Annotated in this window: 56 protein-coding genes and 1 pseudogene (1 of these 57 only partly in view); 10 read left to right on the top strand and 47 right to left on the bottom strand. The window is 71.1% G+C overall.

Features of this window, described 5'->3' with window-relative positions:
- Window positions 1-763: the 5' portion of a terpene synthase family protein gene (locus tag ABD140_RS19875; protein WP_344242381.1), read on the bottom strand. Its footprint begins 80 nt before the window's first position; 763 of the gene's 843 nt are visible here — the first part of the coding sequence; its start codon is at window positions 761-763; its stop codon lies beyond the left edge, outside the window.
- Window positions 763-2,103, bottom strand: coding sequence for a cytochrome P450 (locus tag ABD140_RS19870; RefSeq protein WP_344242380.1), 1,341 nt, complete (start codon window positions 2,101-2,103; stop codon window positions 763-765). The genes ABD140_RS19875 and ABD140_RS19870 overlap by 1 nt, the downstream gene beginning before the upstream one ends.
- Before the next feature lie 345 nt (window positions 2,104-2,448).
- Here ABD140_RS19870 and ABD140_RS19865 point away from each other — a divergent pair, with 345 nt between their 5' ends.
- A complete protein-coding gene (locus tag ABD140_RS19865; protein WP_344242379.1) occupies window positions 2,449-3,474 on the top strand; it encodes a polyprenyl synthetase family protein in 1,026 nt (341 codons plus the stop codon).
- 60 nt (window positions 3,475-3,534) lie between these two features.
- Here the strand turns inward: ABD140_RS19865 and ABD140_RS19860 are convergent, their stop codons facing one another.
- The 4 genes from ABD140_RS19860 to ABD140_RS19845 all read right to left on the bottom strand — a co-directional run bounded on the left by ABD140_RS19860 (window position 3,535) and on the right by ABD140_RS19845 (window position 7,272).
- On the bottom strand, window positions 3,535-3,909 hold the full coding sequence (locus tag ABD140_RS19860; protein ID WP_344242378.1) for a DUF742 domain-containing protein: 375 nt from the start codon (window positions 3,907-3,909) through the stop codon (window positions 3,535-3,537).
- On the bottom strand, window positions 3,896-4,315 hold the full coding sequence (locus tag ABD140_RS19855) for a roadblock/LC7 domain-containing protein (protein WP_344242377.1): 420 nt from the start codon (window positions 4,313-4,315) through the stop codon (window positions 3,896-3,898). Before ABD140_RS19855 ends, ABD140_RS19860 begins: the two co-directional genes overlap by 14 nt.
- The gene (locus ABD140_RS19850; RefSeq protein WP_344242376.1) at window positions 4,312-6,678 is read right to left on the bottom strand and encodes a sensor histidine kinase; all 2,367 of its coding nucleotides are present in this window, start codon (window positions 6,676-6,678) and stop codon (window positions 4,312-4,314) included. Before ABD140_RS19850 ends, ABD140_RS19855 begins: the two co-directional genes overlap by 4 nt.
- A gap of 114 nt (window positions 6,679-6,792) precedes the next feature.
- On the bottom strand, window positions 6,793-7,272 hold the full coding sequence (locus ABD140_RS19845) for a winged helix-turn-helix domain-containing protein (RefSeq protein ID WP_344242375.1): 480 nt from the start codon (window positions 7,270-7,272) through the stop codon (window positions 6,793-6,795).
- 106 nt (window positions 7,273-7,378) lie between these two features.
- Here ABD140_RS19845 and ABD140_RS19840 point away from each other — a divergent pair, with 106 nt between their 5' ends.
- The 3 genes from ABD140_RS19840 (at window position 7,379) to ABD140_RS19830 (ending at window position 9,687) form a co-directional block, all read left to right on the top strand.
- Window positions 7,379-7,909 carry a PH domain-containing protein gene (locus tag ABD140_RS19840; RefSeq protein ID WP_344242374.1) on the top strand — a complete coding sequence of 177 codons (531 nt, stop codon included), beginning with the start codon at window positions 7,379-7,381 and terminating at the stop codon, window positions 7,907-7,909.
- A 63-nt stretch (window positions 7,910-7,972) separates the two neighbouring features.
- Window positions 7,973-8,407, top strand: a complete 435-nt coding sequence (locus ABD140_RS19835; protein WP_344242373.1) for a cupredoxin domain-containing protein — start codon at window positions 7,973-7,975, stop codon at window positions 8,405-8,407.
- Window positions 8,407-9,687 carry a hypothetical protein gene (locus ABD140_RS19830; RefSeq protein ID WP_344242372.1) on the top strand — a complete coding sequence of 427 codons (1,281 nt, stop codon included), beginning with the start codon at window positions 8,407-8,409 and terminating at the stop codon, window positions 9,685-9,687. The genes ABD140_RS19835 and ABD140_RS19830 overlap by 1 nt, the downstream gene beginning before the upstream one ends.
- A 44-nt stretch (window positions 9,688-9,731) precedes the next feature.
- Here the strand turns inward: ABD140_RS19830 and ABD140_RS19825 are convergent, their stop codons facing one another.
- The 6 genes from ABD140_RS19825 to ABD140_RS19800 all read right to left on the bottom strand — a co-directional run bounded on the left by ABD140_RS19825 (window position 9,732) and on the right by ABD140_RS19800 (window position 16,676).
- Window positions 9,732-11,141 carry an NAD(P)/FAD-dependent oxidoreductase gene (locus tag ABD140_RS19825; protein ID WP_344242371.1) on the bottom strand — a complete coding sequence of 470 codons (1,410 nt, stop codon included), beginning with the start codon at window positions 11,139-11,141 and terminating at the stop codon, window positions 9,732-9,734.
- Between the two features lie 88 nt (window positions 11,142-11,229).
- Window positions 11,230-11,997: an ABC transporter permease gene (locus ABD140_RS19820; RefSeq protein WP_344242370.1), complete on the bottom strand. Its 768-nt coding sequence runs from the start codon at window positions 11,995-11,997 to the stop codon at window positions 11,230-11,232.
- A complete protein-coding gene (locus tag ABD140_RS19815; protein WP_344242490.1) occupies window positions 11,994-12,821 on the bottom strand; it encodes an ABC transporter permease in 828 nt (275 codons plus the stop codon). Before ABD140_RS19815 ends, ABD140_RS19820 begins: the two co-directional genes overlap by 4 nt.
- A 26-nt stretch (window positions 12,822-12,847) precedes the next feature.
- Window positions 12,848-14,056: an ABC transporter substrate-binding protein gene (locus ABD140_RS19810; RefSeq protein ID WP_344242369.1), complete on the bottom strand. Its 1,209-nt coding sequence runs from the start codon at window positions 14,054-14,056 to the stop codon at window positions 12,848-12,850.
- A gap of 4 nt (window positions 14,057-14,060) precedes the next feature.
- Window positions 14,061-15,155: an ABC transporter ATP-binding protein gene (locus tag ABD140_RS19805; protein ID WP_344242368.1), complete on the bottom strand. Its 1,095-nt coding sequence runs from the start codon at window positions 15,153-15,155 to the stop codon at window positions 14,061-14,063.
- A gap of 84 nt (window positions 15,156-15,239) precedes the next feature.
- A complete protein-coding gene (locus tag ABD140_RS19800) occupies window positions 15,240-16,676 on the bottom strand; it encodes a gamma-aminobutyraldehyde dehydrogenase (RefSeq protein WP_344242367.1) in 1,437 nt (478 codons plus the stop codon).
- Window positions 16,677-16,886: 210 nt separating this feature from the next.
- Between ABD140_RS19800 and ABD140_RS19795 the strand changes: the two genes are divergently transcribed.
- Window positions 16,887-17,351 (top strand): Lrp/AsnC family transcriptional regulator, encoded by a 465-nt coding sequence (locus tag ABD140_RS19795; protein ID WP_425544134.1) that lies wholly within the window; start codon window positions 16,887-16,889, stop codon window positions 17,349-17,351.
- Between the two features lie 40 nt (window positions 17,352-17,391).
- On the opposite strand, the gene ABD140_RS19790 is transcribed toward ABD140_RS19795, so the two are convergent.
- The 8 genes from ABD140_RS19790 to rpsB form a co-directional block, all read right to left on the bottom strand.
- On the bottom strand, window positions 17,392-17,802 hold the full coding sequence (locus tag ABD140_RS19790; protein ID WP_344242365.1) for an HIT family protein: 411 nt from the start codon (window positions 17,800-17,802) through the stop codon (window positions 17,392-17,394).
- Window positions 17,803-17,812: 10 nt separating this feature from the next.
- Window positions 17,813-18,352, bottom strand: a complete 540-nt coding sequence (locus ABD140_RS19785; protein WP_344242364.1) for a DivIVA domain-containing protein — start codon at window positions 18,350-18,352, stop codon at window positions 17,813-17,815.
- An 18-nt stretch (window positions 18,353-18,370) separates the two neighbouring features.
- Window positions 18,371-19,498, bottom strand: a complete 1,128-nt coding sequence (gene rlmN / locus ABD140_RS19780; protein ID WP_344242363.1) for a dual-specificity RNA methyltransferase RlmN — start codon at window positions 19,496-19,498, stop codon at window positions 18,371-18,373.
- A gap of 14 nt (window positions 19,499-19,512) precedes the next feature.
- On the bottom strand, window positions 19,513-20,352 hold the full coding sequence (locus ABD140_RS19775; RefSeq protein WP_344242362.1) for a phosphatidate cytidylyltransferase: 840 nt from the start codon (window positions 20,350-20,352) through the stop codon (window positions 19,513-19,515).
- On the bottom strand, window positions 20,352-20,909 hold the full coding sequence (gene frr, locus ABD140_RS19770) for a ribosome recycling factor (protein WP_344242361.1): 558 nt from the start codon (window positions 20,907-20,909) through the stop codon (window positions 20,352-20,354). Before frr ends, ABD140_RS19775 begins: the two co-directional genes overlap by 1 nt.
- Window positions 20,910-20,924: 15 nt before the next feature.
- A complete protein-coding gene (gene pyrH, locus ABD140_RS19765) occupies window positions 20,925-21,683 on the bottom strand; it encodes a UMP kinase (RefSeq protein WP_344242360.1) in 759 nt (252 codons plus the stop codon).
- A gap of 91 nt (window positions 21,684-21,774) precedes the next feature.
- Entirely contained in the window at window positions 21,775-22,611 is an 837-nt protein-coding gene (gene tsf, locus ABD140_RS19760; protein WP_344242359.1) for a translation elongation factor Ts, read from the bottom strand.
- A gap of 94 nt (window positions 22,612-22,705) precedes the next feature.
- The gene (gene rpsB / locus ABD140_RS19755) at window positions 22,706-23,617 is read right to left on the bottom strand and encodes a 30S ribosomal protein S2 (RefSeq protein ID WP_344242358.1); all 912 of its coding nucleotides are present in this window, start codon (window positions 23,615-23,617) and stop codon (window positions 22,706-22,708) included.
- Between the two features lie 269 nt (window positions 23,618-23,886).
- Here rpsB and ABD140_RS19750 point away from each other — a divergent pair, with 269 nt between their 5' ends.
- On the top strand, window positions 23,887-24,567 hold the full coding sequence (locus ABD140_RS19750; RefSeq protein ID WP_344242357.1) for a peptidoglycan DD-metalloendopeptidase family protein: 681 nt from the start codon (window positions 23,887-23,889) through the stop codon (window positions 24,565-24,567).
- A gap of 276 nt (window positions 24,568-24,843) precedes the next feature.
- Here the strand turns inward: ABD140_RS19750 and ABD140_RS19745 are convergent, their stop codons facing one another.
- Window positions 24,844-25,326, bottom strand: coding sequence for a hypothetical protein (locus ABD140_RS19745; protein WP_344242356.1), 483 nt, complete (start codon window positions 25,324-25,326; stop codon window positions 24,844-24,846).
- A gap of 1,158 nt (window positions 25,327-26,484) precedes the next feature.
- On the opposite strand from ABD140_RS19745, the gene ABD140_RS19740 reads away from it, so the two are divergent.
- From ABD140_RS19740 to dprA, 4 genes are all read left to right on the top strand, one after another.
- Window positions 26,485-26,874 (top strand): YraN family protein, encoded by a 390-nt coding sequence (locus ABD140_RS19740; protein WP_344242355.1) that lies wholly within the window; start codon window positions 26,485-26,487, stop codon window positions 26,872-26,874.
- Window positions 26,874-28,421: a YifB family Mg chelatase-like AAA ATPase gene (locus ABD140_RS19735; RefSeq protein WP_344242354.1), complete on the top strand. Its 1,548-nt coding sequence runs from the start codon at window positions 26,874-26,876 to the stop codon at window positions 28,419-28,421. Before ABD140_RS19740 ends, ABD140_RS19735 begins: the two co-directional genes overlap by 1 nt.
- 553 nt (window positions 28,422-28,974) lie before the next feature.
- Window positions 28,975-29,304 (top strand): hypothetical protein, encoded by a 330-nt coding sequence (locus ABD140_RS19730; RefSeq protein ID WP_344242353.1) that lies wholly within the window; start codon window positions 28,975-28,977, stop codon window positions 29,302-29,304.
- Window positions 29,305-29,306: 2 nt separating this feature from the next.
- Window positions 29,307-30,428: a DNA-processing protein DprA gene (gene dprA / locus ABD140_RS19725; protein WP_344242352.1), complete on the top strand. Its 1,122-nt coding sequence runs from the start codon at window positions 29,307-29,309 to the stop codon at window positions 30,426-30,428.
- Between the two features lie 816 nt (window positions 30,429-31,244).
- Here the strand turns inward: dprA and ABD140_RS19720 are convergent.
- The 26 genes and pseudogenes from ABD140_RS19720 to ABD140_RS19595 form a co-directional block, all read right to left on the bottom strand.
- Window positions 31,245-31,466: pseudogene (locus ABD140_RS19720) on the bottom strand (HflX-like GTP-binding protein); the annotation flags it as partial.
- Window positions 31,467-31,953: 487 nt separating this feature from the next.
- Entirely contained in the window at window positions 31,954-32,262 is a 309-nt protein-coding gene (locus ABD140_RS19715; protein ID WP_344242351.1) for a DUF2469 domain-containing protein, read from the bottom strand.
- Window positions 32,252-32,968, bottom strand: coding sequence for a ribonuclease HII (locus ABD140_RS19710; protein WP_344242350.1), 717 nt, complete (start codon window positions 32,966-32,968; stop codon window positions 32,252-32,254). Before ABD140_RS19710 ends, ABD140_RS19715 begins: the two co-directional genes overlap by 11 nt.
- A gap of 827 nt (window positions 32,969-33,795) precedes the next feature.
- A complete protein-coding gene (lepB, locus tag ABD140_RS19705) occupies window positions 33,796-34,842 on the bottom strand; it encodes a signal peptidase I (protein WP_425544133.1) in 1,047 nt (348 codons plus the stop codon).
- 134 nt (window positions 34,843-34,976) lie between these two features.
- A complete protein-coding gene (gene rplS, locus ABD140_RS19700; RefSeq protein ID WP_344242348.1) occupies window positions 34,977-35,330 on the bottom strand; it encodes a 50S ribosomal protein L19 in 354 nt (117 codons plus the stop codon).
- Between the two features lie 101 nt (window positions 35,331-35,431).
- Window positions 35,432-36,199, bottom strand: coding sequence for a tRNA (guanosine(37)-N1)-methyltransferase TrmD (gene trmD, locus ABD140_RS19695; RefSeq protein ID WP_344242347.1), 768 nt, complete (start codon window positions 36,197-36,199; stop codon window positions 35,432-35,434).
- Between the two features lie 7 nt (window positions 36,200-36,206).
- The gene (gene rimM / locus ABD140_RS19690) at window positions 36,207-36,707 is read right to left on the bottom strand and encodes a ribosome maturation factor RimM (protein WP_344242346.1); all 501 of its coding nucleotides are present in this window, start codon (window positions 36,705-36,707) and stop codon (window positions 36,207-36,209) included.
- A 3-nt stretch (window positions 36,708-36,710) separates the two neighbouring features.
- Window positions 36,711-36,953 carry an RNA-binding protein gene (locus tag ABD140_RS19685; RefSeq protein ID WP_344242345.1) on the bottom strand — a complete coding sequence of 81 codons (243 nt, stop codon included), beginning with the start codon at window positions 36,951-36,953 and terminating at the stop codon, window positions 36,711-36,713.
- Complete coding sequence (gene rpsP / locus ABD140_RS19680) at window positions 36,954-37,385, bottom strand: 30S ribosomal protein S16 (RefSeq protein WP_344242344.1); 432 nt, start codon at window positions 37,383-37,385, stop codon at window positions 36,954-36,956.
- 192 nt (window positions 37,386-37,577) lie between these two features.
- Complete coding sequence (gene ffh, locus ABD140_RS19675; protein WP_344242343.1) at window positions 37,578-39,113, bottom strand: signal recognition particle protein; 1,536 nt, start codon at window positions 39,111-39,113, stop codon at window positions 37,578-37,580.
- A gap of 41 nt (window positions 39,114-39,154) precedes the next feature.
- Window positions 39,155-39,310, bottom strand: coding sequence for a hypothetical protein (locus ABD140_RS19670; RefSeq protein WP_344242342.1), 156 nt, complete (start codon window positions 39,308-39,310; stop codon window positions 39,155-39,157).
- Window positions 39,311-39,427: 117 nt separating this feature from the next.
- Window positions 39,428-41,719, bottom strand: a complete 2,292-nt coding sequence (locus ABD140_RS19665) for a [protein-PII] uridylyltransferase (RefSeq protein ID WP_344242489.1) — start codon at window positions 41,717-41,719, stop codon at window positions 39,428-39,430.
- A gap of 45 nt (window positions 41,720-41,764) precedes the next feature.
- The gene (locus tag ABD140_RS19660) at window positions 41,765-42,103 is read right to left on the bottom strand and encodes a P-II family nitrogen regulator (RefSeq protein ID WP_344242341.1); all 339 of its coding nucleotides are present in this window, start codon (window positions 42,101-42,103) and stop codon (window positions 41,765-41,767) included.
- Complete coding sequence (locus ABD140_RS19655; RefSeq protein WP_344242340.1) at window positions 42,100-43,392, bottom strand: ammonium transporter; 1,293 nt, start codon at window positions 43,390-43,392, stop codon at window positions 42,100-42,102. The genes ABD140_RS19660 and ABD140_RS19655 overlap by 4 nt, the downstream gene beginning before the upstream one ends.
- A gap of 241 nt (window positions 43,393-43,633) precedes the next feature.
- Window positions 43,634-44,305, bottom strand: a complete 672-nt coding sequence (locus ABD140_RS19650; protein ID WP_344242339.1) for a hypothetical protein — start codon at window positions 44,303-44,305, stop codon at window positions 43,634-43,636.
- 120 nt (window positions 44,306-44,425) lie between these two features.
- Window positions 44,426-45,571, bottom strand: a complete 1,146-nt coding sequence (gene ftsY, locus ABD140_RS19645; RefSeq protein WP_344242338.1) for a signal recognition particle-docking protein FtsY — start codon at window positions 45,569-45,571, stop codon at window positions 44,426-44,428.
- Between the two features lie 93 nt (window positions 45,572-45,664).
- A complete protein-coding gene (gene smc / locus ABD140_RS19640) occupies window positions 45,665-49,303 on the bottom strand; it encodes a chromosome segregation protein SMC (protein ID WP_344242337.1) in 3,639 nt (1,212 codons plus the stop codon).
- Window positions 49,304-49,542: 239 nt separating this feature from the next.
- Window positions 49,543-49,728: a hypothetical protein gene (locus ABD140_RS19635; RefSeq protein ID WP_344242336.1), complete on the bottom strand. Its 186-nt coding sequence runs from the start codon at window positions 49,726-49,728 to the stop codon at window positions 49,543-49,545.
- Between the two features lie 186 nt (window positions 49,729-49,914).
- Window positions 49,915-50,235, bottom strand: coding sequence for an acylphosphatase (locus ABD140_RS19630; protein ID WP_344242335.1), 321 nt, complete (start codon window positions 50,233-50,235; stop codon window positions 49,915-49,917).
- Window positions 50,225-51,094 carry a bifunctional DNA-formamidopyrimidine glycosylase/DNA-(apurinic or apyrimidinic site) lyase gene (mutM, locus tag ABD140_RS19625; protein WP_344242334.1) on the bottom strand — a complete coding sequence of 290 codons (870 nt, stop codon included), beginning with the start codon at window positions 51,092-51,094 and terminating at the stop codon, window positions 50,225-50,227. Before mutM ends, ABD140_RS19630 begins: the two co-directional genes overlap by 11 nt.
- Complete coding sequence (gene rnc, locus ABD140_RS19620; RefSeq protein ID WP_344242333.1) at window positions 51,087-51,815, bottom strand: ribonuclease III; 729 nt, start codon at window positions 51,813-51,815, stop codon at window positions 51,087-51,089. Before rnc ends, mutM begins: the two co-directional genes overlap by 8 nt.
- 211 nt (window positions 51,816-52,026) lie before the next feature.
- The gene (gene rpmF / locus ABD140_RS19615; protein ID WP_344242332.1) at window positions 52,027-52,203 is read right to left on the bottom strand and encodes a 50S ribosomal protein L32; all 177 of its coding nucleotides are present in this window, start codon (window positions 52,201-52,203) and stop codon (window positions 52,027-52,029) included.
- A 3-nt stretch (window positions 52,204-52,206) separates the two neighbouring features.
- Window positions 52,207-52,785: a YceD family protein gene (locus tag ABD140_RS19610; protein ID WP_344242331.1), complete on the bottom strand. Its 579-nt coding sequence runs from the start codon at window positions 52,783-52,785 to the stop codon at window positions 52,207-52,209.
- A 91-nt stretch (window positions 52,786-52,876) separates the two neighbouring features.
- Complete coding sequence (coaD, locus tag ABD140_RS19605; protein ID WP_344242330.1) at window positions 52,877-53,356, bottom strand: pantetheine-phosphate adenylyltransferase; 480 nt, start codon at window positions 53,354-53,356, stop codon at window positions 52,877-52,879.
- Window positions 53,357-53,432: 76 nt separating this feature from the next.
- Entirely contained in the window at window positions 53,433-53,993 is a 561-nt protein-coding gene (rsmD, locus tag ABD140_RS19600) for a 16S rRNA (guanine(966)-N(2))-methyltransferase RsmD (RefSeq protein WP_344242329.1), read from the bottom strand.
- Window positions 53,994-54,003: 10 nt separating this feature from the next.
- The coding region (locus ABD140_RS19595; protein WP_344242328.1) for an ATP-dependent DNA helicase RecG at window positions 54,004-55,488 on the bottom strand (1,485 nt) is incomplete at its 5' end.

Below are 55,488 nucleotides of genomic sequence, written 5' to 3'. Positions count from 1 at the left end.
CGGACGGCAGCGGGGCCAGCAGCTCCTCGGCCTCGGCGACCAGCACGGGGACCCGCGCCTCGACCTCGGCCTGCTCCACATCGAGCAGGAGCGCGTTCAGATCGCCCCACTTGCGATCGCGCTCGACCGTGCCGAGGTCGTTGAGCAGCCGGATCACCCGCTGGACCGCCCAGGAGGCCGCCCTGACCTGCGCCACGTCACCGCCGCCGCCCTGGGCGATCCAGTGGGTGGCGAAGACGAAGGAGAAGCCCAGGTTGTCGGCGTTGGCGAGATACTCGGTGAAGCCGGGCCGGTGCCCCTCGTCCTTCCAGCGCCATTCCAGGGCCATGCCCTCCAGCACCAGGTCGAGTTCCTCCCGCCACACGCCGCCCAGTTCGGCGAAGGCCGGCATCGCCGCGAGCTCCACCCGGATGTCGGCCAGGAACCGGGCCAGGTCGTCCCCGGGCGCCGCCGGGCCGCCGTCGGCGACCGGACCCAGCCGGGCGAGCACCCCGTCCACCTCCGCGCGGGATCCTGCGGCGTAGTCCATGATCCAGTCCAGGCCGAAGGACCAGAGGGTCGCCCGGTTGGCCATGCGCAGCCCCGCCGCGTCCAGCCACGGCCCGCTGAAGGCCATGGCCAGGGCGAGCGTGCTGTGCAGGACGGGGTCGAAGGCGTCCGCCTTGAACAATCCCGGATACTCCGCGGCCCAGGCGCCCATCTGCCGCTGGGACTGGCCGGCCACCGCGCAGACGCGGCCGTCGGCTCTGGCGTCGGAGCTCATCACACCGGCCGCAGGATCATCTGCACCTTCTCCTTCACCCGCACCGAGGCCGCGAGCTGGGGAGTGACCTTCGAGGGCGTTGCCTTCACCAGGCGGAACCTGGTGAGCAGGCTCGCGATGGCGATCGTCGCCTCGGCCAGGAAAAGGTGGTTGCCCAGGCACTGGTGGCCGCCGCCGCCGAAGGGGAAGTAGGCGTACCGGTGCGGGGGCTTCCGGCCGGGCGCGAACCGGTCGGGGTCGAACTCGTGCGGCCGGTCCCAGATCAGCGGGTGCCGGTGGGTGAGGTACTGGCTGATGACGATGTCGGCGCCCTTCTCGATGCGCACCCCGTCGATGACGTCCTCCTCCAGCGCGCCCCGGGTCAGCGCCCAGGCGACCGGCATGCACCGCAGCATCTCGTCGATGACCTGGCGGGTGTACACCAGCCTCGGCAGGTGCTCGGCGGCCAGGGGGCCGCCGCCCACGACCTCCTCGATCTCCGCGACGAGCCGCTCGTAGACCTCCGGGTTGTCGGCCAGCGTGGGCCACACCCAGGTCAGCGCCACCGACGTGGTCTCGGTCGCCGCGCCGTACACGCCGCAGAAGTTGTCGCGCAGGAACGAGGTCGGGACCTCCTGGCCCTCGGGCATCTCGCGGTCGAGCAGGACGGTCAGCAGGTCGTCCTGCTCCTGGACCGCCCGCTCCCGCGCGATGGGCATCATCGCGTCGTCGAAGGTCTTCACGGCCTGCGCGAAGGCGCGGTCCTGGGGACGGGGCATCCACCCGGGCAGGAAGGGCGTGAACAGCCGGGGCAGTATCGCCTTGACGATGACGTCGCTGGCGTGGGCCAGCTCCGCCACCTGCCGGGGGTTGATCCGCTGCCCGAAGACCAGGCCGACGATCGCCTTGTTGACCACCGAGCCCATGAGCGTGGCCACGTCGATCGGCTCGCCCTTGCGGGCCGGCTCGACCGCCTCGTCGAGCCCCTCGTTGATCAGCGTGATCATGCGGTCGGTCACCGACCTGATGTACCGCGAGGTGAACATCGGCTGCATGGTGCGCCTGCTGAGCTGCCAGTCCTCCTCGCTCTCGCCGAGGATCCCGTTGCCGAACAGCCGGAACAACGGCGTGTAGAACATGCTTTCGCGGATGTAGTTGTCGGCGTTGGTCTTCAGCACATGCTGAATATGCTCGGGCTTGACCAGCAGGTAAGGACTGAGAACCTTGGCGTCAAGACGGACGACCTCGCAGTTCGCCGCAAGGCCGATTCGTTCGAATTCAGCGAGAAAATTTTGGGACAGCCGGGGGATCGATCGGTAGACGGGAATCCTTCGCGCCTCTCGTGCCGGCTTTACAGCCATGTCGAGCACCATCGACCAACGCCTCTCTCCGTGGAGCCTGCGCGACTAATTCAGCTACTGGCAAGATCTTAACGAATCAGACATTCCGGATTCTTTCATGATCGTTTACCCGCTTCAAGGGGGTGTAATGATAACAAAACAGACAAGTCTGTGTGATGCTAATCACTATCCATCACCCCGCGAAAGTGTATGATCAACAGTCAGTGACAACCCATTCAAGTAATCACGGAACGAAGTCGCGCACTTCCCGAAAGTTATTTACGTAAAATCTGCGATAACAGCTTCTTTTAGAGAGTCATCTTTGGGACCCTTTGAATCACCGCGCCCTCGAGCAGAAGGCAAACCATGACGATCGACCTCACTGCTCCGCCCGTAGAAGTAACGGAGCTGCTGGAGAGCACCCGGCGGCGGATTCGCCCCGCCGTACAGAAGGCGGTGGAGCGGCTCCAGCCGGTTCCGCGGCAGATATCGGAATTCACCTTCGGCTGGCGCGAGGCCGACGGCACGCCGCGCGGCGACGACGAGGGAAAGGGAGTGCGCCCGACGCTGGCCGGGCTGTCCGCCGCGGCGGCCGGCGGGGACGCCGCGGACGCGGTGCCGGGAGCGGTGGCCGTGGAGCTCGTGCACGCCTTCTCACTGGTGCACGACGACATCATGGACGAGGACGAGACGCGGCGGCACCGGATGACCGCGTGGAAGGCCTACGGTGTCGGCCCCGCGATCCTGGCCGGTGACGGCCTCCTGGCACTGGCGCTGGACACCCTGGCCCGGACGGGCGACGCCGCCGCGGTGGGCCGACTGACCTCGGTGCTGGTGGAGCTCGTCAACGGGCAGGCGGCCGACACCTCCTTCGAACACCGGCCTTGGAGCGGTCCCGAAGCGGTCACCGTCGAGGAGTACCGCGCGATGGCCGTGGGCAAGACCGCGTCGCTGCTGGGGTGCGCGGCGGCGCTCGGCTGGCTGCTGGGCGGGGGCGACCGCGAGGACGCGGAGAAGATGGATCGGATGGGCCGCCACCTGGGATTGGCGTTCCAGGCCGTGGACGACCTGCTCGGCATCTGGGGCGAGCCGGAGGTCACCGGGAAGGCCGTCCACAACGACCTGCGCCAGGGCAAGAAGAGCCTGCCGGTCATCGCCGCACTGCGGTCCGGGGACGAGGAACTGGCGCTCCTGCTCAAGGCGCGGCCCGCGGACGGGCGGGAGGCGCACCGGGCGGCGCTGCTGATCGAACGGGCGGGCGGGCGCGCCTACACCGAAGAGCTCGCGGAGCAGGAGACGGCGGCGGCGATGGAGATCATCGACGGGATCGGCGGGGGCTGCGGCGCCGAGCTGGCGGCGCTGGCCCGGTACGTCGTCTCGCGGCGCGCCTAGCGGAGCCGGGAAGCGGGCATCCGCCGAGGGGCGGGCGAAACGCCCCCCCAAGGCCATGGCTCACAGCGCCTTGAGGTCCTCCAGGACCCGCTGGAGGAGCGCCTGGTCGGCCTGCACCATGCGGCGGCCGGGCTTGCGCACCTCCAGCAGGTTCAGATGGCACAGCTCGCCGGCGAGCACCTTCACCACGCCGAGCGGCAGGTCGAGGTCCGACGCGAGGTCCGCGACCGCCGCCGGCTGCCAGCACAGGGCCAGCAGGTGCGTCTCCTCCCGGGAGAGCCGCCGGTCGGGAGGCGGCTCCCGACCGGTCGCGCACAGCAGGGACACCAGGTCGAGCGTGATGCCCCGGGGCTGGGTGCGGCCCCGGACCATCGCGTAGGACCGGACGATCGGCCCCGCCTCCTCATCGACCCAGCGCTCGTCAAATCTGCCCATCGCCGGCCCCCGGCTGCCGCGGCGCCGCCGAGAGCAGCCTGCGCACCCGCTTGACCAGCATCGACATCTCGTAGGCGACCAGCCCGGCGTTGGCGTCGGCCTGGCTCAGCACCGCCAGGCAGCTCCCGCTGCCCGCCGCCGCCACGAAGAACAGGCCGGTGTCCAGCTCGACGATCGTCTGGCGGACCTCGCCCGCGCCGAAGTGCACCCGGGTCCCGCCGGCCAGGCTGTGCAGCCCGGAGGCCAGGGCCGCCAGGTGGTCGCCCTCCTCCCGGCTCACCCCCTGGGAGACGCCCATCACCAGCCCGTCCCGGGACAGGACGATGGCCTTGCGCACTTCACCGACCCGGTTGACCAGGTCGTCCAGCAGCCAGCTCAGCTCGGTGGCCGCACGGGTGTTGCTCATGATCCGTATCCGTCCTCGTCGTTCTCGTTCCGGGCCCGCTGCCAGCCCGCCTGCAGCGAACTGAAAAGGTTACGGCTGATCTCGGGGTCGCGGTCGTCCGGTTCCTGCTGTTCGGCCTCGGGCGCCGCCAGCGGGGTCTGGCGCAGCTGCGGGGCCAGGCTGTTCTGCCGGACGCGGCGGGGCAGCCCGCCCTCCTCGCTCGGCGGGACGACGCTGGAGGCGGCGCCCGCGGGGGCGAGGGCCGGGGGCGCGGACGGCCGTACCGGAGCCGACGGCCGCATCGGGGCCGGGGCGGGGGCCGGGGAGGCCGCGGGGGACGGCGGGAGGGAGGGCACCGGCCAGGGACCGGAGTCCGCCGGCACGGGCCAGGGGCCGGAGTCCGCCGGCGCCGGGCCGGGACGGCCCGCCTCGATCGAGGGCTGCTCGTCGCCGATCGCCGACTCCGGCACGATCAGCGAGTGCGGCATCACCACGACCGCGCTGACCCCGCCGTACGCCGAGGGCTGCAGCGTCACCTTGATGCCGTGCCGCGCCGCCAGCCGCGAGACCACGAACAGGCCGAGCCGGTCGGTGTCGGCCAGGTCGAACTCCGGCGCCTTGGCCAGGCGCTCGTTGAGCTCGGCGAACTCCGCGGGGGTCAGGCCCACGCCCCGGTCGACGATCTCCACGGCGAACCCGTTGCCCACGACCTCGCCGTGCACCAGCACCTCGGTGGGCGGCGGGGAGTAGGCGGTGGCGTTCTCGATGAGCTCGGCCAGCAGGTGGATGACGTCGGTGACGGCGGCGCCGGTGAGCGCCACCGGGGAGAGCGACACCGCCTCGACCCGGGTGTAGTCCTCGACCTCGGCGACCGCGCCGCGCAGCACGTCGGACATGTGCACCGGCTTGCTCCAGGAGCGGCCGGGCGCCGCGCCCGAGAGGATGATGAGGCCCTCGGCGTGCCGCCGCATGCGGGTGGTGAGGTGGTCGAGCTGGAACAGGTCGTTGAGGGTGTCGGGGTCGGGCGCCTTGCGCTCCAGCGCGTCCAGCATGCGCAGCTGCCGGTGCAGCAGCGACTGGCTGCGCCAGGCGAGGTTGAGGAAGACGCGGCTGATGCCCTTGCGCAGGTGCGCCTCGCCGACCGCGGTCTGCATGGCGGTGTTCTGCACCCGGTTGAACGCGTCGGCGACCCGGGCGATCTCGGTGGTGCGCGCGCCGATGTCCAGCGGCGGCACCTCCCGTTCCACCTCGACGGTCTCACCGCGCCGCAGCCGGCCGACGACCCAGGGCAGGCGCCGCTCGGCCAGTTCCCGCGCGGCGCTCTGCAGCTGCCCGATCTCCCGGGTGAGGCTGCGCACGAGCGTCACGGTCAGCAGGATGGACGCGACGACCGCCAGCAGGCCGACGCCGGCGGCGATGGACAGGCGCCAGATGACGCGGTCCCCGATCGGCTCGGCGTCGCCCTTGAGGATCGCGCCGGACTTGTTGATGTTGGTCTCCCACAGCGCGAGGAGCTGCTCGATCGTGCCCGGCCACTCCTGCGCGACCGAGGCGGGCAGCCGGCCCGAGCGGGTGTCCTCGGTCGCGGCGATCGCCTTCTCCAGCTTGACGAGGCCGGCGTACTGGGGGGATCCGACGACCTCCGCCATCAGGGGCCCCACCTCGCTCCCCAGGTCCTTCTGCGACATCCGGGTCATCTGCTGCTGCCCGGCGGAGAGGACGGCGAAGTTCTGGATCTGCTCCCTGGTCAGGCGCCCGTCGCCCGCGAGGGCGGCGCTGACCATGACGTCCTCCTGCATGACGAACTCGCGCGCCCAGGTGTAGGAGATGAGCGCGCTGCTCTTGCGGTAGAGCTCGACGTCGTCGGCCAGGACGAGGGAGTCGAAGACGCTGAGCGAGGCCATGGTCGGCCGGGTGTAGGCGGTGGAGATCTCGTCGACGTCGATCTCCTGCTCGTCGACGCGTCCGCGGAGCTCGGCCAGCTTGTTGAGCTCGACGTTGAAATCGTCGATGAGCCCGGCGGTGCGGTCGCCGACCACGTCGCGCATCTCGTCGGTCAGCACCTTCTCGCGGTAGGCGGCCACGTACTTGTCGACCTCGCCGCGCACCATGAGGAGCTGCTGGTAGACCTGGCCGTCGTTGCCCTGGCCGCTCGCGACGTGGACGGCGCTGAGCTTGCGCTCGTACTGCAGCGTCCCCATCAGGGACGCCGCGGCCAGCCCGATGCCGTCGTACGCCGTGTCGATCCGGAACTTGCCCTGCGCGTCGGGGAAGGTGAGGGACAGGGCGAAACCCCACAGGCCCAGGAGCGAGAGCAGGGGGATGACCAGCAGCAGGGCGATCCGGGCCCGGATGCTGCGCATCCGGGGCTTGAGCAGAGCCATGGCAACCTGCGCAATCCTGTAATAGCCGTCACCCGTCGTTCGGAAAGCTCATGTTGCACTTCGGGCGCATCACAGGTCAACCTGCCCCAAACTCAACAAACGCGTCAGCGTAAGTCAGCGCTTGGTGTACATGTAGCCCAGCCTCCGGACCGTGACGATCCGTTCGCGGTATCCCCCGAGCTTGCTGCGGAGCCGGTGGATGTGCACGTCCACCGTGCGCAGGGATCCGGCGTCGGTGTGGCCCCACACCGCCCGCAGGAGCTGGCCCCGCGAGTGGACCCGGCCAGGACTGGCCGTCAGGTGCGTCAGCAGTTCGAATTCCTGGTAGGTCAGCGGGATGACGCGCCCGTCCGCCCGCACGGAGCGGGCCACCGGGTCGACGACCAGGCCGTCGTCCTGGGCGGGCGAGGGGAGTCCGGGGATCGGGGCGGAGAATCCGGGCAGCGGGGACGCCCCGCTGCCGGTGTCCAGGTCCACGAGGTGGCCGACGACCACCAGCGCGGTGCGGGTGCCCTCCATGGGGACGACGCCGAGCAGCCGCCCCTCACCGGGGGCCAGACCCTCGACCTTGGCGGCGAATGTTGTGGAATCCATGACGCCATATTACCCACTTAGTTGGTCGAGTTTATAGGCTTAGTGCGGCCGAACCCGGCACCGCCGGACCGGGGCGGCGGGCCGCTCGTGTGCGATGCTGAAAGGCGTGCGCTTCAACCAGGTGATGGTCGTCCGGGAACGGACCAGGGCCCGTGTGTTCCGCAAGTACCTCATGGCGAACGAGGGCAACGTCATCGCGGTGCGCCGCCACCCGGCCGTGCTGCTGCGCTACTTCTGCGAGACGATCGGCGGGCTCGTCGTCGCCGGCGCCCTCACCGGCTGGCTCGGCGGCGGCATGGCGGCCGCCGTCGTCTGGGTCGCCTGGCTCCTGGTGCTGGGCCGGCTGCTGTGGAAGCTGCTCACCTGGACGGTGGAGTTCTTCATCGTCACCGACCTGCGCCTCATGTACATCCGCGGCCTCATCGCCCGCCGCGTCGGCATGATCCCCCGCGGCAAGGTCACCGACATCAAGATGGAGCGCACCGTGCTCGGCGAGATCCTGGACTACGGCACCTTCATCATGGAGAGCGCCGGAGACGACCAGGCGTTCCGCGAGGTGACCTTCATGCCCTACCCCGAGCAGCTCTACTACGAGGTCTCCTCGGCCATCTTCTCCGCCGAGAGCATCGACGACTGACCGGCTCCCTCGGGGGTCCCTAGACTGACCGGCACCAGCTTCCCCCGAGCTCAGGAGTGCCTCGTGTTCCGCGCCCGCGCCCTCGCCCCCGTTCTCGCGCTGTCCCTCCTCGCCGCCGCCTGCGGCGGCGAGGAGGAGAAGGAGGCCGCCCCCTCCCCCGCCGCCTCGTCGGCGCCGGCGTCCGAGCCGGCCGCGAGCGCCCCGGCCACCGGGACCCCGGAGGAGCCCGCCTTCGACGGGACGCTGATCAAGGTGGCCGTCAACGGGAGCAAGGTAGCGCCCCGCCCGTCCACCCACAAGATCGCCAAGGGCGGCAAGGTGCGCATCGAGGTCACCAGCGACAAGGCCGACGAGCTGCACGTCCACGGTTATGACAGGACCGCCGCCCTCAAGGCCGGCGAGACCGCGGTGGTCGAGTTCACCGCCGACCAGAGCGGCAGGTTCGAGGTCGAGACCCACGACTCCGGGCTGCTGCTGTTCAACCTCGAGGTCTCCTGATGGTCCTCGCCCACGGGATCGGCGGCCGCCAGGACCTGCCGATCCCCCTGTCGTTCCTGCTGGCCGGGGCGGCGCTGGCCGTCCTGGTCTCCTTCATGGCGGTGGGCGTGCTGTGGCGCGACTCCCGCTTCGACGGGGAGAAGGGCCGGCCCGTCCCCGCCGGGCTGCAGTCCTTCGCCGACGCGCGCGCCACCCGGTTCGCCCTGCGGCTGATCGGCGCGGTCGCCGCCGCCCTGACCGTCGCCGCCGCCCTGTTCGGCGCGGAAGGCGCGGCCAACCCCGCGCCCTGGACCGTCTACGTCCTGTTCTGGGTGGGCCTGGTCCCGCTGTCGCTGCTGTTCGGGCCGGTGTGGCGGCTGCTGAACCCGTTGCGGGCGGTGCACGCGGGGCTCTCCCTGATCAGCGGGGGCAGGCCGCTGGCGCAGCTGCCGCCCTGGCTCGGCTACTGGCCCGCCGCCGTCGGCCTGTTCGCCTTCACGTGGCTGGAGCTCATCCCGCCCGACCGCGAGGAGGGGTGGGCGCTGCTCGCCTGGTTCGCGGTGTACGCGGTCGTCATGGTCGTCGGCTCGCTGGTGTTCGGCGCCGCGTTCTTCGACAAGGGCGACCCGTTCGAGGTCTACTCCGCGCTCATCGGCCGGCTGTCCCCGCTGGGCCGCCGCGACGACGGCCGGCTGGTGCTGCGCAACCCGTTCGACGGGCTGGCCGGGCTGAAGGCCGCGCCGGGACTGGTCGCGGTCGTGTGCGTGATGCTCGGCTCCACCGCCTACGACGGGTTCTCCCGCTCCCCGTGGTGGGTCGGCCAGGTGCAGTCGGGGCCGCTGCCGCGCGTCCTGATGGGCACGCTCGGGCTGGCCGTGCTGGTGGGCCTCGTGGCGCTCACCTACTGGCTGTGCACCCGCCTCATCGGCCCCGGAGCCCCGGGAGCGCTGGCCCCGTCGCTGATCCCCATCGCGGTCGGCTACCTGGTCGCGCACTACTTCACCCTGCTGTTCTTCGGCGGCCAGCAGGCGCTGAAGCTGTGGACGGACCCGTTCGTCACCCAGGCCGACTACCTCGGAACCCGCGGCTGGGTCATCGACTACCAGATGCTCAGCGACACCGCCCAGGCCGTCATCCGGGCCGGGGCGGTGGTGGTCGGGCACGTCCTCGGCGTGTTCGCCGCGCACGACCGGGCCGTCGCGCTGCTGCCCAGGAACCGCGCCCTGACCGGGCAGCTCCCGCTGCTGCTGCTGATGGTCTTCTACACCGTCGGGGGTCTGGCGCTGCTGTTCGCCACCTGACGGCGCGGGTGCCGGGCGGCTCCTCCGCCCGGCGCCCGTCCGCCTCAGCTGTCGAAGCCCAGCCCGAAGCGGTCCAGGGTGCGCAGCCACAGGTTGCGCCTGCCCTGGTTGGCGTCGGCGCGGGCGATGGACCAGCGGGTGAGCTGGATCGCTCCGAACCGCAGCGGCTCGGGCGGGAACGGCAGCGGCTTGTCCGCGACCATCGCCAGCCGCGCCCGTTCGGCCCGCTCCCGCGTCGCGGGCCCCACTCCCAGGTGGTCGAGCATGACCTGGGCGCCGAACCTCGCGGCGCCCACGCCCAGTCCGGTGTAGCCGACGGCGTAGGCGAGCCGGCCGCCCATCGCCCTGCCGTAGAACGCGCAGAACCTGCTGCAGGTGTCGATCACTCCGCCCCAGCTGTGCGTGAAGGTCACCCCTTCGAGTTGCGGGTAAGTGGTGAAGAAGTGCCTCGACAGACGCGCGAACGTCTCCGGACGCGACTCCAGCTCCGCGCGGATGCCGTTGCGGAAGTGGTAGATCGCGTCGTAGCCGCCCCACAGGATGCGGTTGTCCGACGTCAGCCGGTAGTAGTGGAACTGGTTGGCCGCGTCCGACAGCCCCTGCCTGTTGCACCAGCCCAGCTCGTCCAGCCGGGCCTGCGACAGCGGCTCCGTCATGAGGGCGTAATCGTAGACGGGCACCAGGTAGTGCTTGAGTCGCTTCAGCAGCGGCGGGAAGGCACCGGTGCCCAGCGCGACCTTACGGGCCCGGATCCGACCGTAGGGCGTTCGCAGGAGAACTCCCCGGCGCTCTCCTTCCAGTGAGGTGACAGGTGTGCGCTCGTAGATGCGGACGCCCAGCGCGGCGCAGGCGTCACGCAGCCCCCACGCGAGCCGGGCGGGGTGGAGCATGGCCGCCCCCTCCACGTCCCAGAGGCCGCCCAGATAGGTGGGCGAGTCCACCTCCGCGCGCATCTCGTCCTGGTCCAGCAGCCGCATGTCGTGGCCGAGCGCGGTGCCGTAACGCGCCTCCCGCGCCAGTTCGGGCAGTTGCCAGCGCTCGGTGGCGACCTTCAGCTCGCCGGTGAACTCGAATTCGCAGTCGATTCCGTACCGCGTGACGGCGGCGGCGATCTCCGCCAGGTTCTCCTTGCCGAGCCGCTCCAGCGTCCTGATCTGGCGCGGCCAGCGTTCCATTCCGTTCCACAGGCCGTGGGTGAGGGAGGCGGCGCAGAAGCCTCCGTTGCGGCCGGACGCCGCCTCCCCCGCGAGGTCCGCGTCGACCAGCACCACGTCCAGTGCCGGGTCGCGTTCCTTGGCCAGCAGGGCGGTCCACAGACCGGTGTAGCCGCCTCCGATGACGGCCAGGTCGCAGGCGGTCGTCTCCACCAGCGAGGGACAGGGCTCGGGACGAGCCGGATCTTGCAGCCAGAACGGTGTCGGCTCCGCCTCGGCGAGAGCCTTGAGCGCGTTCACATTCCCTTCTCCTGTGTCCCCTGGGCCCCGGCCGGGGTCCGCGCCACGGCGGCGCGCTGCCTTCCCCGGCCGGGACTAGGGCCACGTGTCAGGTCTTCCTGCGGCGTGCGCCGACCACGTTGACGATCGCGATCAGGACGCCGATGGCGAAGATCAACGTGCCCATCACGTTGACCTGGGGCGGGGTTCCCGTACGGGTGGAGCTCCACACCCACAGCGGGAACGTCACGGTCGTCCCGCTGGTGAAGTTGGTGATGACGAAGTCGTCGATGGACAGGGCGAAGGCCAGCAGCGCGCCGGCGAGCACCCCCGGCCGGACCATCGGCAGGGTGACCAGGCGGAAGACCTCCCAGCGCGAGGCGCCGAGGTCGGCGGCGGCCTCCTCCAGCGCCGGATCCAGGCCCACCGCCCGGGCCCGCACCGTCACCGCCACGAACGCGACGGAGAACATCACGTGCGCGGCCACGATCGTCCCGATGCCGCGCGGGATGTTCAAGGTGACGAACATCGACAGCAGGGACGCGCCCATCACCAGCTCCGGCGAGGCGATCGCGGCGAACAGCACGATGTTCGCCGCGCCCTTCCCGCGGAAGCGGTGGCGGCCCAGCGCCAGGCCGATCAGCGTGCCCAGGACCGTGGTGATCAGAGTGCTCAGCACCGCGATGACCAGCGAGTTCACCAGCGCCCGGGTGAGGTCGGGCTTGTCGAACAGGTGGGCGTACCACCGGAGCGTGAAGCCCTCCCAGACGAAGTTCTGCCGGGAGGCGGTGTCGTTGAAGCCGAAGGCGATCATCACCGCGATCGGCAGGGCCAGCCAGGCGATGAGGACCCAGGTGTAGACGCGCAGCGCCCTCATCGCCTGGCCGCCTCGAGCACGTCCTCGGTCCCCAGCGCCCTGGCGTACAGGAAGACGCCGGCGAGCAGGATCGCCATCAGCGTGAACGACAGCGCCGAGGCCGTCGGGTAGTCGTTGTTGACGAAGTACTCCGTCCAGATGATGTTGCCGATCATCACGTTCTCCGTGCCGCCGAGGACCTCGGCGTTGACGTAGTCGGCCGAGGCCGGCACGAACGTCATGATCGCCCCGGCGAACACCCCCGGCAGCGACAGCGGCAGGACCACCCGCAGGAACGTCTGCGCCCGGGAGGCGTACAGGTCCCGCGCCGCCTCCAGCATCCGGGGGTCGAGGCGCTCCAGCGCCACGTAGATCGGCAGCGCCATGAACGGCAGGAAGTTGTACGTCAGGCCCGCGACCACCGCGAACGTGGTGCCCAGGACGTGGAAGCCGTCCGGCAGCACGCCCCACCCCTTCAGCGTGCCGAGCACGATCCCGTTGTCGGCGAGCACGAACTTCCACGACACCGTGCGCAGGACGAACGACACGAAGAAGGGCAGCAACAGCAGCAGCAGGTACACCGACTTGCGCCTGCCCGCCCGGAACGCGATCCAGGCCGCGGCCGGGTAGGCCAGCAGCAGGCAGGCGACGGTCGCCAGCAGGCCGTACCAGAGCGACCGGACGAACTTGTCGCCGTACAGCTCCAGCCCTTCGGTGTAGTTCCGCCAGCGGAGCACCTGGTCGAAGCCGTCGACGACGTTCCCCGTCATCAGCGAGAACGACGCCATCAGCACCAGCGGGACGGCGAAGAACGCCAGCAGCCACAGCCCGCCGGGCAGGACCATCAGATAGGGGGCGAGCCGACCGCGCACTAGGAGTCCTGCACGATCGGCGTGAAGATCTTCTGGTACTGCTCCTTCTCCTCCTGGGAGAGGGTGCGGTAACGGCGCAGCCGCGCCAGGTCGGCCTCGGCGGGGTAGACCAGCGGGTTCTCCAGGAACTCCGTCAGCTCCGCCTTCTCCTCGCCGCTCGCGGCGTCGGCCTTGCGCCGCAGGACGTCCTTGGTGCCGGGGACGGGCGTGATGTAGGTGACGAACTCCGTCAGCGGCGCGTTGACCTCCGGGTCGCACAGGTAGTCGATCATCTTCAGCGCGTCGACCGGGTTCTCGGCGGTACGCGGGATGCACAGGTTGTCGGTCCAGATCGTGCCGCCCTCCTCGGGGATGACGAACTCGACCTCGGGCCCGGCCAAGCTGTAGGCGTCCCCGGACCAGGCCATCGTCAGCCACACGTCGCCCTTGGTGACGGCCTCGATGTAGTCCTGGAAGTAGTACTTGCGCACCAGCGGGCGCTGCTCGCGCAGCTTGGCGGCGGCCTTCTCCCAGTCGGCGGGCGTGGACTTCTCCGGGTCCGCGCCGGTGAGGAACATGCCGGCGCTGCCCAGCTCCTGGCTGTCGCCCATCATGCCGATCTTGCCCTTGTACTTCGGGTTCAGCAGGTCGGACCAGCTGGTGATCGGCTCCTTGACGTACTTGGTGTTGTACGCGATGCCCGTGATCCCCGACATGTAGGGGACGGTGAAGGTGTTGCCCGGGTCGTAGGCGGGGTCCTTGAACGACGCGCCGACGTTCGCCGCGAAGTTCGGCAGCCGGGAGTGGTCCAGCGGGGCCAGGTAGCCCAGCCGGCGGCACTGCTCCAGCTGGATGCCGTTGGTGATCACCATGAGGTCGAAGCCGATCGACTGCCCGGCGCGCAGCGGCTCGTTGATCTTGCCGAACCACTCGGAGGTCTCGTTGATGACCTCCTTGTAGTCCACCTCGATGCCGGTGGCCTTGGTGAAGTTCTTCAAGGTGGCGCGGTCGTCCTCGACGTAGCCGACCCAGTTGGCCCAGCTCAGCCGCCCGTTCTGGCTCTTTCCCCGCCAGAACTCCGCGGCCTCGGAGGCGGTGACCTTCTCCCCGCCGCCCTGTCCGCCGACGCCGCAGGCCGCGGCGGCCAGCCCGAGGCCGCCCAGCCCCACCAGCCGGAGGAAGTCGCGGCGGTGGGTCATGCCGCGCCGCAGGAGGGGGTCGTGCTTCATTCGGTCAGGCTCCAATCGCGTAAGAGTGCCGCGGTTCCCACGACAGCCACACGCTGTCCCCCCGTACGGCGATGTCGGTCGCGTCGTTCGTGTTCTGGACGAACACGACGACGCCCGCACCCGTGGAGGTGCGGACGTTGTAGTGGGTGGCCGTGCCCTGGTAGATCACCTCGGTGACCGTGCCCCGCAGCACGCTGCCCCCGTCCGGCGGCCGCTCGACGCCCAGGTCGATCTTCTCCGGCCGGACGGTCACCTCCAGCTCGCCGCCCGCCGCCGTCGCGGCGGGGACCACGATCCGCTCCTCGGGGCCGAGGACGATGACCGCGTGCCCGCCCGAGCGCTCGGCGACACGGCCGGACAGGAGGTTGGAGGTGCCGATGAACCCCGCGACGAACCGGGTGCCGGGCCGCTCGTAGACCTCCCGCGGGGAGCCCAGCTGCTCCACCCGCCCGTCGTTCATGACGGCGATCCGGTCCGACAGGGTCAGCGCCTCGCCCTGGTCGTGCGTGACGAACACGAAGGTGATGCCGACCTCGCGCTGGATGCGCTTGAGCTCGACCTGCATGCTCTGGCGCAGCTTGAGGTCCAGCGCCGCCAGCGGCTCGTCCAGCAGCAGGGCGCGGGGGCCGTTGACCAGCGCGCGGGCCAGCGCCACCCGCTGCTGCTGGCCGCCCGACAGCTCGGCGGGCCGGTGCCTCTCCCGTCCGGCGAGGCCGACGGCCTCCAGCATCTCCCCGACCCTGCGGGTGATCTCCGGCTTGGCGAGCCTCCTGCGCCTGAGCCCGAAGGCGACGTTCTCCGCGACGCTCATGTGCGGGAACAGCGCGTAGGACTGGAACACCATGTTCACGTCCCGCCGGTTCGGCGGCACGCCCACCATGTCCTTCCCGTGCAGGAGGACCGCGCCCGCCGTGGGCTCCTCGAAGCCCGCGATCATGCGCATGGTGGTGGTCTTGCCGCATCCGGAGGGCCCGAGCAGGGAGAAGAACTCCCCTTCGCCGATGCTCAGATCGACGCCTCTGACGGCTTGGACGGTCTCGCCGCGCGACGTGAACTCCTTCACGACGCCGACGAGCTCGATGGCGGGGGTGTCCGTCATTGACTTGCGAGTCCTTCGGGGGTTGCGCGGAGCCCGGTGGCGGCGGTCGGGGGCGCCGCCACCGGGCCGGTGGTGCTGGGGGCGTCAAACGCCCAGGTAGTGCATGACGTGCTTGATCCGGGTGTAGTCCTCGAAACCGTACATCGACAGGTCTTTGCCGTAGCCCGAGTGCTTGAAGCCGCCATGTGGCATTTCCGACACAAAGGGTATGTGGGTGTTGACCCACACGGCTCCGAAGTCCAGCCGCCGGGCCATCCGCATGGCCCGGCCGTGGTCCTTCGTCCAGACCGACGCCGACAGACCGTACTTGACGCCGTTGGCCCAGCGCACGGCGAGGTCCTCGTCGGTGAAGGGCTGCACCGTCATGACCGGGCCGAAGATCTCCTCCTGGACGTGCTCGTCGTCCTGGCGCACCCCCGAGATGACGGTCGGGGCGAAGAAGTAGCCGCGCTCCCCCACCCGGACGCCGCCGGTCTCGACCGTGGCGTGGCCGGGCACCCGGTCCAGGAAGCCCTGGACGCGGGAGAGCTGGGCGGCGTTGTTGACCGGCCCGTAGTAGGCGTCGGGGTCCTCGGGGCCCGCGGTCTTCAGCCCGGCGGCCGCCTCGGCCAGGGCGGCGGTGAAGTCGGCGGCGATGCGCTCCTGCACCAGGACGCGGGTGGCGGCGGTGCAGTCCTGGCCGGCGTTGAACAGGCCCGCGCCCGCGATGCCCTCGGCCGCGGACGCGATGTCGGCGTCGTCGAACACCACCACCGGAGCCTTGCCGCCCAGCTCCAGGTGCACCTTCTTCAGGTCGCGGGCCGCCGAGGCGGCGACCTCCCTGCCCGCCCGCACCGAACCGGTGATCGACACCATCTGCGGGACCGGGTGCTCCACCAGTTCGCGCCCGGTTCCGCGGTCGCCGGTGATGACGTTGAAGACGCCCGGCGGCAGGAACTCCGCGGCGATCTCGGCCAGCAGCAGCGTGGTGACCGGGGTGGTGTCCGAGGGCTTGAGCACCACGGTGTTGCCCGCCGCCAGCGCCGGGGCGAACTTCCACACGGCCATCATCATCGGGTAGTTCCACGGCGTCACCTGGGCGCAGACGCCGATCGGCTCGCGGCGGACCGAGGAGGTGTGGTCGGCCAGGTACTCGCCGGTGGACCTGCCCTCCAGGACGCGGGCCGCCCCGGCGAAGAAGCGGATGTTGTCCACCATGGGAGGCAGCTCCTCCTCCCTGGTGAGCTGCAGCGGCTTGCCGGTGTTGCGGCACTCGGCGGCGACGAGCTCCTCGCCCCGCGCCTCCACCGCGTCGGCGAACCTCAGCAGGGCCAGGCTGCGGTCCTTGGGCGTGGCGTCCCGCCAGCCCTCGAAGGCGGCGGCGGCCGCCGCGCAGGCGGCCTCGACGTCCGCCGCGCCCGACACGGGCGCCTGCCCGTAGACCTCGCCCGTGCTGGGGTCCACGACGTCGCCGGTCCGCCCGTCCGCGGCGTCGACGTACCGTCCGTTCACGAAGTTCCGCAACACTACTTTGTCGGTCATCCTCGACCTCCGCCGTGTTTCCCGTCGTCCTGACTTTTCCCGAGCATAACCTCGCGAGCAAGGGATTCCCTTGTTAAATTCGCGTTTCCCGACGGAATCACTTGAGAATAGTTCGCCAGAGAGCTGATACCGCAGCGGGGAACGGTTCAATGACAGGGCCGCGAGGTTCTGCGGCTTCCGTACCCAAGGCGACCCGGAAAGATGTCCCCCATGAGCGAGCCCGCCCGGCGCATCCACCTGGACGAGACCTCCAAGCGCATCATCGAGCAGCTTCAGCAGGACGGCCGGCGCTCCTACGCCGCCATCGGCAAGGCGGTCGGGCTGTCGGAGGCGGCGGTCCGCCAGCGCGTCCAGCGGCTGCTGGACGCCGGGGTCATGCAGATCGTCGGGGTCACCGACCCGATGACGCTCGGATTCTCCCGGCAGGCGATGATCGGCATCAGGTGCCGCGGCGACCTGGAGCGGGCGGCCGACGAGCTCGCCGCCATCCCGGAGATCGACTACGTGGTGATCACCGCGGGCTCCTTCGACCTGCTGGTCGAGCTGGTCGCCGAGACCGACGAGCGGCTCCTGGAGATCCTCGGCCGCATCCGCGCCGTCCCCGCCGTCCTCAGCACCGAGAGTTTCGTCTACCTCAAGCTCAAGAAGCAGACCTACACCTGGGGAACGCGCTGAGCAGTCCAGGGCCGTCCAGGGCCGGAACGCGCTGAGCTGCTTACAGAGCCGCCCGGATCCGCGCGGCGTACTCGGCGGCCTCCCCGTCGCCGTCGTAGGCGTGGCGGGGCCAGAAGAAGCCCCGCAGGCCGTCCCCTCGGTCGCGCGGCACCACATGGACGTGCAGGTGCGGCACGCTCTGGCTGACCTTGTTGTTCATCGCCACGAACGACCCGGCCGCGCCCAGGCCCCGCTGCACCGCCCCCGCCAGCCGCTGCGCCAGCGTGAACAGCGGGCCCAGCGCCTCGGGAGGCACGTCCGTCAGCGTCTCGTGATGCTCACGGGGCACCAGCAGCACATGCCCCTTGATCAGCGGGCGCCGGTCCAGGAAGGCCACCGCCTCCGGCTCGTCCAGCACGCGGTGGGCGGCGGTCCGCCCCGCGGCGATCTCGCAGAAAACGCAGCCCTCCATGGCCGCCAGCCTAACCCGGCGCCTTTCCCGCCTGCCCGAGGTGGTCGAGCGCGGCGGCCAGCTCGTCCAGGAAGCGGTCCACCTCGACCTCGTGGTAGCCCGCCCCCAGGAACGCCGAGCCGAACACGCTCTGGCGCACGTCGTGCCCGTAGACCGGGGGCGCCTGGCCGAGCAGGCCCGCCACCACCCGGTCCAGGAACTCGTCGACGTCCTGCTCGCGGTAGCCCGGCCGCAGCCGGGTCGTGGTGAACTGCGCCCGCTGGATCCAGCGGACCAGCCAGGGCACCTGGCCGGTGACCGTCTCGGCGTAGGGCTCGTCCCCGCCCCGCTCCCGCTGCTCCAGCTCCCTGGCGTACTCCATCAGGGCGCCGTCCACCGCGTGCGGGTCATACCCCCGCACCACGACGTTCAGCTTCGTCGCCCGCAGCTCGTCCGCGGTGATCGGGGGCACCGGCGCGTCGGCGCGGCCCAGCGTCGCCTCGATCCGCAGCAGCAGGGCGTCGACCTCGCCGGCGAAGTAGCCGCGCAGCACGCGGGGGAACCGTGCCACCTTGCAGGACCTCCTCGGTCAGGCCTTCACGGCGGCGGCCAGCTGGCCGCAGGCGCCGTCGATCTCCCTCCCCCGGGTGTCCCTGACGGTCACGGCGACCCCGTGCTCGGCCAGCCTGCGGACGAACTCGCGCTCGTCCTCGGGACGCGACGCCGTCCACTTCGACCCCGGAGTGGGATTCAACGGGATCAGATTGACGTGAACGAGCTTGCCTTTCAAGAGCCTGCCCAGCAGATCGGCACGCCAGGCCTGGTCGTTGACGTCCTTGATCAGCGCGTACTCGATGGAGACCCGGCGGCCCGTCTTTCGCGCGTATCCCCAAGCCGCGTCCAGCACCTCGCGCACCTTCCAGCGGGTGTTGATCGGCACGAGCGTGTCGCGCAGCTCGTCGTCGGGGGCGTGCAGGGAGACCGCCAGCCGCACCGAGAGGCCCTCGGCGGTGAGCTTCTCGATCGCCGGGACCAGGCCCACCGTCGAGACCGTCACGCCGCGCTGGGAGATGCCCAGGCCCGCCGGAGCCGGCTCGGTGATGCGCCGCACCGCGCCCAGCACCGCCTTGTAGTTGGCCAGGGGCTCGCCCATGCCCATGAAGACGATGTTGCTGACCCGGCCGGGACCGCCGGCGACACGGCCCTGGTTGAGCGCCCGCTGCCCCGCCGCCACCTGCTCGACGATCTCGGCGGTCGACAGGTTGCGGGTGAGGCCCGCCTGGCCGGTGGCGCAGAACGGGCAGTTCATGCCGCACCCGGCCTGGGAGGAGACGCACATCGTCACCCGGTCGGGGTAGCGCATCAGGACGGACTCGAACAGGACGCCGTCGAAGGCCTTCCACACCGTCTTGTGCGTGTCGCCGCCGTCGCACGCCAGCTCCCGCACGGGATCCAGCAGGCGCGGCAGCAGCTCGGGGACGAGCTTCTCGCGCAGCGCCTTGGACAGGTCCGGCATCTCCGCCGGATCGTCCACGAGGCGGTCGAAGTAGTGGCGGGACAGCTGGTCGGCGCGGAACGGCTTCTCGCCCAGCGCCACCACCGCCTCCCGCCGCTCGGCGACGGTCAGATCGGCCAGATGGCGGGGCGGCTTGGCCCGCCGGGGCCCGGCGAAGACGAGCTGTCCGGGACGGGGCGGGGTGTTCTCTTCCGACGACATGCTTCCAGTCTCGCTCACCCGAAGGAGTGGAACGCCTGCAGCAGGATCCACACCACCGGGACGGTGACCAGCAGGGAGTCCAGCCGGTCCATCACCCCGCCGTGGCCCGGCAGCAGGGTGCCCAGGTCCTTGATGCCCAGGTCGCGCTTGATCATCGACTCGACGAGGTCGCCGAGGGTGGCCGTCAGCACCACGCAGGCGCCCAGCAGCACCCCCTGCCACCAGTGCAGGTCCAGCAGCCAGTGCAGCAGCCAGGCGCCGACCGCCATGCAGGTCAGCGCCGAGCCGGCGAAGCCCTCCCAGGTCTTCTTCGGGCTGATCTTCGGGGCGATCTTGTGCTTGCCCAGATAGGCGCCGACGAAGAAGCCGCCGATGTCGCTGGCGACCGTCACCGCGATGAACACCACGATCTGGTGGGCGCCGTCCTCCGGCACCAGCAGCAGCATCGCGAAGCCCACCAGGAACGGCAGGTAGACGGCGGTGAAGACGCCGGCCGTGGCGTCGCGGACATAGCCCTCGGAGCCGTCCTTCATCCGCCAGATCAGCATGACCAGGACGGTCAGCGCCAGGGTGATGACCAGGCCGCCGGGACCGTAGTAGAAGGCCAGGGGCAGCATCGCCGCGCCGCCGACCGCCAGGGGGAGCATCGGGACCCTGATGCCCCGGCCGGCGAACGCCGAGGTCAGCTCCCGCAGCGCCACCCCGCCGAAGATCAGCACGACCACGATGAAGGTCTGCCGCACCGTATAAAGCGAGAGCAGGACCAGTGCGCCCAGTCCCGCTCCCACTCCCACGGCCACCGGGACGTTGCGCCCCGGATTGCGTCTGGCCGTGGGCTCTGTCGACTGGGCCATCAGACTTCGAGCAGCTCTGCCTTCTTGTGCTCGAGCAGCGCGTCGACGGAGGCCACGTACTTCTTGGTCGCCTCGTCGAGCTCCTTCTCGGCACGCCGGACCTCGTCCTCGCCGGCCTCGCCGTCCTTGACGAGCTTGTCCAGGCCGTCGTTGGCCTTGCGGCGGATGTTGCGGATCGAGACCTTGGCGTCCTCGGCCTTGCCGCCCGCGATCTTGATGTACTCGCGGCGGCGCTCCTCCGACAGCTCGGGGAAGATCACCCGGATGATCGAGCCGTCGTTGCCCGGGTTCACCCCCAGGTCGCTGTTGCGGATCGCCTTCTCGATGGCGGCCATCGAGCTCTTGTCGAACGGCTGGATGACCACCATGCGCGGCTCGGGCAGGTGGAAGGAGGCGAGCTGGTTCACCGGGGTCAGCGCGCCGTAGTACTCCACCATGATCTTGTTGAACATGGCGGGGGTGACCCGGCCGGTGCGGATACCGGTGAAGTCCTCCTTGGCGACCGAGACCGCCTTCTCCATCTTCTCCTCGGCTTCGAGGAGGATGTCATCGATCACTGCGCTGGCTCCCGTCTAGTTCTCTGCCGGGCTGACGAGGGTGCCGATCTTCTCGCCCCGCACCGCCCGCACGATGTTGCCCTCCCCCATCAGGTCGAAGACCACGATGGGCAGGCCGTTGTCCATGCACAGGCTGATGGCGGTGGCGTCCATGACCTTCAGACCACGCCGCAGGACCTCACCGTAGTCCAAACGGTCGAAACGCACAGCGTCCGGGTTCTTGCGGGGATCGGCGTCGTAGACACCGTCCACCTGGGTGCCCTTGAGGACGGCGTCCGCGCCGATCTCCAGGGCGCGCTGGGCGGCGCAGGTGTCGGTGGAGAAGAAGGGCTGGCCCAGGCCCGCGCCGAAGATCACGACGCGGCCCTTCTCCAGATGGCGCACGGCGCGGCGCGGGATGTAGGCCTCGGCCACCTGGGCCATGGTGATGGCCGTCTGCACCCGGGTCTCCACGCCCAGGCGCTCCAGGAAGTCCTGGAGGGCCAGGCAGTTGATCACGGTGGAGAGCATGCCCATGTAGTCGCCGCGGGCGCGGTCCATGCCGCGCTCGGACAGCTGCGCGCCGCGGAACATGTTGCCGCCGCCGCAGACCACCGAGACCTGGATGCCGTCGTCGACGGCGGTCTTGATCGCCTCGGCCACGTGCTGCACCACCACCGGGTCGATGCCGAGCGGCTGGCCGCCGGCGAAGGCCTCGCCGGACAGCTTCAGCAGCACCCGCCGCCAGCCGTGCTTGGAGGCCGTCGCTATGTCATTCTGATGGTTTTCCGGCACGGCGACGGCCTCCTCGGTGTTGCTTCACGTTCTACCTTAGGTTTCCCCCGGCTAAGGAGAAAGCGGATCGCTCCCCTGGGGGAGCCGGTGGTCAGGCCTGGCCGACCTTGAAGCGGACGAACCGCTCGACCTTGACGCCGGCCTCGTCCAGGAGCTTGGCGATGGTCTTCTTGTTGTCCTTGACGAACGCCTGCTCCAGCAGGACGAAGTCGCGCAGGTAGGCGTTGACCCGGCCTTCGACGATCTTGGCGATCGCGGCCTCGGGCTTGCCCTCCTCGCGGGTCTTGGTCTCGGCCAGCGCCCGCTCCTTGGCGATCACGTCGGCCGGGATCTCCTCGAAGGTGAGGTACTTGGGGGCCATCGCCGCGATCTGCTGGGCGATGTCCTTGGCGACCTCGGCGTTGGCCTTGTCCAGCTGGACCAGCACGCCGGTGGTCGGCGGCAGCTGCGGGTCGGACTTGTGCAGGTAGCTGGCCACGTACGCGCCGGTGAAGTGGGCGAAGCGGCGCAGCTCCAGCTTCTCGCCGATGGTGGCGGAGCTCTCCTGGATCAGGGCCTGGACGGTCCTGCCCGGCTCGATCTCCGCGGCCAGCAGGGCCGGCACGTCCGCGGCGCCGGACTCGGCGGCGAACTTGGTGATCTTGTCGGCGAGCGCGATGAAGCCGTCGTTCTTGGCGACGAAGTCGGTCTCGCAGTTGAGCTCCAGCAGGGTGCCGTCGCCCTCGCTCGGGAAGTAACCGGCGACCAGGCCGTTGCCGGCGGTGCGCTCGGCGCGCTTGCCCACGTCCTTGGCGCCCTTGAGGCGCAGGATCTCTACGGCCTTGTCGAAGTCGCCCTCGGCCTCGGTGAGGGCGTTCTTGCAGTCCATCATGCCGGAGCCGGTGAGCTCGCGGAGCCGCTTGACGTCGGCGGCGGTGACGTTCGCCATGGTTCTCGAATCCCTTTTCGTGGTGCGCTGTGTGCTCTGGACCGAGCGCGGTCCCGCGTGCGGTCCCGCACGCGGGACCGCGCTCGATGAGGACTTACTCTGCGGCCGGGGCCTCGGCGGCGGCTTCGGCCGGAGCCTCGGCGGCGGCCTCGGGGGCCTCGGCGGGCGCCTCGGCGGGCGCCTCGGCGGCGGCCTCGGTCACAGCGGCCTCGGCGGGGGCCTCGTCCTTCTTGCCCTCGAGCAGCTCGCGCTCCCACTCGGCCAGCGGCTCGGCGACCTCGGCCGCCTTGTCCGCACCGGCGGCGGCGCCGCCCGAGCGGGCGAGCAGGCTGTCGGCCGCGGCGTCGGCGACCACGCGGGTGAGGATGCTGACGGCGCGGATGGCGTCGTCGTTACCCGGGATCGGGTAGTCGACCTCGTCGGGGTCGCAGTTGGTGTCCAGGATCGCGACGACCGGGATGTTCAGCTTCTTGGCCTCGCTGATCGCGATGTGCTCCTTCTTGGTGTCCACGATCCACACGGCGGAGGGGACCTTCGCCATGTCGCGGATACCGCCGAGGGTCTTCTCCAGCTTGTCCTTCTCGCGCTTGAGACCCAGGAGCTCCTTCTTCGTCATGCCCGAGCCGGCCACGTCGTCGAAGTCCAGGAGCTCGAGCTCCTTGAGGCGCTGCAGGCGCTTGTGCACGGTGGAGAAGTTGGTGAGCATGCCGCCCAGCCAGCGCTGGTTGACGTACGGCATGCCGACGCGCGTGGCCTGCTCGGCGATGGCCTCCTGCGCCTGCTTCTTGGTGCCGACGAACAGGATGGTGCCGCCGTGCGCGACGGTCGCCTTGATGAACTCGTAGGCGCGGTCGATGTGCCCGAGCGACTGCTCGAGGTCGATGATGTAGATGCCGTTGCGCTCGGTGAGGATGAAGCGCTTCATCTTCGGGTTCCAGCGACGCGTCTGGTGGCCGAAGTGCACGCCGCTCTCGAGCAGCTGCCGCATGGTGACGACGGGAGCCATGGCCCGTACTCCTTCTTCTGTTCGGTTGCCTGTCACGTCCGGACGCGCCCCGCTGCCCCGTCGCTTTCGGACGGTGCAGACCTGGGAGACGCGCCCCGCCTGGGCGGCCGGCGGACGCTGAGAATTCGGGCAGATGGACAGAGTCCACCCGCACCGTGCCCACCAGTTTAGGGGAACGCGACCGCCGACCACGAATCGAAGAGCACCCGGCCATCCCCAGAATCCCGTTCGGCGCCCTTCCCCCCGCCCCGCGCGGCGACCCTGACCTCATGATCCTCTTTCTCCCCGCCCCCCTCCCGCCCCCGCCCGCCTCGTCCCTGTCCGTCCTCTCCGCCCCCGCCCTCCCGGCCCCCGGCTCCGCATTTCCCGCCCCGCGTTCCGCCCCGCCGCCTCTCCTTCTCCTGCCTTCCGCTCCCTTCTCGCCCGCCCTCCCGCCACCCACCGCCTCGCGGCGCGTCCCGGCTCCTCCCGCCCGGCCCCGGTCCGCTCCACCGCCGTCCGCCCTCCCCGCGGCACCGCCGCTCCCATGGCGGTGGCCGCTGCCGCCGCCCGCCCGGGTCGTCCGCCTCTTCGCCCCGCCCTCCGCCCCCTGGCTCCCCGGCCACCGCGGCGTCGACCTGGCCGCCCGCCCCGGCCTGCCCGTCCGCGCCCCCGCCCCCGGCCGCGTGGCCTTCGCCCGCGACCTGGCCGGCCGAGGCGTGATCACCCTCACCCACGGCCCCCTGCGCACCACCTACGAGCCGGTCCTCCCCGCCGTGCCCTCCGGCGCCACGGTCACCACCGGCACCGTCATCGGCACCGTCATCGGCACCGTCCAGCCCGCCCCCTCCCACTGCCACCCCGAAACCTGCCTCCACTGGGGCCTCCGCCGAGCCGACGCCTACCTCGACCCCCTCTCCCTCCTGGCCCCGCCGAAGATCCGCCTCCTCCCCCGCTGGCCCCCGCCCTGATCTCCACCCGTCCCCGGTGAGCACCGACGTCCGTGAACCGCCCGAGAGCCGAGCACTCCCACCACTCCCATGAAGCGATCGGCTTCCCGGGCGGCCCGTCTCCAGGTTCGAGCCGACGAACGGCGACGACCCCGCCCGGCCCTGCCGCCTTCCCGGGGCGGCCCGCCCCGCCGCCACCGGCCGCCCCAGAGACGGACTCGCCCACCCGAAGGGCTGCGATCACTCTGAAGGGACTGCGATCACTGTCGACGTCCCCACATCAAGCACGTTTTCCTGTCAATCAGTCCCGTCCGGGCAGGAGGGCACATCCCGGCCGTTCACCTCATGCCGAGCGACATAGACGGTGAAGTCCCCTTCGTCGTCCACCACGACCCTGCACTCGACCGGATGACCGACCAGGCGATGAACAGAGGTGCCGACCCGCAGGAACGGAGCCGTCCCGTCGGGATAGGACGAGATGAGGCGTTCGGCGTCCGAACGCGAGGAGAGATGACAGACGACCTTCCCCACTTCTTCTCCGACCTTCGCACGCCCCACCCGTTCCGGAGCCTCGAAGAGGGTGCTGTGGTAGGTCCGCCCCCCAAAACGCAGAAACGGCGTCCAGTCGACGACCGTGCCGTGCTTTTCCCGAGGACAACCAGTGCCCCTGTCGGCTCGCGGCACAAGCCAGAAAGCCCCCGACACCGCGCCCACCAGAACCACGCCCGCCACCACCACACCGACACGAGAAAGCCTCATGCACATGGAGACGGACGACACGACCCCTCCCGTTGCAACCCCCCTTTCCGCCGTCGCGGTCGCGTTCGCCACAGGCATCTGCGGACGGGGACGCGGCTCCTCCCCTTGCAACACCCGACAGCACGACCCCACCGGACATACCGCCGCTTTTCCCCGCCCAGGCACGACCACGTCCCACCCCGCCCGCACGGCTCCCCACCTCCACGCATACGGGCCTGGCGCTCACCTCCTGCGCATGCGGGCATAGACCCTCCCCCGGCGCGATTCCCCGCCTCCCACACACATGGACGCAACACTCACCACCTGCACGTTTCCCTGCCTCCCATGCATACGGGCCCAGCGCTCGCCCCCTACACAGGTCTCGCCGCTCACGCGCACAGGCCTGGCACGCACCTCCTGTGCAGCTCTCCGCTTCCCACACGCACGGGCCTAACGCTCGCCCTTTACACGGTTCTCGTCACTCACGCGCGCAGGCCTGGCACGCACCTCCTGTGCGACTCTCCGCTTCCCACACGCACGGGCCTAACGCTCGCCCCTACACGGTTCTCGCCGCTCACGCGCACGGGCCTGGCACGCACCTCCTGTGCGACTCTCCGCTTCCCACACGCACGGGCCTAACGCTCGCCCCTACACGGTTCTCGCCGCTCACGCGCACGGGCCTGGCACGCACCTCCTGTGCGACTCTCCACTTCCCGCGCGTACGGGCCTAGCGCGTCCCGGGCCGTTCTGGTTGCGGTGCTTCGCCTCCGCTTCCCGCACGTATGGGCTCAGCGCTTCCCGCCTGCCTCACCGTCGAGGCGCGCGACCCGGCCCCGTCCACAGCGTTCAACAGCACAAGCCGTCCGGATCTCCCGCCTTTTCGCCATCCGGGTACGGCCGTTCCCTGCACCGCATGCGTACGTTGGCATGGCTTTCCACCACTCGCATACAAGGACGTAGTACGCACTGCTTGCTTGCGCCTGGGGACCTGGCTTTTCAATGCCTTCGCCTGGCAGCTCGAAATCGGGACGGACGACAGGCGTCGCCGTGGGAGTCACGACCGCGGCGGATGCGCGGGACAGCGAGAGGCCAAATCATCAGAACCTCCACCAAGTAGCGCATCTTCCCAGTTCAGAACCTTGAAGTCTCGGTAACCCCGTCATCCACAGAATTCGATTCGGCCACTCTCCGCGTTCGCCCGTGTCCCAGAGTGAGGGGCAGGAGGTGATGGCGATGAACGCCGGACACGAGTTGGGGCGCCGCGGGGAGAACGCGGCGGTGCGGTACCTGGAGGGCCTCGGATGGCGGGTGCTCGCGCGCAACTGGAGGTGCGCCGAAGGGGAGCTGGACATCGTGGCCCATGACGGGTCGCGGCATGTGGTCTGCGAGGTGAAGACGCGGCGCAGCCGCGCCTACGGGGATCCCGCCGAGGCCATCACGATCACCAAGGCGCTGCGGCTGCGCAGGCTGGCCGGACGCTGGGCCAGGGAGCACGGACTGCGCGCGTCGTCGATGCGGATCGACCTGATCGGCCTGGTCGGCGGCGGAGCCGACGGCTTCACCGTCGACCACCTGAAGGAGGTCGCGTGATGGCGCTCGCCCGGACCCGCTCCGTCGCCCTCATGGGGGTGACAGGCCATCTCGTGGACGTCGAGGCCGCCATCACCAGCGGCACCCCCGGCCTCCATTTGGTCGGGCTGCCCGACACCGCGCTCAGCGAGGCCCGCGACAGGGTGCGCGCGGCGATCATGCATTCGGGCGAGGAGTGGCCGGTACGGCACACCACCGTGGCGCTGGGGCCCGCGGGCCTGCCCAAGGCGGGGGCGGGCTTCGACGTGGCGATCGCCGTCGCGATCCTGGCCGCCGCCGGGGAGCTGGCCCTCTCCGAGTGCGCCGACCTCGTCATGCTCGGCGAACTCGGCCTGGACGGCAGGATCCGGCCCGTCCCCGGGGTGCTGCCCGCCGTGCTGGGCGCCGCCGAAGCCGGCTGCCACACCGTCGTCGTGCCCCGCGCCAACCAGGTCGAGGCCGAACTCGTCCCGGACGTCAAGGTCATCGCCGTCGGCAGCCTGCGCGCCCTGCTGTGCCACCTGCGCCACGAGCCCCCTCCCCTCGAACCGGACGAACCCGTCGAGCAACCGCCCCCCTCCGTCGCCGAACCCACCCGTTCCCGGCGCGGCTCCCTCGACCTGGCCGACGTGCGCGGCCAGGGGGAGGCCCGCCGCGCCCTGGAGGTCAGCGCCGCGGGCGGCCACCACCTGTTCCTGCTCGGCCCGCCGGGCTGCGGCAAGACGATGCTCGCCGAGCGGCTCCCCACCCTGCTCCCGCCGCTGGACCGCAAGATGGCGCTGGAGGTGACGGCCATCCACTCGATCGCCGGGGCCCTCCCGCCGGGCAGCCCGCTGATCGACCGCGCCCCCTTCACCTCCCCGCACCACAACGCCTCCAAGTCCGCCATCCTCGGCGGAGGCTCCAGCCGCCGCGTCGTCCCCGGCTCGATCAGCCTCGCCCACAACGGCGTCCTGTTCATCGACGAGGCCCCCGAGTTCGCCGGCGGCGTCCTGGACTCCCTGCGCCAGCCCATGGAGTCGGGGGAGGTCTGCATCGACCGCAGCGGCGTCAGCACCCGCTTTCCCGCCATGTTCACCCTCGTCATGGCGGCCAACCCGTGCCCCTGCGCCGCGGCCAAGGTCCTGCAGTGCCGCTGCTCCCCCTCCGCCCGCTCCCGCTACCTGGCCAAGATCTCCGGCCCGCTCCTGGACCGCGTCGACATCAAACTCGAACTGAGCCCCGCCACCCGCGCCGAACTCCGCTACGACCTGGAGAACGCCGAGTCCAGCGCCACGGTCGCCGCCCGCGTCCAGGACGCCCGCGACCGCGCCCTCACCCGGATGTCCGGCCTCCCCTGGCGCAGCAACAGCGAGATCCCCGGCCCCGAACTCCGCCGCCGCTTCCCCGTCTCCCCCGAGTCCCTGACCCCCCTGGAACGCGCCCTCCAGGAAGGCTCCCTCAGCGCCCGGGGCATGGACCGCGCCCTGCGCACCGCCTGGACCCTGGCCGACCTGGCCGCCCGCGACACCCCCGCCCCCTGGGACACCGCCGAAGCCCTCGACCTCTGGCGCGGCCACCGCCCCTGACCCCCGCACCCGCACCCGCACCCGCACCCGCACCCGCACCCGCACCCGCACCGACAAGATCACCTTCTTCGGCCGCCCATCCCAGCCCGCAATCCAGCACCAGAACCGACAGAGCAACTGGCGAAGCCGCCACCTCCACCCACTCCACCCGACCCCCTGAAACTCCCGTCCGCCGCAGCGGCGAAGCCGCGACAAGCAAACGACCGAGAGCCCCAAAGATCAGCGGCCCCGCAGGAGCCCCGAGAAACTCAACCAGAGCAGATATCAAACGCTGCGAGCAGAACACAAGGGCATCGGCCGACAAGCACACCAAGGTGCAATATCGCAGAACAACGATTTCGATGAATGGCAACGCCAAACCAAACAAGGCGACCACTACCACAAAATCGACAACGACGCGGAGTTTCAAATATCACAGAAGGCGACAGCCTTTCGGACAGGCCACCCACCACCGAAGGCAGTTGCGACAACAAACAGAATCACCGAAGACGGCGCCACATCAAGCAAAGCAACCCATCACGACAGGCAGGGCTCAACATCCAAGGCTGCGGACATGACGAAAGAAGGTGATGCGGCAGCCGAAAAAGAGCGGGACGGAACGAGCACTAAGCCGGAAGAAGCGGGACGGGTGAAGAAGGCCGCGAAGCCATCGGAATCAAGGAGGAAGAGATGGACGGACGAGAAGAGATCCGGAGACAGGGAGAGAACCGAGGACGGGAAGAGACCCGGAGGTGGGAAGAGGCCCGGGAACGAGAAGAGTCCCAGGGACGGGGGGAAGCCCGGGGACGGGAAGAGGCCCTGGAGCGGGAAGAAGCCCGAGGACAGGGAGAAGCCCGGAGACGGAGAGAAGCCCTGGAGCGGGGAGAGATCCGGGGCGGGCTGAGCTTGGAAGGAAGGGCGCGGGCCTGGCTGAGCGGGGTGTGCGAGCCGGGGGACGAGGGGGCTTGGCGGCTGGTGGCGCGCCTGGGAGCGGAGGGCGCGGTGGAGGCCGTCCGACGGGGAAGGGTGCCGAGCGGCCTGGGGATCACGGAGAGGAAACTCGCCGGATGGCGGCTGCGGGCGGAGTCGTTCGACCTGGAGGGCGTGCTGTTCCTGGGCGAGAAGGTCGGCGGCCGGATCCTGTGCCCGCAGGACCCGGGGTGGCCCACCACACTCGACCAGCTCGGCGAGAGCGCTCCGCTCATGCTGTGGTCGCGCGGCTGCGGTGACCTGCGCCAGCTGTGCCTGCGGTCCGTCGCGGTGGTGGGAGCCCGCGCCGCCTCCCCCTACGGTCGGCGGATCGCCGCCGAACTCGGTGCCGAGCTGGCCGAACGGGGATGGACGGTCGTCAGCGGCGGCGCCCTGGGCATCGACGGCGAAGCCCACCGAGGCGCCTTGGCCGCCGACGGCGTCACCGTCGCCGTGCTGGCCAACGGCGTGGACGTCCCCTACCCGCCGCGCCATGAGGGCCTGTTCGCCGAGATAGCCCGCACCGGCCTCCTCATCAGCGAGTGGCCGCCCACCGCCCATCCGACCCGCCCCCGCTTCCTCGTCCGCAACCGGGTGATCGCCGCCCTCACCAAGGGCACCGTCGTGGTCGAGGCCGACCTGCGCAGCGGCGCCCTCAACACCGCCCACCGTGCCCGCGACCTGGGCCGCCACCTCATGGCCTTCCCCGGCCCTGTGACCTCGGTCATGTCCCGTGGCTGCCACGGCCTCCTCCGCACCACTCCGCCCACCACCCGCCTGGTCACCTGCACCGACGACGTCATCGAGGAGGTCGGCCTGATCGGCGAGGGCCTGGACCGCCCCGACGACTCCCCCGCCCTCCCCCGCGACCACCTGGACCCCGACTCCCGCGCCGTCCTGGAAGCCGTCCCCGCCACCCCCGCAGGCGCCCCCGCCCACGCCATAGCCGCCTCCGCCGCCGTCGACCTCCCCACCGCCCGCAGCCGCCTCTCCCTCCTCGCCGCCACCGGCTTCATCGACCGCACCCGCACCGGCTGGCGCCTCCGCCCCACCCCCTGACCCCACCCAAGCCATGCACGGACAGCCGACCCCACTCCCCAGCACCACCCAAACCATGTACGGGTAACCGACCACCCCCTCCAACACCACTCGAGATACACGACACCAGCACCACCAACACCATTCAAGGCAGGCGAACATGGTTCGCCAGCACGTTCAGCACCGTTCAGGGGGTGCGGAGACGAACGGCCAACACCTCAGCACCATCCGAAATACGCGAACCCACCCCGCCAGCAAAATCCAAGCCAGGCGGGCACACTTCACCAGCACACTCAGCACCATTCAGAAGGCACGAGGCAATCGACCACCCTTCAAAATAAGCGGAATCAACTCACCGAAACCACCAATGCCATTCGAGGCGAGCGGACATGGTCCGCCAGCGCACCCAGCACCTTTCAGATGGGCAGACACCGCCCCTCGACGCACCCAGCACCCTTCGCCCTCGACGCACTCAACGCCCTTCAGGTAGGCAGACGCCGTCCCTCGACACACTCAGTGCTGTTCAGGTGAGCGGGCATGGCCCGTCAACGCGTTCAGTGCTGTTCAGGTGAGCGGGCATGGCCCGTCAACGCGTTCAGTGCTGTTCAGGTGAGCGGGCATGGTCCGTCGGCGCATTCGGGGTGTGGAGGTCGCATTCGGGGTGTGGAGGTGGTGTGTGGTTTTCGGGGTGGTCAGGGATGGTCCAGGGCTCGGTATTCCCAGCCGGGGAGCCTCGATGGGCGGCGTTGAGGGCGTGGTGGCCGTCGACTGTGCGGAGGTGGTGGACGACCTGGGCCATGACGGCAGGTCGATCTCACGGAACTTGGACCATTCGGTCTTGCCCAAGCCGATGCGGGTGGCCGGGTCGGCCTTGGCGCGCCGCTGGATCAGGCCCTCGAGCACCTCCGAGCCGGCCGTCTCGGCCAGCAGGGCCAGCTCGCGCAGCGAGTTCTCGGCCTGCTCGAGTGTGGCGTCGGTCCAGACGCCCACCAGCACGACCTGCTCCAGCCGCAGGGCGCGGTACTCGACCTCGGTGACGCCCACCAGCACGGTGAGGAGGACGTCATCGGCGTTGCGGGCCACGTCCGGGGCGCTGACGCCGTAGCGGAGTTCGGGGCGGGCGTGGCCGGGCGTTGTCGAGGCGACGGGCCGTAGACGCGGACGTGGACGTGGAGGCCGTACATGGTGGGGGCCACGTCAGGGATGAGTGGTATTCGAATGGTTAGGTCGACCGTTATTTCTGGCACTTCTTCCCGAATGTGCTATCGGACAACCTGACCGGTGGCCAGTCGGCTTCCCCCAGGGACCGACTCGCAGGCAGACGCCTTCCGCAAGAGATTGGCTTTCCCAAGGACCGGCTCGTAGGCGGGCGCCTTCCGCAAAGGGCACGGCCTAGGGGTGAATGGCTTTCGCGGCGGTCTGAGCCGGGAGCGGATGGTTGTCCGAGGGAGTGGCGGGACCGGTCAGATCCGGAGGGGCCGGCTGGGGATGGAAGGCTGCCGGGGAGAGGGAGGCGAGGGGAAGGGCTCGGGAGGGGGGGCGGGGGTCAGCTGGGGAGTTGGAGGTCGGGCTTGGCCAGTTCTTCCACGTTCACGTCGTGGAAGGTGACTACGCGGACGTTTTTTACGAAGCGGGCGGGGCGGTACATGTCCCAGACCCAGGCGTCCTGCATGCTCACCTCGAAGTAGACCTCGCCGTTGTCCAGGCTGCGCACCTGCAGGTCCACGGAGTTGGTGAGGTAGAAGCGGCGTTCGGTCTCGACCACGTAGGTGAAGAGACCCACGACGTCCCGGTACTCGCGATAGAGCTGGAGCTCCATCTCGGTCTCGTACTTCTCCAGATCCTCAGCGCTCATCGTCCCCTCCCACCTCTTCATTCTTCCCCACCGGCACCGCTCGCCCCACGTTCCGTGGAGCATCCGTTGTCGAAACCACGTTCGAGAACGAGAAACGGTGCTCCGGACAGGGGCCGTGCCGACGGAGCGCGGCCATGTGTTCCGGGGTGTTGTACCCCTTATGGACGTCGAATCCGTATACGGGATGGGTGAGATGCAACCCGGTCATGATCCTGTCCCGGGTGACCTTGGCGACCACCGAGGCCGCCGCGATGCAGGCCACCGCCCGGTCTCCCTTGATCACCGCCAGGCTCGGCGCCTCCAGGCCCGGCACGCGGAAGCCGTCGCTGAGCACGTACGACGGCCGGACGGGCAGCGCCGCCAGGACCCGGCGCATCCCGGTGATGTTGCTGCGGTGCAGGCCGACCCGGTCGATCTCGGCGCTGGGGATGACCAGGGCCGACCACACCGCCTTGGCGGTGATCTCCGCGTAGAGCGCCTCCCGGCGGGCCGGGGTGAGCAGCTTGGAGTCCGCCAGCCCCGTGATCCGCACCCCGTCCAGGATCACGGCGGCCACCACCAGCGGGCCCGCGCAGGCGCCGCGCCCCGCTTCGTCCACCCCTGCCACGCTGCGGAAGCCGCCGTGCGCCAGGGCCCTCTCATAGCCGTACATCCCGGCGTCCCGGCGCGGGGTGAACCGCAGGGGACGCCTGATCTCCGTGATCACCGGTTTCTCCGGGAGCATCGGGACCACCCGGGGTACCGGTAGTGAAGGCTGTGCATACCCGGAACCATACGCCCACCGCAGGACATCCGCCCAACGCCCTGTGGACAACTTTCCAGAGCCGCGACACGCCCCCGCGCCCGCCGCCACCGCCCCTCCCGCAGAAACCAGCCCAGGACCCCCGCCATCAACACGATCCAACCGCCAGAACCCCGCTCGGCCCCGACCGGCTCCCAAGAATCGACTCCCCTTTGACCGAGCCACCAAGAACAACCCACCAATAACCAGATTCTTTGGAGCCAGAAACACACCCAACAAGAAGAACAAACACGAAACCGCCGACCAGACCACCAAACGCCAAACGGCCGTCATCGAAAGACGGACAACCCCCGAAGCCTCCCGCTACCGGCCAGACCGCCAGGAGTCGAAGGCAGCCCCGCAGAAACCGACACCCGATGCCGCCCACCACCGCCACTCGCCAGAGGGCCGAAAGGCCGACGCCGCAAGCCGAAACGCACCCAGAGCACCCGCCGTCGGCGGGGATCCACTGAACGGCCAGACCGCCAGGAACCGAAGACCGCCTCGCAGAAACCGACGCCCCAACCACCCGCCACCGGCCAACCACCGGACGACCTACCGGATGGCCCACCAGTCAGACCAGGCCGCCAGAGGGCCGAAAGGCCGACGCCGCAAGCCGGAACGCACCCAGAACGCCCACCAACGGCCAAGGCACCCGCCGTCGGCAGCGATCCGCCGGACGGCCCCGGGCCGCCAGGGGGCGGCCGAGAGGCCGCCCAGGGGCCGAAGGGCCGAAGGGCCCCGGGAGGGGCTCAGGGGCGGCGGCGGGGTCTGCGGCGCAGCCAGACGACGGGGGTGGCGGCTGCCAGGCCCAGGGTCATCGGGAGGGCGCTGAGGGCCGTGCCGCCGAGGCCGGGCTGGTGGAAGGTGGCGGGGATCTCCAGGACGCGCCAGTGCGACACGGGCCAGATGATCACGAAGGCCCGGCCCACCACGCTCTTGAGGGGGATGGTGCCGCTGCCGGAGTCGGCCTGGTGGCCGCGGGAGTCCCAGGAGACCTCGCGGTGGTCGCCCATCACCCACAGGCGTTCGGGGGGCACGACGACGTCGAACTTCATCGCCGAGGGGACGTTCTGCTCGCCGGTGTCGGGGTCGGTGTAGAGGTAGGAGGTCTCGTCGAGGGGGATGCCGTTCACCGTGACGCGGCCCGTGGCCGCCTCGCAGCAGACCACGTGGTCGCCGGGGAGGCCGATCACGCGCTTGATGTAGTCCTTCTCGCCGGCGACGAGGCCGAAGGCCGTGCCCACCGAGCGCAGGCCGCGCAGGACGGGGTTGGCGGGCTCGCTGCCGGGGACGGCCGGGTCCCAGCTGTCCAGGCCGCTGAAGACCACGATGTCGCCGCGCTCGATGTCGCGCATGCGGTAGACGAGCTTGTTGACCAGGACCCTGTCGCCGATCTGCAGGGTGCTCTCCATGGAGGCCGACGGGATGTAGAAGGCCTGGACCACGAAGGACTTGATCACCAGCGCCAGGACCAGCGCCACCCCGATCAGGATCGGCAGCTCGCGCCAGAAGGAGCTCGACCCGTCCGAGGAGCGCTTCCGCCGCTTCCTCTTCGCGCCCTCGTCCCCCTCGGACGCCCCCGTCGACCCGGCGGCGTCCCCGGCGGAGCCGGCGGTCCCGGCCTCCCCGGCGAAGTCGTCGGCCCCGGCGGACGCGGCGCCCCCGGCGGTCCGGGCGGATTCGGGCTCGCCGGGTGCCGGTCCCTCGGTCTCGGAACGCACTTCTCTCCGCTCCTCCGCGGGCGCGGGCCTGTCGGCCCCGCCGCCGGACCGTCCGCCCTCGTCGTCACTCATCAAGGCACGAGCCTAGCGCCGCCCGACCCCCGACGAAGATCGAGGAAGGGCCCAGAGTCTCCCAGAAGATCCCCAAGAAACGGACGAACGCCCGGTCCCCTGGAAGGGGCCGGGCGTCCGCCGGGGTCCTCGGGACCTCAGAACTCGCGCTTCTCCTTGATGCGGGCGGCCTTGCCCCGCAGGTTGCGCAGGTAGTAGAGCTTGGCGCGGCGCACGTCACCGCGGATGACGACCTCGAGCTTCTCGATGGCCGGCAGGTTCAGCGGGAAGGTCCGCTCGACGCCGTAGCCGCCCTTGCTGACCTTGCGGACGGTGAAGGACTCGCGGGCGCCGCCGCCCTGACGGCGGATCACGACGCCTTCGAACACCTGGATACGGCTGACCTTGCCCTCGGTGATCCGCACGTGCACCTTGACGGTGTCACCGGGGCGGAAGCTGGGCAGGTCCGACCGCAGGGCGGCCTTCTCGATCTCCTGGATCAGGGTGTGCATGTTTCCTCGCTGTGGATTCGCCCGTGCCGCGAGAGGCCCCAGGACTTCGAGGGGGGCGTCAGGCCGGGAAGTGTGTAGCCGCGCGTGACGGCGCAGACGCCCTAGTCTGCCACAGGATCGGGATGCTCGGCCAAATCGAGCGACTCCAGCAGCCTCCGGTCGTGGGAGTCCAGCTCGACCCGTTCCAGCAGCTCGGGCCGCCGCGCGGCGGTGCGCCGCAGCGCCTCGTCCCGCCGCCAGCGCGCGATCCTGCCGTGGTGGCCGGACTTGAGCACGTCCGGCACCGCCAGGCCGCGCCACTGCGGCGGCTTGGTGTAGACGGGCCCCTCGACGAGGTGCTCCATGCGGCCGGGGGCGAAGGAGTCGTCGCTCACCGACTCGGCGTTGCCCAGGACGCCGGGCACCAGCCTGCTGACCGCCTCGATCATGACGAGCACCGCGACCTCGCCGCCGGCCAGCACGTAGTCGCCGATGCTCAGCTCGTCGACCTCGACCACCGAGGAGTAGTGCGCCATGACGCGCGAGTCGATGCCCTCGTAGCGGCCGCAGGCGAAGACGAGGTGGTCCGAGGCCGCCAGCTCGCCGGCGACCCGCTGGGTGAAGGGGCGCCCGGACGGCGTGGGGACCACCAGCCGGGACCGGGGCGTCAGGACGTCGTCCAGCGCCTGGCCCCACGGCTCGGGCTTCATGACCATGCCGGGCCCGCCGCCGTACGGGGTGTCGTCCACGGTCCGGTGCCGGTCGTAGGCCCAGTCGCGCAGGTCGTGGACGCCGAACGAGAGCAGCCCCCGGTCGCGGGCCTTGCCCAGCAGGGAGGCCGACAGGGGGGTGAAGTACTCGGGGAAGATCGTGATGATGTCGAAGCGCATGGACTCGTCAGTCGAAGAGTCCGCCCGGCGGGTCGACCACCAGCCGGCCGCCCTCGATGTCGATCTCGGGGACGAGCGCCGCCACGAAGGGCACCAGCCTGTCACCGTGCTCGGTGTCGATCACCAGCAGCTCCTGCGCGTGGTGCAGCACCTCTGAGACGGTGCCGACCCGCTCGCCCGCGGTGGTGACGACCTCCAGCCCGACGAGCTGCTGGTCGTGGAAGACGTCCGGATCGGACGAGGGAAGGATCTCCGAGGAGTCGATCACCAGCCAGGTGCCGCGCAGCTCCTCGGCGCGGTTGCGGTCAGAAACACCCGCAAAACGGACGACGAGCCGACCGCTGTGCCAGCGGGCGGTGTCGACCGTCAGCGGACCGGCCGCCGCGGGATCCGTGGCGAGCGCCGCACCCGGCGCGAACCGGGTGTCGACGTCGTCGGTGCGCACATCGATGGTGACGTCGCCGCGGATCCCGTGCGGTTTGCCGATCCGGCCCACTACCAGTTGCACCGGTCAGCGGACCTCGTTGACGTCGAGCAGGTCCACCCGGACATAGCGACCTCCGGAGAGGGCGCCCATGACCGTGCGGAGGGCCTTGGCGGTACGCCCGCTGCGGCCGATGACCTTGCCGAGATCCTCGGGGTGCACGCGCACCTCCAGGACCCGGCCACCGCGGATCCGCTTGGCGTGGACCCGGACATCGTCGGGGTTGTCGACGATGCCGCGCACCAAGTGCTCGAGCGCTTCTTCGAGCACTTAGGCCTCGCTCGGGGCTTCGGTGTCGTCGGCCTTGGGCTCGGCCTTCTTCTTCGCCTTGGGCGTGGGGGCGGCGCCACCCTCGAGGTTCGCGGCCTCCTTGGCGGCGGCGGCGAAGACCTCGGCGCGGTCCGGCTTGGGAGCCGCCGTCTTCAGCGTGCCCTCGGCGCCCGGCTCGCCCTTGAACTTCTGCCAGTCACCGGTGATCTTGAACAGCTTCTGGACGGTCTCGGTCGGCTGCGCGCCGACGCCGAGCCAGTACTGCACCCGGTCGGAGTCGACCTCGATCAGCGAGGGCTCCTGCTTGGGGTGGTACTTGCCGATCTCCTCGATCGCACGGCCGTCACGCTTGGTGCGGGCGTCGGCGACGATGATGCGGTACTGCGCGCTGCGGATCTTGCCGAGACGCTTGAGCTTGATCTTGACTGCCACGGGTGTGGTAACTCCGGTTTCAGTAACAGGAGAACAGCGCCGGGCCTGAGTGGGGTCCGGACCGGCCTGCTCGGATGGACTCCGGGCGTCAGAGCGAGAGAGGGCGCCTCACGTACCGGGTTTCCAGTGGACCATTCTGCCAGATCTCCGTGACTACTCCGTCACGCCGCTCCGGCGATCCGCCGGATGCGGTCAGTGCTTCTTGCCCAGATCGCCCAGGTCGGGCATCTGGAACCCCGGCGGCAGCTGGCCGGGCAGGCCGCCGCCGAACGCCGGGGGCAGGCCCCCCTGCTGCGGCTGCTGCTCCTCCTTGGCCGGCGGGCCCAGGGCGCGCTTGCGCGGGTCGCCCGAACGCTGCTTGCCCTTCTTGGCCTTGACCTGCTTGGCGCCCTTGCGCCGGGTGCCCGGCATCCCGGGGATGCCCATGCCCCCGGCCATGGCGCGCATCATCTTCTGCGCCTGGAAGAACCGGGTGACCAGAGAGCTGACCTCGCCGACGGTGACGCCCGAGCCCCTGGCGATCCGGGCGCGGCGCGACCCGTTGATCATCTTGGGTTCGGCGCGCTCGGCCGGGGTCATCGACCGGATGATCGCGGCGACCCGGTCGAGGTCCTTGTCGTCGATCTGGTTCACCTGCTGGCGCATCTGCCCCATGCCGGGCAGCATGCCGAGCAGGTTCCCGATCGGGCCCATCTTGCGGATCATCATCATCTGGTCGAGGAAGTCCTCCAGCGTGAAATCCTCGCCCGACGCGAGCTTGCCGGCCATCTTGGCCGTCTGCTCCTCGTCGAACGTGCGCTGGGCCTGCTCGATCAGGGTGAGGATGTCGCCCATGTCCAGGATCCGGCCGGCCATGCGGTCGGGGTGGAACAGGTCGAAGTCCTCGAGCTTCTCACCGGTGGAGGCGAACATGATCGGCTTGCCGGTGATCTCGCGCACCGACAGCGCCGCGCCGCCGCGGGCGTCGCCGTCCAGTTTGGTGAGCACGACGCCGTCGAAGCCGACGCCGTCCATGAAGGCCTGGGCGGTGTTCACCGCGTCCTGGCCGACCATGGCGTCGACCACGAAGAGCACCTCTTCGGGGTCGGTGGCCCGGCGGATGTCCACCGCCTGCTGCATCATCTCGGTGTCGACGCCCAGGCGGCCCGCGGTGTCGATGATCACCACGTCGTGCTGGGCGCGCTTGGCCTCGGCGATGGAGGACTGCGCCACGCGCACCGGGTCGCCCACGCCGTTGCCCGGCTCGGGGGCGTACACCGCGACCCCGGCCCGCTCGCCCATCACCTGCAGCTGCTGCACGGCGTTGGGGCGCTGGAGGTCGCAGGCCACCAGGAGCGGGGTGTGGCCCTCCTCCTTCAGCCAGCGGGCCAGCTTGCCCGCCAGGGTGGTCTTGCCCGCGCCCTGGAGGCCGGCGAGCATGATCACGGTCGGCGCGGTCTTGGCGAAGCGGATGCGCCGCGTCTCCCCGCCCAGGATGGCGATGAGCTCGTCGTTGACGATCTTCACGACCTGCTGGGCCGGGTTGAGTGCCTGGGACACCTCGGCCCCGCGCGCCCGCTCCTTGATCCGGGAGATGAACTCCTTGACCACCGGCAGCGCCACGTCCGCCTCGAGCAGCGCGACCCGGATCTCCCGCGCGGTGGCGTTGATGTCGGCCTCGGACAACCTGCCCTTGCTGCGCAGATTGGTGAAGACCGAGGTCAACCGATCGGAGAGATTCTCGAACACTGGCCCGTCCTAGCCCGACGCTTGATGCGAACGCTCCAAGCCTATCCGCCGCGCGGCGCGTCGCGCGCCCGAAGTCCGCCGGGCTCCCCGCGCCGGCGGGCGCGCGCGGGCCGCGCCGGGCGCAGCGCGGCGGTGAGGACCACCGGGACCAGGAGCGCGCCCACCGTCAGAACGAGCGAGAAGGTGCTCCACGCCATGCCCGGCCTTCCTTTCCAGATCCGCCTCTTTCGCATGGCCACCCTGGACTTACCTGACAAATAATGAGAAGGCGCTCGGCGACCTCCTCCCCGCCGGAAGGTGAACAGGAGGCCAATTCAGCCGAGCGCGGCGAGAATCCCCTCCCGCACCTTCTCCAGCAGTTCCGGATCGGAGACCGGGAGCCCGCCGTCGTCCACCACGTAGAAGACGTCGACCGCCTCGGACCCCAGCGTGTCCACCTTCGCGGCCCTGATGTGCAGCCCCAGCCCGCCGAAGACCCGCCCGATCCGCCACAGCAGCCCCGGCCGGTCGGAGGCGCGGACCTCCACCACCGTCGCGGTGCGCGAGGCCTCCTCCACGACGCTCACCTTCGGCGGCGCCACCGGCACCCCCCGCCGGACCCGGACCGAGGCCGCCCGCTTCTCCAGCCGCTCGGCGACGTCCATCCGCCCGGCCAGCACCCGCCGCAGGTCCGCCTCGATCGTGGCCGGATCCGGCGGGCTGCCGAACTCCGGCTCGGCGGTGAACTCGATCACCGCGTTGCCGCCGCCGTGCGAGAACGTCCGCGCCGTGCGCAGCACCAGCCGGTGCAGCGCCAGCACCCCGGCGACCTGCCCCAGCAGCCCCCCGCGGTCGGCCGCCACGACGGTGACGGTCAGCGCTCCCCCGGTGTGCCGCGCCCACGAGCCGCGCACCGCCGTGCTGCTCATCCGCACGGCCACCCCGTCGTGGCGGGCCAGCGCCAGCTGCCCCGCCGTCGGCTCGGGGGTGCGCGGCGGCTCGTCGCCGCGCAGCAGCACGTCGGTGCGCCGCACCAGCTCGCCGATCAGCCGCGCCTTCCAGCCGCCCCAGGCCGCGGGCCCGGTGGCCCCGGCGTCGGCGACGGCCAGGGCGTGCAGCAGCTCCAGGACCACCGGCGAGCCGACGGCCTCGGCCACCGTGCGCAGCGTCAGCGGGTCGTCCAGGTCGCGCCGGGTGGCGGTGTCGGGCAGCAGCAGGTGGTGCAGGACCACCCTCTCCAGGATCTCCACGTCCTCGGGCGGGAAGCCGATCCGGGCCGCCAGGGGGCGGGTGTACTCCGCTCCCGCCACCGAGTGGTCGCGGCCCGAGCCGTCCTTGCCGATGTCGTGCAGGAGGGCGCCGACCAGCAGCAGGTCGGGGCGCGCCACCTCGCGGGTGAGGGCGGCGGCGCGGGCGGCGGCCTCCACCAGGTGCCGGTCGACGGTGTACTTGTGGACGGCGTTGCGCTGCGGGCGATTGCGCACCCGCGCCCAGTCGGGGATCATCCGGACCACCAGCCCGGCCTGGTCGAGCGCCTCCCACGCGCCGATCGCCGCGGGCCCGGCGCCCAGCAGCGACACCAGGGCGGTGCGCGCCCGCTCCGGCCAGGGCACGGGCAGCTCCGTGAAGGACTTCGCGAGCCGGTCCACCGTCGCGGGAGCCAGTGGAAGCCCCGCGTGCGCCGCCGCTGCGGCGGCCCGCAGCGGCAGAGACGGGTCGGCCAGATCCGCGTCGCGGGCCAGGACGGCCTCCCCCGCGAACTCCACGAACCCGTCCGCCAGTGGACGGCGCTCGCTCCTGCTCTGCGAGGTGCCGTGCCTTTCCACATGGCGCCAGACGTGTTCACCGGCGTAGGTGATCGTCCTGGCGCACTCGGCGACCGTCCCGAGCAGCTCGTAGACGTCCTCCATCTCCAGGTGGGCGGCGACGGCGTCCTGTTCCTGGAGCAGAAGACGGTCGTTCGCGCGCCCGGTGACCGCGTGGAGCGCGTGCCGGATCTCCAGCAGACGTCCGTAGGCGGTCCGTACGCGAGGTCCCGGCGGCGGCACCACCCAGGTCGCCACGACCGCCTCCATCGCGTGGAGGTCCCGCAGCCCTCCCCGGGCGTCCTTCAGGTCCCCCTCCAGCAGGAAGGCCAGCTCTCCCGCCTGCTCCCAGCGCTCCTGCGTCAGCCGTGCCAGCTCCGGCAGCCGCCTTTTCGCCGCGGCGCGCCAGTCGGCGAGGACGGCGCTGCGCATCCCTTCGGCCAGCTCCGGATCGCCCGCGATCAGCCGGGTGCGCAGCAGACCCATCACCGCCTTGAGGTCCTGCGCCGCGACGTCCCGCGCCTCCGCGGCGGTGCGGACGGAATGGTCGAGCTGCAGGCCGCGGTCCCAGACGGGATACCAGAGCTTCTCCGCGAACTCTCCGATGTCGGGCTTGTCGTTGTGCAGCAGCACCAGGTCCAGGTCCCCGCCGGGCGTCAGGTCGCCCCTGCCGAAACTGCCGACGGCCAGCAGCGCCACCCCCGGCTCCTCCCCCACCAGACCGGCCAGCCAGCCGTCCAGCTCGGCGACCCGTGCCGCGCGCTCCTTGGCGAAACTCCGCAAGATCTCTCCCTCCAGAACAGAGTTAGGGGCGTCCCGGATCTGCTCCGGAACGCCCCTGCGCTCTCCCCCGAACCCGCCGCCCGCTTACAGGGCGTCGGCTCCGGTCTCTCCGGTCCGCACGCGGACGACCGTCTCGACCGGGGTCGCCCAGACCTTGCCGTCGCCGATCTTGCCGGTCTGCGCGGCCTTCACGACCACGTCGATGACCTCGTCGAGGTCCTCGTCGTCCACCAGGACCTCAAGGCGGATCTTGGGTACGACGTCGACCTTGTACTCGGCACCGCGGTAGACCTCGGTGTGGCCCTTCTGCCGACCGAAGCCGCTGGCCTCGCTCACCGTCATGCCCTTGACCCCGAAGGTCTCCAGGGCGGCCTTCACGTCGTCGAGTTTGAACGGCTTGATGATCGCGGTGATGAGCTTCATGCGTCGGCCTCGACCTTCTTGATGTCTCCGGCGATCGGAGCGGCGGTCGGACCACCCAGGCCACCGGTGCTGGAGGTGTTCAGATCATAGGCGCTCTCCGCGTGCTCGGCGATGTCGATGCCCGTGACCTCGGACTCCTCGTCGACCCGGAAGCCCATGGTCATGTCCAGGGCCTTGCCGATGATGAAGGTCACCACGAAGGAGTAGGCCATCGTCGCGCCGACCGCCAGCGCCTGCTTGCCCAGCAGCGTGGCGCTGCCGGCCGCCAGGAGGCTGTCCGCGCCCAGGGCCGAGGAGCCCCAGATCCCGATGGCCAGGGCGCCGATGATGCCGCCGACCAGGTGCACGCCGACCACGTCGAGCGAGTCGTCGTAGCCCAGCTTGTACTTCAGGCCGACCGCGACGGCGCAGACCGCGCCGGCGACCAGGCCCAGCACCAGGGCCCCGACCGGGGTCATGGTGGCGGCGGCCGGCGTGATGGCGACCAGGCCGGCGACGATGCCCGAGGCGATGCCCAGCGTGGTGGCGGCGCCGTCGCGCAGCTTCTCGACCATGATCCAGGCGAACCCCGCCGCACCGGTGGCGACGATGGTGTTGACGAACGCCAGGGAGGCGGTCTCGTTGGCGGCCAGGGCCGAGCCGGCGTTGAAGCCGAACCAGCCGAACCACAGCAGACCGGCGCCGAGCAGGACGAACGGCAGGTTGTGCGGCCGCATCGGCTCCTTCGGCCAGCCCTTGCGCTTGCCCAGGACCAGGGCCAGGGCCAGCGCGGCGCAGCCGGCGTTGATGTGGACGACCGTGCCGCCGGCGAAGTCGAGGGCGCCGAGCTCGAAGATCCAGCCCTCGGCGAACCAGACCGAGTGCGCGATCGGCAGGTAGACCAGGGTGATCCAGATCGGGACGAAGACGCACCAGGTCATGAACTTGGTGCGGTCGGCGATGGCACCGCTGATCAGCGCGACGGTGATGATCGCGAAGGTCGCCTGGAAGGCGACGAAGGCCAGGGCCGGGTAGCCCTCGCCCTCGGCCTCGAGGCCGACCAGGCCCCAGGCGTCGAGGCCGCCGAAGAAGGCCGGCACGCCGCCCTCGCTGCCGAAGGCCACCGAGTAGCCCCAGAGCACCCAGACCATGCTGACGATGCTCATGCTGACGAAGCTCATCATCATCATGTTGAGCACCGACTTGGCGCGGCTCATGCCTCCGTAGAAGAAGGCGAGCCCCGGTGTCATCAGAAGGACGAGCGCGGCGCTCGTCAGAATCCAGGCTGTATTGCCGCTGTCGATTTCCATCTCGGAGAGCGCCCTCCTTGTGCGGGTTTTCCGTTCGCCAGAAGACTCTTCCTCAGCGGTTTCACCCGAGGTGCACAGATGTTTCCGACGTGTGAAACATGTCGGGGCGATGTTTCTTCGGTGTTTCCCTTCTCTCACCGCCCCCGCGCACCCGGCGGTCACCCGAAAGCAGCAGAAAGTCTGCCCGGACATGCGAAAGCGGCCGACCGTCGTGCGGTCGGCCCCCTTCGGCGAACCCTTCTCAGTGCTGGTCGCCCGGCGCGCGGCCGGGGAGGTCCTGCTTGGTGGTGGAGGAGGTGGAGGTGGCGCCGGTGTCCCCGGTGGTCCCCTGGTGGGCGCCGTGCTCGACCCACTCCATGCCGGGCACCGCCTCGGCGGGGCCGGTCTCCCGGGTGTTCATGTAGCCCCAGATCGCCAGGGCGGTCAGGACGATGCTGGAGGCCATGGCCAGGTACCAGCCGACGTCCAGGCCCGCGCCGGCCCTGATGAGGCCGAGGGCCTGGCCGCTGCCGAGGCCGGCGGGCAGGTCCAGGGCGCCGCGGAAGCGGAAGCCGTAGATGAGCGCGGCGAGGAACGACAGGACGCCGCAGACCGCGGAGGCCAGGAGCAGGTTGCGCCGGTTGAGCATGCCGCCGTAGTGGGCGACCAGGGCGCACGCGCCGGCCACGATCGCCAGGACCAGCGTGATCCTGCCCTCCCAGAGGCGGATGCCGTTGAGCGCCGAGGCACTGAAGAACGTGACGCTCACCCAGGGGAGCAGGGAGGCCACGACCAGCACCCCCGCCGCGATGGCCGAGCCCTTGGACGCCAGGTCCGAGGAGCGCTCCTCGACGCTCAGCGGCGGCAGTTCGCCGATCTCGGCCGATGTCCCCTCGGCCGTCGCCCCGTGCGTCCTCCTGCTGCGTGTGGCCATGGTCAACCCCCGATCCGTGGCACCTGCGGACAGCCCTGGGCGGTCGCCGGCACCGCGGACGGCCGCCTTCTTCCCACGGAACCACAGAACGCCCGCCCGAAGGTCAGGAGAAAGTCCGGCTTATCCCAAAATGGCGTCCACAAAGGCCTCGGCGTCGAACGGCGCCAGGTCGTCCGGGCCCTCGCCCAGCCCGACCAGCTTGACCGGGACCCCCAGCTCCCGCTGGACGGAGATGACGATGCCGCCCTTGGCGGTGCCGTCCAGCTTGGTCAGCGCGATGCCGGTGATGTTCACCACCTCGGCGAAGACCCGCGCCTGGGTGAGGCCGTTCTGGCCGGTGGTGGCGTCCAGCACCAGGAGCACCTCGTCCACCGTCGCCTGCTTCTCGATCACCCGCTTGACCTTGCCCAGCTCGTCCATCAGGCCGGTCTTGGTGTGCAGGCGCCCCGCGGTGTCGATGATCACGGTGTCCACGCCGTCCTGGATGCCCTGCTTGACCGCCTCGAAGGCGACGCTGGCCGGGTCCGAGCCCTCCGGGCCCCGCACGACCCGCGCGCCGACCCGCTCGCCCCAGGTGGTCAGCTGCTCGGCCGCCGCCGCGCGGAAGGTGTCGGCGGCGCCCAGCAGCACCTGCTTGCCGTCGCCGACCAGCACCCGCGACAGCTTGCCGGTGGTGGTGGTCTTGCCGGTGCCGTTGACGCCGACGACCATCACCACGGCCGGGTGGCCGCCGTGCGGGTCGACGTGCAGGGCGCGCTGCAGGTCGGGGCCGATCTGGGCGACGAGCTGCTCGCGCAGCAGCGTGCGCACCTGGTCGGGGGAGAGCTGCCCGGTGACCTTCACCTTGGTGCGCAGCTCGTCCACGATCATCCGGGACGGGGCGACGCCGACGTCGGCGCTGATCAGCAGGTCCTCGATCTCGTCCCAGTCCTCGTCGGTGAGCGAGTCGCGGGACAGCAGGTTCAGCAGGCCCTGGCCGAGGGTGCTCTGCGAGCGGGCGAGCCGGGCGCGCAGCCGCTGCAGCCGTCCGGCGGACGGCGGCGGCAGCTCGATCTCCGGCGCCACCGACGGCTCGGCCAGCGGCGGCCGCTCGGCAGGCGGGGCGACCACCGCCTCTTCTTCGGCCGGCGGCGCCGGTCTGGTGATCGTCGGGGTTTCCGGAGGTGCCTCCAGAGTCCCGGTGCCCGACCGGGATCTCAGCAGGGCGACCATTCCGCCCACGGCCAAGACGACGAAAAGCGCGATACCGAGAATCAGATATTCCATAGCCCGTCCAGTCTCGCAGACTCCACCCGACGGCTGTTTGATCCCCGCCTCGGCGCCGTTCCACCGTCCGGAGCCGAAGGAACCGCCGGGAACCTAGGCGGGCTCGGGCTCGCGCAGCCGCTGGCTGATCACCTGGCTCACCCCGTCGCCGCGCATGCTCACCCCGTACAGCGCGTCGGCGCCCTCCATGGTGCGCTTCTGGTGGGTGATGATGATCAGCTGGGAGGACTCGCGGAGCTCCTCGAACACCTTGATCAGGCGCTGGGTGTTGGTGTCGTCGAGGGCGGCCTCGACCTCGTCGAGCACGTAGAACGGGCTGGGCCGCGCCTTGAACACCGCCACCAGGAAGGCGACGGCCACCAGGGAGCGCTCGCCGCCCGACAGCAGCGACAGGCGCTTGACCTTCTTGCCCGGCGGGCGGGCGGCGACCTCGATGCCGGTGGCCAGGAGGTCCTCGGGGTCGGTGAGGGACAGCGAGCCCTCCCCGCCGGGGAAGAGCCGGCCGAAGATCCCCGAGAAGTGCTCGGCGGTGTCGGCGTAGGCGGCGGCGAAGACCTCCTGCACCCGGCGGTCGACGTCCTTGACGATGTCGAAGAGGTCCTTGCGCGTCTTCTTCAGGTCCTCCAGCTGCGCGGTGAGGAAGGCGTGGCGCTCCTCCAGCGCCGCGAACTCCTCCAGGGCCAGCGGGTTGACCTTGCCCAGCTGCGTCATCTGGCGTTCGGCGGCCCTGGCGCGCTTCTCCTGGACGGCGCGGTCGAAGGGCTCGGGCGAGCCCTCGGGGTCCTGCGGGGGCACGGGCTGGTCGGGGCCGTACTCGGCGACCAGCCCCGCCACCTCCATGCCGTACTCCTCCAGCGCCCTGGTCTCCAGCTGCTCCAGCCGCAGGCGCTGCTCGGCGCGGGCGACCTCGCTGCCGTGCACCACGTTGACCAGCCGCTCCAGCTGCGTGCCGTACTCGCGGACCTGCCCGCGCACGACCTTGAGCTCCTCCTCGCGGTCGGCCCGCCGCAGCTCGGCCTCCTCGCGCTCGGCCACCGCGACGGCCAGCGAACGCTCGATCCGCTCCAGCGCGAGCGCCGCGCCCTGCCGTACCGCCTGCGCCACGCGGGCCTGCCGCTCCCGCCTGCGCCGCCGCTCCACGGCCTGGGCGCGCTCGCGGCGCTCGGCCTCGGCCTGCTTCTCCAGCGCGTCGGCCTTGCCGGAGATCGCGTTGACGCGCTCCTCGGCGGTGCGCACCGCCAGCCGCGCGTCCATCTCCAGGCTGCGCAGCTCCCCCACCTGCTCGGCGAGCTCGTCGCGGATCTCGGTGTCGGGCTCGTCCTCGGGCTCGGCGGCGGCCTCGGCCTCGTAGCGCTCCTGCAGCTCGGCCAGCGCCTCGGCGTCGCGGTCCCGGTGCGCTCCGGCGTCGTCGACGCTGCGCGCGAGCCGTTCGGCCTCCTGGCGTGCCGCCTGTGCCGCGGCCTGCAGCCGCGCCTCCTGCCTGGCCTCCTGGGCCGCGGCGGCGTCGGCCTCGCGCAGCCGCGCGCGGACGCGGTCCAGCTCGGTCTGGGCCTGGCCCACGGCCGACTGGGCCTGGTTGACCCCGGCCTGCGCGGCCTCCAGCAGGCTCTGCGCGTCCTCCTCGGCCTCGCCCGCCGCCTCCAGGGCGGCATCCGTCAGCTCCGCCTCTTCCCCGGCCCGCACCAGCGCCTCGCGCGCCTCCTCCAGCGTGGCGCGCATCTGCAGCAGCCCCTGGCCGCCCGCGCCGCCGCCGCGCGCCCAGTGCGCCCCCAGCACCTGGCCGTCTCCGGTCACCGCGCGCAGCTCCGGCTCGGCCCGGACGATCTCGCGGGCCCGCTCCAGGTCGTCCACCACGACGACGCCCTCCAGCAGGGCGGTGATCGCCGCCCGGAGGTGGGCGGGGACCGTCACCAGCTCCACCGCCCAGACGCTCCCGTCCGTGCGGGCGGACCGCGCCTGCGGCTCCCGTCCCCCGCCGATGACGAGCCCCGCGGCCGCCTTGTGCTCGGCGAGGAAGGCCAGGGCCGCGGCCGCGGTGTCGAGCGAGGCGACCGAGACGGCCTCGGTGAGCGCGCCGAGCGCGGCGGCGATCTCCGCCAGGGCGCCGGGCCGTACCGCGAGCTCGGCGGCCAGGGTGCCCAGCACCCCCGCCAGCCCCGATCCCTCCAGCGCCTCGCCGCCGTCGGCCGCCGAGCCGAGGCTGAGCTCCAGCGCCTCGATCCGCGCCTGCAGCGCGGTCAGCTCCTTCTGCGCGCGCTGGTCGGCGGAGCGGGCGGCGACCACCTGCTCGCGCGCCGACTTCAGCGCCCGCTGCGGCTCCTCGACCGCGGCGCGGGCCCGGCCCACCCGCTCCTTGGCGGCGGCCAGCGCCTCCTCGGCCAGCTCCAGGTCCTCGAGGAGCTGCCGGTAGGCGGCCGCCTGCGTCTGGAACGCCTCGGCCTCGGCCAGCGCCGCCCGCGCCCGGTCCTCGGCGGACCTCTGCGCCTCGGTGAGCCTGCCGATCTCGGCCTCGGCCGCCTGCAGGCGGCTGCGCAACGACTCCAGCCGCCCGCGCCGGGCCGCCAGCGCGTCCCTGCGCTCGGCCGCGGCCTTGGCCAGCTGCTGGAGCCTGCGGTCCTCCACGGCCAGCGCCGACTCCGCTCCGGCCCGCTGGGAGACCGCCTCCTCCAGCCGCTCCCGGGCGTCCTCCAGGCGCTCGGCCAGCACCTCCTCCTGGGCGCGGACCTCCTCGGCCTCGATCTCCAGCTCCTCCGGGTCGCGCCCGAAGCGCTCGCCGGCGCCGGAGTCGGCGGCGTTGCGGTGCCGCTCGGCGGCCAGGTCCGCCACGCCGCGCAGCCGCTCCTTCAGCGACGACAGGCGGAACCACGTCTCCTGGGCGGCGGCCAGCACCGGCGCCGCGGCGGCGGACTCGGCGTCCAGCTCCTCCTCGCGGGCCTGGGCGACGGCCAGCGCCTTCTCCACCTCGGCCCGGCGGCGGCGGACGGTCTCCTCGTCGGCGGCCTCCCGCTCCAGCCTCCCGCGCAGCGTCACCAGGTCGTCGGCGAGCAGCCGCAGCCTGGCGTCGCGCAGCTCGGCCTGGATCACCGCGGCCCTGCGGGCGATCTCGGCCTGGCGGCCCAGCGGCTTGAGCTGGCGGCGCAGCTCGGTGGTGAGGTCCTGCACCCGGGTGAGGTTGGCCTCCATGGCGCTGAGCTTGCGCAGCGCCTTCTCCTTGCGCTTGCGGTGCTTCAGGACGCCCGCGGCCTCCTCGACGATGGCGCGGCGGCCCTCGGGGCCGGCGTTGAGCACCTGGTCGAGCTGGCCCTGGCCGATGATCACGTGCATCTCGCGGCCGATGCCCGAGTCCGACAGCAGCTCCTGCACGTCCAGCAGGCGGCACGGATCCCCGTTGATGGCGTACTCGCTGGAGCCGGAGCGGAACATCAGCCGGCTGATCGTCACCTCGGAGTAGTCGATCGGCAGCGCGCCGTCGGAGTTGTCGATCGTCAGCAGCACCTCGGCGCGGCCGAGCGGTGCCCGGTTGGCGGTGCCGGCGAAGATGACGTCCTCCATCTTGCCGCCGCGCAGCGACTTGGCGCCCTGCTCGCCCATGACCCAGGCGAGGGCGTCGACGACGTTGGACTTGCCCGAGCCGTTGGGGCCGACCACGCAGGTGATGCCCGGCTCGAAGCGCAGCGTCGTGGAGGAGGCGAAGGACTTGAACCCGCGCAGGGTGAGGTTCTTCAGATACACGCGCGGCGGGTCCCCCTCACGGTGTCCGGTGGTACGGCGACGTCCGGTCGCGCGGCGACGTCGGGTTCTCAGGCGACACGCAGCTTAGCGCCGCAGGTCGGCCCCGTGTGCGGGGTCGGCGCAACCCGGGGAGCCGTCCGCCGGGGGGAGAGCGGCACGGTGAGAAGACAAAAGGGACGCCGTGATCGACGTCCCTGATTCTGTCGGCACCCGGCCGTCCCCGGGTGAGAACCGGCGTCTCAGGTGAGCGCGGGTTCGCGGTCCTTCACGGAGTGCATCACCTCGGACGAGGTGAGCGCTTCGTTCTCTTCCTGGAGCCTGACAAGCTCGGCTTCCAGATCCCGTACGCGCCGCTGGAGACGTCGCATCTCCGCGACCATCCGGGGGTCGGGACCGCCGACGTGGCCGAGTAGAGCCTTCGCCATGATTGAGGGTCCTCCACGCTGAGTAACCAGCAGAGATCGCACTGAGCCCTTGGAAAAAGACAAGGGCCGTGCCTTTTCATTCATCTCAGGTGTTCCGGCCAGTGCGCCGGTCAAGCTGGACATCACAGACCAGTAACAACCTTGTCCTACAGAGTTTAGCAGGTCGAAGTCGGAATACCCACCCGGTCATCTCTCAACGAAACCGACTTTGCCCCCGCGTGCCTCACTCCACCGCTCCGTCACACCCGTCACACGTCCCGGTGCCTCCGGCGAGCGCAGGAGTTCGAGCAGCCTCTCGCAGGCGGCGCGGCCGCCTTCGGCGACCACTTCCACCCTGCCGTCCCGCAGGTTCGAGGCCGAGCCGACCAGGCCCAGCTCCAGGGCGCGCGCCCGCGTCCACCAGCGGAAACCCACGCCCTGGACCCGGCCCCGCGCCCAGGCGGTGAGCCGTACCCGGTCCGCCCCATCCGGCTCGGAGAGCCCCCGGACGTCCTCCTCAACGGGCATGGCGCGGCCTCGGCTGGCAGTGCGGGCAGCTGTAGGAGGAGCGGTTCATGAAGACCTCCCGCAGGATCGCCGTCCCGCACCGGCCGCACGGTTCGTCGCGCCGGCCGTAGGCGTTCAGGGAACGTACGAAATATCCGCTCTCGCCGTTCACGTTCACGTACAGGCTGTCGAAGGAGGTGCCGCCGACCTCCAGCGCCTCGGCCATGACCTCCCGCGCCGAGCGCAGCAGCAGCCGCGCCTGCGCGGCGGTCAGCCGCTCGGTGGGCCGCTCCCCGTGCAGGCCCGCCCGCCACAGCGCCTCGTCGGCGTAGATGTTGCCCACCCCGCTGATCAGCGACTGGTCGAGCAGCGCCCGCTTCACGCCCGTGCGCCTGCGCCGGATCGCCCGGACGAACGCCTCGTCGTCGAACACCGGCTCGAACGGGTCGGCCGCGAGGTGCGCGATCACGTCGGGGACGCCGGCCTCGCCGCCGTGCGGGTCGGGGACCAGGGGGCAGACCATGAGGTGGCCGAACGTGCGCTGGTCGACGAACCGCAGGTCCACGCCGCCGTCGGCGAACGCGAACCGCACCCGCAGGTGCCGCTGCGGCGCGGCGGCGGCCTCCCCCACCAGCAGCTGGCCGCTCATGCCCAGGTGCGACAGGACCGCGGCCTCCCCGAAGGGCAGCCACAGGTACTTGCCGCGGCGCCGGGGCTCGTCCAGGGTGCGCCCGGCGATCCGCGCCGCGAAGTCCGCCGCGCCGGGCAGGTGGCGGCGCACCGCCCGGGGGTGCAGCACCTCCACGGACTCCACGCCGCGGCCGGGCACCCAGCGGGCCAGCCCGCGCCGGACGACCTCGACCTCGGGCAGCTCAGGCATCGGCGGTCGCGCCGCGCCCGCCGGCGCGGTCGCCGATCCCGGCGCGGATCTCCGTCCAGGCCGCCTCGGCCGCCTTCTGCTCGGCCTCCTTCTTGCTGCGGCCCTTGCCCTCGCCGTAGGTGCGGCCGCCGACCCGCACGCAGGCGCGGAAGCTCTTCTGGTGGTCGGGGCCGCTCTCGGTCACCAGGTACTCCGGCACGCCCAGCCCCTCGTCGGCGGTGAGCTCCTGCAGCGAGGTCTTCCAGTCCAGGCCCGCGCCCAGGCTGGAGGAGTGCTCGATCAGCGCGTCGAAGAGCCGGTGCACCAGGGCGGAGGCCTCCTCCAGGCCCTTGTCCAGGTAGACCGCGCCGATCACGGCCTCCAGCGTGTCGGCCAGGATGGAGGCCTTGTCCCGGCCCCCGGTGCCCTCCTCGCCGCGGCCCAGGCGGATGTGGGCGCCCAGGTCCAGCAGCGAGCGGGCGACGCCGGCCAGCGCCTTCATGTTGACGACCGCCGCGCGCAGCTTGGCCAGCTGCCCCTCGGGCAGGTCGGGGTGGTTGCGGTACAGGGTGTCGGTGACGACCAGGCCCAGCACCGAGTCGCCGAGGAACTCCAGGCGCTCGTTGGTGGGCAGCCCGCCGTTCTCGTAGGCGAACGACCGGTGGGTCAGCGCCCGCTCCAGCAGCTGCGGGTCGAGCCTCAGCCCGATCCTGGCCTCGAGCTCGGAAGTGGGGACGGTCATGCCTCGCTCCTCACGTGGTGGCCGAGGAGGGCGCCTGCACCGGAAGACGAGGTCCGCGCCGGGGGCCTGGGACCCGCTCACGGGTCCGGCGGCCACGGGGTTCCGGCGTGCACCACGGCCTCGGGTGCGCCCGCCCTCGATGAGAGATGAGACCGGGGGACGGCCCCGTGCACAGGCACGGAACCGACCCCCGGACTCACATGTCGGGCTGTCAGGCCGTCTCGACGACCTGGCGCTTGTTGTAGGTACCGCAGGTGCCGCAGGCGACGTGCGGCAGCTTCTGGTCGCGGCACTGCGGGCACTCGACCAGCGCGATGCGCGGCGCCTTCCACTGCGACCGGCGGTGCCGGGTGTTGCTGCGGGACTTCTTCCGCTTCGGGACGGCCACGTGTCAGCCCTCCTGGCTTTCTTCTCGTGTTTCGACAAGGCCCTGCAGTGCCGCCCACCGGGGGTCGGCGACGTCGTGTGAGTGATCGGGACCGAGGTCGGCCAGCCGTTCACCGCACTCCGCGCAGAGGCCGGGACAATCGTCCTGGCACAGGGGGGACAACGGCAGCGCGAGCACCACCGCGTCCCTGAGCACCGGCTCGAGATCGAAGAGATCCCCCTCCAGACGGCGTTCGTCTTCGTCGGCCTCCGCCGCTGAGCGGGTGTCGTCGTAGACGAACAGTTCCTGGAACTCGACCTCCATGATGAAGGAGATCTCGTCCAGGCAGCGCGCGCACTCGCCCTCGATGGGCAGGAACGCCGTGCCCGAGACGAGCACGCCCTCCATCACCGATTCGAGCCGCAGATCCAGCTCGAGTTCGGCGTCCTTGGGAACGCCGACCATCTCGACGCCGAGACCCTCCGGTGCCGGGGCGGTGATCCGCTGCTCCTTCATCGATCCCGGACGGCGGCCCAGCGCTCTGACATCGACGACGAGCGGGGCCTTGGGATCAAGACTGGACAGGGTTCCCCCTTCGTGCACGGTTGGATCGCCACGTCAGGCATGGCCGACCACCAAGGATACCCAAGCCCGGGGCGCTATCCCAACTCGCCCGCCGCCGCGGGCGAGATGATCAGGCGTCCTTGAGCCGCTCGATCAGCCGGTCGTGCACCAGCGCGGGCACCAGGCCGGTCACGTCGCCGCCCCACTGCACCACTTCCTTCATCAGGCTCGACGAGAGGAAGGCGTACAGCGGGTTGGTCGCCATGAAGAGGGTCTCCACCCCCGACATGCGGTGGTTCATCTGGGCGATCTGCAGCTCGTAGTCGTAGTCGGTGACCGCCCGCAGCCCCCGCACGATCACGGGGATGTCGTGCTGCTTGCAGTAGTCGACGGTCAGGCCCCGGAAGGAGTCGACCTTGACGTTGCCGAGGTCGCGGGTGACCTCGCGGATCAGGTCGAGCCGCTCCTCGACCGTGAAAAGGCTCTTCTTGGCCAGGTTGATGGACACCATCACCACCACCTCGTCATAGAGGCGGGAGGCTCTACCGATGATGTCCAGATGGCCATTGGTCACCGGGTCGAAGGAGCCCGGACAGACGACACGGCGCACGACGATCATTCCCTTCCGGCTTGGACGGCGAGACGGTACCAAACCGGGTCAGTCCCCCCGAGCAGCGGCCTCGCCGTCACAGGTATGACCCGTAGTGGAAGACCGCGTCCCCGTACCTGCGCTCCCGTTCGGCGGTGTACCCCTCGGGCCATACCAGGGTCCTTCCCCGGCTCGCCCGTTCCACCGCGACGAGCGCGCCCCGCGCCGCCCATCCGTGGTCGCGCAGCGCCTCCAGCAGGGCGGTGACCGCCTCGTCGGGCACCGCGTAGGGCGGGTCGGCGAAGATGAGGTCGTAGGGCTCCGCGGGCGGGGCCGCCGCCACCCGCTCGGCGCGGTCGACGACCAGCTCGGCGCCCGGCAGCCCCAGCGCCGCGATGTTCGCCCTGATCACCCGCGCCGCCTTGGCGCCCGACTCCACCAGCAGCGCGTGCTCCGCGCCGCGGGACAGCGCCTCCAGGCCCACCGCGCCCGAGCCGGCGAAGAAGTCCACGACCCTGGCGCCCTCCAGGGAGCCCAGCAGGGACCCCACGGTGGAGAACAGCCCCTCGCGGGCCCGGTCGGCGGTCGGCCGGGTGTCGCGCCCGTCCGGCGTCGCCAGCCTCCTGCCACCCGCCACCCCGGCGATCACCCGTGTCATGCCTCCATTGTCACGCCTTCTCCAGGTACTCCGCGCGCTCCTCGTCGAGGAGCTCGGCGAGGCTCGCGGCGAGCGCCGGGTGGGCCGACAGGTCCGGGTCGGCCGCCGTCAGCTCGGCCGCCTCCCGGCGGGCGCGGGCGATGAGCTTCTCGTCGTACAGCAGGGTGAGCAGGCGGAGGCTGGAGCCGCGGCCGGACTGCGCGGCGCCCAGCACGTCGCCCTCGCGGCGCTGCTCCAGGTCGAGGCGGGAGAGCTCGAAGCCGTCCGTGGTGGCCGCCACCGCGTCCAGCCGCGCGCGCGAGCCGCTCTCCGGCGGGGCGTCGGTGACCAGCAGGCACAGGCCCGGCAGGCTCCCCCGGCCGACCCGGCCGCGCAGCTGGTGCAGCTGGGAGACGCCGAACCGGTCGGCGTCCATGATCATCATCACGGTGGCGTTCGGCACGTCCACGCCCACCTCGATCACCGTGGTGGCCAGCAGGACGTCCAGCTCCCCGGCGGCGAACCGGCGCATCACCGCGTCCTTGTCGTCGGGGTGCAGCCTCCCGTGCAGGACGCCGACGCGCAGGCCCGCCAGCAGCTCCTCCTCCAGCATCGGCAGGAGGTCCAGGACGGCCAGCGGCGGACGGGCGCCCTCCTGCGGCGGCGGAGCGCCCTCCTCCCCCGCGGCGGACTCCCCCGCGGCCGAGTCCCCCTCGCCGATGCGGGGGCAGACGACGTAGGCCTGCCTGCCCTGGGCCGCCTCCTCGCGGATGCGCTCCCAGGCGCGCTTGAGGAAGGCGGGCCGCTCCGGCGGCACGACGTGGGTGGCGATCGGCGCCCGCCCGGCGGGCAGCTGGCGCAGCACCGAGGTGTCGAGGTCGCCGAAGACGGTCATGGCGACCGTGCGCGGGATGGGGGTGGCGGTCATGACGAGCACGTGCGGGCGGCCTCCGGCGACCTTCTCGCGCAGCGCGTCGCGCTGCTCGACGCCGAAGCGGTGCTGCTCGTCGACCACGACCAGGCCGAGGTCGGCGAACTGCACGTGCTCCTGGATCAGCGCGTGCGTGCCCACGATGATCCCGGCCTGGCCGGAGGCCGCCTCCAGCAGCGCGGCCCGCTTGGCCTTGGCGCCCTGGGAGCCGGTGAGCAGCGCCACCCGGGTGGCGTGCTCGGCCCCGCCGAGCCGCCCCGCCTCGCCCAGCGGCCCCAGCAGCGCGGTGATCGAGCGGTGGTGCTGCTGGGCCAGCACCTCGGTGGGGGCCAGCAGAGCGGCCTGCCCTCCGCCGTCGACGACCTGCAGCATCGCCCGCAGCGCCACGATCGTCTTGCCCGCGCCCACGTCGCCCTGGAGCAGCCGGTGCATGGAGTGGGCGCGGGCGAGGTCGGCGGAGATCTCCTCGCCCACGGCGAGCTGGCCGTCGGTGAGGGTGAACGGCAGGGCCGCGTCGAACGCCTCCAGCACCGCGACCCTGCTCACGTCCGCCAGGACCCGGTGCGCTCTGGTGTCGATGTCCTC

This window comes from Actinocorallia libanotica, from assembly GCF_039525175.1.
GTDB classification, from domain to species: Bacteria; Actinomycetota; Actinomycetes; order Streptosporangiales; family Streptosporangiaceae; genus Actinocorallia; species Actinocorallia libanotica.
This window is presented reverse-complemented; position numbering and strand designations above follow the sequence as displayed.

Excerpts from the sequence above, each read along its gene's own strand:
- ABD140_RS19870 (WP_344242380.1), bottom strand. The coding sequence starts at position 2,103 with ATGGCTGTAAAGCCGGCACGAGAGGCGCGAAGGATTCCCGTCTACCGA.
- ABD140_RS19865 (WP_344242379.1), top strand. The coding sequence starts at position 2,449 with ATGACGATCGACCTCACTGCTCCGCCCGTAGAAGTAACGGAGCTGCTG.
- ABD140_RS19860 (WP_344242378.1), bottom strand. The coding sequence starts at position 3,909 with ATGGGCAGATTTGACGAGCGCTGGGTCGATGAGGAGGCGGGGCCGATC.
- ABD140_RS19855 (WP_344242377.1), bottom strand. The coding sequence starts at position 4,315 with ATGAGCAACACCCGTGCGGCCACCGAGCTGAGCTGGCTGCTGGACGAC.
- ABD140_RS19850 (WP_344242376.1), bottom strand. The coding sequence starts at position 6,678 with ATGGCTCTGCTCAAGCCCCGGATGCGCAGCATCCGGGCCCGGATCGCC.
- ABD140_RS19845 (WP_344242375.1), bottom strand. The coding sequence starts at position 7,272 with ATGGATTCCACAACATTCGCCGCCAAGGTCGAGGGTCTGGCCCCCGGT.
- ABD140_RS19830 (WP_344242372.1), top strand. The coding sequence starts at position 8,407 with ATGGTCCTCGCCCACGGGATCGGCGGCCGCCAGGACCTGCCGATCCCC.
- ABD140_RS19820 (WP_344242370.1), bottom strand. The coding sequence starts at position 11,997 with ATGAGGGCGCTGCGCGTCTACACCTGGGTCCTCATCGCCTGGCTGGCC.
- ABD140_RS19815 (WP_344242490.1), bottom strand. The coding sequence starts at position 12,821 with ATGGTCCTGCCCGGCGGGCTGTGGCTGCTGGCGTTCTTCGCCGTCCCG.
- ABD140_RS19810 (WP_344242369.1), bottom strand. The coding sequence starts at position 14,056 with ATGAAGCACGACCCCCTCCTGCGGCGCGGCATGACCCACCGCCGCGAC.
- ABD140_RS19805 (WP_344242368.1), bottom strand. The coding sequence starts at position 15,155 with ATGACGGACACCCCCGCCATCGAGCTCGTCGGCGTCGTGAAGGAGTTC.
- ABD140_RS19800 (WP_344242367.1), bottom strand. The coding sequence starts at position 16,676 with ATGACCGACAAAGTAGTGTTGCGGAACTTCGTGAACGGACGGTACGTC.
- ABD140_RS19795 (WP_425544134.1), top strand. The coding sequence starts at position 16,887 with ATGAGCGAGCCCGCCCGGCGCATCCACCTGGACGAGACCTCCAAGCGC.
- ABD140_RS19790 (WP_344242365.1), bottom strand. The coding sequence starts at position 17,802 with ATGGAGGGCTGCGTTTTCTGCGAGATCGCCGCGGGGCGGACCGCCGCC.
- rlmN (WP_344242363.1), bottom strand. The coding sequence starts at position 19,498 with ATGTCGTCGGAAGAGAACACCCCGCCCCGTCCCGGACAGCTCGTCTTC.
- ABD140_RS19775 (WP_344242362.1), bottom strand. The coding sequence starts at position 20,352 with ATGGCCCAGTCGACAGAGCCCACGGCCAGACGCAATCCGGGGCGCAAC.
- tsf (WP_344242359.1), bottom strand. The coding sequence starts at position 22,611 with ATGGCGAACGTCACCGCCGCCGACGTCAAGCGGCTCCGCGAGCTCACC.
- rpsB (WP_344242358.1), bottom strand. The coding sequence starts at position 23,617 with ATGGCTCCCGTCGTCACCATGCGGCAGCTGCTCGAGAGCGGCGTGCAC.
- ABD140_RS19750 (WP_344242357.1), top strand. The coding sequence starts at position 23,887 with ATGATCCTCTTTCTCCCCGCCCCCCTCCCGCCCCCGCCCGCCTCGTCC.
- ABD140_RS19735 (WP_344242354.1), top strand. The coding sequence starts at position 26,874 with ATGGCGCTCGCCCGGACCCGCTCCGTCGCCCTCATGGGGGTGACAGGC.
- ABD140_RS19730 (WP_344242353.1), top strand. The coding sequence starts at position 28,975 with ATGACGAAAGAAGGTGATGCGGCAGCCGAAAAAGAGCGGGACGGAACG.
- ABD140_RS19715 (WP_344242351.1), bottom strand. The coding sequence starts at position 32,262 with ATGAGCGCTGAGGATCTGGAGAAGTACGAGACCGAGATGGAGCTCCAG.
- rplS (WP_344242348.1), bottom strand. The coding sequence starts at position 35,330 with ATGCACACCCTGATCCAGGAGATCGAGAAGGCCGCCCTGCGGTCGGAC.
- trmD (WP_344242347.1), bottom strand. The coding sequence starts at position 36,199 with ATGCGCTTCGACATCATCACGATCTTCCCCGAGTACTTCACCCCCCTG.
- ABD140_RS19670 (WP_344242342.1), bottom strand. The coding sequence starts at position 39,310 with ATGGCGTGGAGCACCTTCTCGCTCGTTCTGACGGTGGGCGCGCTCCTG.
- ABD140_RS19660 (WP_344242341.1), bottom strand. The coding sequence starts at position 42,103 with ATGAAGCTCATCACCGCGATCATCAAGCCGTTCAAACTCGACGACGTG.
- ABD140_RS19655 (WP_344242340.1), bottom strand. The coding sequence starts at position 43,392 with ATGGAAATCGACAGCGGCAATACAGCCTGGATTCTGACGAGCGCCGCG.
- ABD140_RS19650 (WP_344242339.1), bottom strand. The coding sequence starts at position 44,305 with ATGGCCACACGCAGCAGGAGGACGCACGGGGCGACGGCCGAGGGGACA.
- ftsY (WP_344242338.1), bottom strand. The coding sequence starts at position 45,571 with ATGGAATATCTGATTCTCGGTATCGCGCTTTTCGTCGTCTTGGCCGTG.
- ABD140_RS19635 (WP_344242336.1), bottom strand. The coding sequence starts at position 49,728 with ATGGCGAAGGCTCTACTCGGCCACGTCGGCGGTCCCGACCCCCGGATG.
- ABD140_RS19630 (WP_344242335.1), bottom strand. The coding sequence starts at position 50,235 with ATGCCCGTTGAGGAGGACGTCCGGGGGCTCTCCGAGCCGGATGGGGCG.
- mutM (WP_344242334.1), bottom strand. The coding sequence starts at position 51,094 with ATGCCTGAGCTGCCCGAGGTCGAGGTCGTCCGGCGCGGGCTGGCCCGC.
- rnc (WP_344242333.1), bottom strand. The coding sequence starts at position 51,815 with ATGACCGTCCCCACTTCCGAGCTCGAGGCCAGGATCGGGCTGAGGCTC.
- rsmD (WP_344242329.1), bottom strand. The coding sequence starts at position 53,993 with ATGACACGGGTGATCGCCGGGGTGGCGGGTGGCAGGAGGCTGGCGACG.